Raw genomic sequence first — 52,136 nt, 5'->3', positions numbered from 1 at the left:
CGATCCCGCAGCGCAAGGGCGATCCGATCCAGTTCACGGAAGACGAAGGCATCCGAGCCGACACCACCGTCGATTCCCTCGGCAAGCTTCGACCCGCCTTCGACAAAGCCGGAACCGTCACCGCGGGATCGGCGTCACAGATCTCCGACGGTGCTGCCGCCGTCGTCGTGATGAGCAAGGACAAGGCCGAGTCGCTCGGTTTGACCTGGCTCGCCGAGATCGGCGCCCACGGAGTGGTGGCCGGTCCCGACTCCACTCTGCAGTCACAGCCGGCCCGGGCGATTGCCAAGGCGTGCGAGAAGGACGGCATCGACCCGAAGGACCTCGATGTCGTCGAGATCAACGAGGCGTTCGCGGCGGTCGGAATCGCGTCGACACGCGATCTCGGCATCGATCCCGAGATCGTCAACGTCAACGGTGGGGCGATCTCCATCGGACATCCCCTCGGTATGTCCGGTGCCCGCATCGCATTACACTTGGCCCTCGAGCTGCAGCGACGCGGCGGCGGAGTCGGCGCAGCCGCACTGTGCGGCGGCGGTGGACAGGGCGACGCTCTCATCGTTCGAGTACCGAAAAAGTAAGGCGGTCGAGAAGGTAATTGCAGACGCCGTTAATTGTGGGCGCGGTATGGTGGGTGGTCACGAGTACAGGTATCGAAAGGCACGACCAATGAGCGCACACGACCCCGCCCTGACTGCCCTCGCGCAGAATTGGCTTGCGCTTGCGGTCCTCCACGGACGTATCGAAAGCCGCATCGAGCGTGCGCTGCAGACCAACCACAATCTCAGCGCGCGCGAGTACTGGCTGCTCGACGTCCTGGGCAGGCAGCACGACGGGGTCGGCGGCCACCTCCAGATGAAACAGGTGGCCGACGCCGTCGTGCTGAGCCAGAGTGCCACGACCCGCCTGGTCACTCGGCTCGAGGATCGGGGGCTGCTCACTCGGTACCTGTGCCCCACCGATCGCCGAGGTATCTACACCGACGTCAGCGAAGAAGGCCTGGCCCTGCTCGAGGCCGCGCGGCCGACCAACGATGCGGCGTTGCGCGAGGCTCTCGACGAAGCATCCGATGAGCCGGATCTCGTTCCGTTGGTCGACGCCGTTCGACGTGCCGAGGGTTGATTCACTCCACCTGTTGCACGGCCGCTCTGGTCGCGTCGGCCACCAAGGGGTTCATCGCCGGCGAGTCCTCCACCCCCGACGTCGTCGCACTGAGCACGACCAGCAGGATCCTCTGCCCATCCGGTCCGAGCAGCAGTCCGGCATCGTTGGAGACGCCGTAACTTCCGGTGCCGGTCTTGTCGGCCGAAGTCCATTGCGGCGCGATGCCCGCTCGGAACCGGGCGGTGGACGTCTCGGTGTCGCCCATCCACTCGAGTAGTTGATTGCGCGAGGCCTCGGTCAGAACATCGCCGTCGAGCAGGGTTCGGTACCCGGCGGCCAGCGAGTCGGGTGTCGTGGTGTCCCGTGGATCACCCGGGATTGCCGTGTTCAATTCCGGCTCGGTGCGATCGAGTCGAAATTCGGTGTCACCGAGTGATCGCGCGAAGTCGGTGAGTGCCGCGGTGCCGCCTGCCTCGCGAATCAGCAGATTGCCGGATGTGTTGTCGCTCTTGGTCAGTGCGGCCGCCGCCAAGTCTGCGATAGTGACGACGGAGCCTGGGGCCCAATCGACCGCCGATTCGGGCACTTTGTCCTCGGCGGTGATCGTTCTGGTGTCGCTGAGCTGCAACCTGCCTGCATCGACGGCGGCAAGTACGGCACCGACGGCATACACCTTGAAGGTGGAGCAGAACGCGAAACGTTCGTCGCCGCGGTGACTCTGCGTGGAACCGGTCGCGAGATCGAGCACACTGACGCCGAGCCGCGCAGTGTCCCTGGCCTCGAGTTCGAGATATGCCTGTTCGGCACTGGACTTTTCGCTCGCAGGCTGAGCCACACTCGTCTGGGATCGTGGTGGTTCGGTGGTGGCCGTCGAGGAACAGGCAACTCCGGCAGTCAGCGCCGCCGCTGCGATCACGGTGATCAGTCGGGTGGATGTCGAGGTACGCATGGGGTCATGCGATCACACCCGCTCGCCTCCGAGCCAAGTCCCGAGGTACTGCAGCGTCATTCCCTTTCGGTATCGCGGCAGGTCGACGTGTTTCAATAGGTCGGTGGATCTTGTTCGCCATCTCGAGTATTTCGTTGCCGTCGCCGAGGAACGGCACTTCGGCCGCGCAGCGGCCGCTCTGGGCGTGACGCAGCCACCCGTGTCTCGGGCGATCAAGGCCCTGGAGAAACACCTCGGTCTCGTGCTCGTGGAGCGGACACCCGACGGTGCCGCCATCACCGAGCATGGGGCTGCGCTGCTGCCACGGGCTCGCTTGATCGTCGACGACGCACGCCGATTGACCACCACGGCAGAGTCACTCACCGCGTCCGAGACGGTCCGCATCGGCCTCATTCCCCAACTGGACGATGCACTGGCCGCACGTATCGCCGCGTCCGTCGGAGTCCAAGCGCGGGTGGAGACCGGCGGTGCAGTGTCTTTGCTGGACCGCGTGCGATCACACGAACTCGATGTTGCAGTGATCGATCACCCGGTGGTACTCGATCGACTGGTGGCCGGACCAGTCATTGCGCTACCCCGGCGGATCAGCGTTCCTGTCGGTCACAGGTCGGCCCGAGCGGCGCGTCCGCGACTGACCATGTTGTCCGACCTCGTCTTCGCAACAACGCCGCGGGCTGCGAATCCACCTGCACACGACCTGCTGCTCGATGCGTTTCGCCGCCACGCCCTCGATCCAGAGGTGTTCGTTGCGAACACCTTTCGCGCCGTCACGATCGGCGTTGCGTCAGGTCGATGTTTCGGGCTCGTACCTGCCACGAGTCCGGTACTGCCGGGCACCGATCATCTCGACCTCGCTTCCGACGACGTTGCTCTGCGAGTGCGTATCGTGCGCCGCAACGACGAGGCAGAGTCTCTGGTCAATCTCATCGATCGAATCCTGTTGCAGGCCGACAAGTGAATACGACCGACGAACAGCTGCGCGCCGTATTCGCCGACGCAGGCTGTCGCGGTTGGGTACGAGCCGAGCGGATCGACGGCACCGGCACGGCTGTCGACTACGAGGGAGACGACGCCGTCGTCGCCGCGTCGGTGTGGAAGATCGTGCTGCTGGTCGCCGCGGCACGGGCATTCGACGAGGGATCACTGACTGCAACCGATTCGGTGCGACTGGTCCCCGCACAGTGCAGTCCCGGTCCGACGGGCATCGCAAGTTTCGCGGATCCGGTGACGATGAGTTGGCGTGACATCGCACGGTCGATGATCACCGTCTCCGACAATGCCGCTGCCGACGCGCTTCTCGGTGCCCTCGGCCTGGATTCGCTTGCCACTGTGATCGAGGATCTCGGGCTGGAGCAGACTCGGATCGTCGGCGGCACGAAACAACTGGGTGATCAGATCGTCCGAGATACCGGCCGGTTGAGCGCGGACGAGGCACTGGGCTTACTGGCCAGCAACTACACAGTGGTCGACAGCTCGGGCTTCGATCCGGCGTACACCTCGTGCACCACCCCCCGTGACAGCAACACCGTTCTGCGCTCGATCTGGATGGGCACCGCGGCATCGCAGGCGCAGTGCGGGTATATGAAAGAAGTTCTGTCGCAACAAGTATGGCCGCACAGAATTCGTAGCGGAATTCCGTACCCGGATGTGCAGGTCTCGGGTAAGACCGGCACCATCGGCCCCATTCGCAACGAGGTCGCCGTGGTCTCGTTTCCAGACGAGAAGCCCGTTGCGGTGTCGGTGTTCACCAGGGCAGCGCGGATGGACCTGTACCTCCCGCTGGTAGATCAGGCCATCGGCCATGCGGCCAGAATCGCGGTGACTGCGGTCCGTCAGGCACCGCATTCGGGAACGCCGTGACCGGATCGACACCACGTGTTGACCCCGGGAGCGTCGCCCAGATCGTAGGTCATCAACACCCGGGTGTTGTTGTATCCCACGCTCGGCGAGGCCTCGAATCGCTTGCCCTCGTACAGAACTCCGCCCAGCCCTTCACCGGCCACGAATGTGCGCTGCACCAGCGTGACGACCACGCCGTCTTCCTTGTCGTCACCGATCGGCGTGTAGGTGGCCGTCCAGGTTTCGACGTCACAGCAACTCGATCCGGTACTGAACGTGCTGCTCGCCGGGTCGGGATCGAGATGAAGAATGCTTGCGTGCCGCTGCCAATCCCCCATGATCGTCGACGCGAGGTCGTCACCGCCGGGGTTCGATGCAGGGGGAATCTGCGGCTGCACCGGCACCTGAACGGGCGGCTCGACCGCCACCGGCTCAGCAGCAGTCGAAGGTGGTACCGACGCGTCGATAGGCCCTGATCCATCGCTGGTATCCGGTTCAGCGGCCACCGGACTCTCCGATGGCGCGTTCTCGACCGAAGCTCCTGGTTGGGCACCGGCCACCGGGGTGGACGTCGCTACTGAATGCGGGGCGGGCCCAGCGTCATCGTCGCCGCACGCCGTCAGGGCGGCGACGGCCACCACTGTCAACAGGGCGGATCCGATCGAAGAACGCACTCTCATGACGACTCCCCACTCGCGACGAACATCGTGCCCGGTCTATCGCCTCGGGCACGACTCCGTTACTTGCGCTAAGCAGGTCACGCTTGGGTAACAGTGTTCTTCAGTGCCGACCGTTCACTGCGCGGTCCATGTCGGTTCGCGTTTCTGCAGGAATGCGGTGATTCCTTCGACGACGTCCTTCGTGGTGGCGAGTCGATCCAATTCACGACGGTTCTGCTGCCATGAGTCAGCCTCGTGCGCGATGGTGCCGTCGGTGATGCGTCGGGCCAGCCGCTTGGATGCGCGCACCGCGAGCGGCGCACCCTCCGCGCAGAGGCGAGCGAGACCGAGTGCCGTGCCGAGAACGTCTTCGGGCGCGACAACCCTGTTGACCAACCCCCATCGTGCGGCCTCATGCGCGGATATCGGCTGGCCCGTCAAGATCATCTCCAACGCAACGTGTTCCGGTACCGCAGACATCAGCCGAAAGGCACCACCTGCACCCGCGACCAGTCCGCGGCGAATTTCGGGCAGGCCGAATACGGCCGTGTCCGAGGCGACGACCATATCCGAGGCCAGAGCGATCTCGGTTCCGCCTCCCATCGCGGACCCGTTCACTGCCGAGATGACGGGAACCGAAATCGGATGTTGGACAATCCCAGCGAAACCCCAGTGCTCGGTCTCGGGCGGAGTCACCGCGCCGGGACCTCCGGTGCCGAGGGCTTTCAGATCGGCACCCCCACAGAAGGTCGCCGATCCCGCACCGGTCAAGACGATCGCACGGATGTCGCTGTCGGCCTCGGCCGACTCCCAAGCCTGTCCGAGCAGCGTGTGCACGCGTGCGTCGATGCTGTTGGCGGCCTTCGATCGGTTGATCGTGACAACGAGTACATGACCGTCACGCCTCGTCAGTACAACAGGTTCGATGCTATCGGCCTCGGACACGAATGTTCCCCTCGTTCGATTCGACACTGACTGTTGCTCCGATGATTTCGCGTGCGGGTTCGCGTCGATAGAGGGACAACGCATGCGCACTGGCCGTATCGCCGGGTGCCGTCTGGGCAGCAACACGTCGTCCGCGCTCGTCCTTCCCGACGAGGAAAGCCTGGTTCGGTTCCTGCTGCCGCGAATGCTCGACGGAGACAGTCTCCACCACCAGATCGCCGTCCTCGACAGGTGCTCGAGGCGGCGGATCCGCCGTCAGCACTGCGGGTTCGGGATTTCCGATGTAGCCGAGCGGATGTTGGTCGCCAGCCAACAGCACGGAGTGGTGGTACGTCAGATAGCCACCGTTCGCGTGCACCAGCGCGCACCTCTTCCCGCCACGAATCTCCCGAACCGATGCGGTGATCGAATGCAGAGAATGACTACTGAGCGGCCCACCGAAAGACGAGTGCCCGCCGGTCACGCTGGGAATCAACGACTTCGGCGTTCCGAGGTGACGTGTGGCGAGAGTCGGCACGATCGGAAAGCAGCTGTAGACGTCCAACACGTCCAGATGCTCGACCCCGATCTCCGCTCCGTGCAACGCGCGGTCCATCGCGTCTTGCATCGCTGGGGACCGGCCGAAACTACTTCGGTCGAGAATGTCCACGGTGTCCTCGGCACCAGCGCCTCCCCAGACGTAGACGATGTCGCTCTCGGGCACACCGCGTTCGCGGGCTTCGGACAAGCTCGTCACCACGATGCACGCCGCCTGGTCGACGAACGGCATGGCGTTCATCGACAGCGGATACGGCTCGCACACGATGCGGTTCTTCGGCGACGGCGTGCCGATGTCTGCGGCAGTGCGCGCTCGGCCGTTCCACGAGTACGGATTCTTCTCGGAGACGACGGAGAAGGTCGCATACAGCTCGCTGCACTCGGCCTGCCGTGCTTCCGGATCCAGGCCGGTCTCGAAGCGAAAGCGGCTCTCGAACAACGGATAGATCCGGACCGGTGAGATCAGACCGGCTTCGTGCATTGCAACGCTGCCGAGTTGATCGAGATCGAAGGTGGGCGGGCCGCCCGGATCCGTGCTCCACCCACCGTCGTCGACGGGGTCTCGACCGGCTTTGACCAGTGCGCTCATCGAGGCCTGGGCTTCACCGCCTGCGATCACCGCCACCGTCGACTCTCCGGAAGCGATGCGCGCGGCCGCGCGATCGAGAAGCCGCGCAGGCCATTGCCCACCGATCGGAGCGTCGAACAGATCTGCTGGTGTGGCACCGAATCTGCGTGCCAATGCACCTGCGGGACTGGCATAGGCCCAGCTGGCAATATGGCAGAACGCGATGCTGTCCGCGCGACGAATCCACGGCTCCGAGGTCGGCGAGTCCTGGAGTGCCGCAGTCGCAGCCAGCGTGATCAGTTCCATGGGTTCGACGCCCACGGGTTCGCCGCGTCCGCTTGTTTCACCGATAGCCACGATCACCGGAATACGTGCCGGATCCACGGTCGACGCCTCGTGGCGTACAGAACTCATGAACGGAAATCTATTACAGACAGAGATTGTCTGCAATGCCGGCGGGTGCGACAATCCGGGGATGACCGACGAAGCCAAGAGCCGACGGGGTCGTCCTCGCGATCCGCATCTGGAAGACCGCGTCTACGACGCGGTGCTCGAGGTGTACTGGGAAAAGGGGTGGTCAGGCTTCACACTCGACGCCGTTGCCCGCCGCGCTTCGGTCGGTAGGGCAGCGCTCTATCGTCGCTGGAACTCGAAGGGGGCCCTGGTCGTCGACGCGTTGGAAGCCAGGAGTCCACTCGCGACTCTGATCGACCTCGGCACGCTGCGAGCGGATCTCGTCGAACTCGCAGTGCAGCTTCTGCAGGGCTACCGAGGAACCGCCGGTTTGGTCAGTCTGAGGGTCGCCCTCGATGCACGGGTGCACCCCGATCTTCTCGGACACATGATCGACACTCTCAACCGAAGCCGACTGGTTGCCGCGCGCCTCATCGTGCATCGCGCTCAGGGTAGAGGTGAATTGGTAGAGTCCGCCGATACCACCAGGATTCTCGAACTGGTGACAGGAGCGGTACTCAGCCACGTCATCTTCTCGCATCGCTCCGGTTCCGATCGAGCCAGGACCGACCGACTCTACGCCGAGAATCTGGTCGACGCGGTCCTCGACGGTGTCGGCAAACTCTGACGCCGTCTCGCTAGTCGTCCGCCGAATATCGGGATCTCCGTCTGTACAGACTCCACCCCGCCGCACCTCCGGCTGCCGCGGCGAATGCGCCGAACCCGATCACGATTACCAGAAGGGTCGGAACGCCGCCGTTCACGACTACCTCGCGTGGCTCCCCGAATTGCTTCACGGTCGCGGTCCGCGTCGCAGTGTCGCTCGAAAGTGTTGTTGCCGAGCAGCTGTTGACCGATAGCGGTGCGTCCTGGGTGTCATAGGTCGTCGCGAAAACCAGGTACTCCTCTTTCACATCGAAGGTGGTGCCACACGCGGCGCTGTCACCTGCGGTCGAGACGGTCGTTGTCTTGCCGACCTCACCTCGGAAGACTTCACGGACCTCGAAGTCGTAGTAGACAGTGAAGTCCTCTCGACGCTCGGCCACGGGCGAGCCTGTGAAGATTGCGTTCTCCCCCTGGGCGAAATCGGCGAGTTGCTGTTCCACCTGTGAGCCGCCCGGGTAGTAGGCACAGGTGCACGCGAGCGCAACCCCCGGGCGAGCGAACATCAGAACCACCGTCAGTGGCAGAACGACTGCCAGAACGAGAACACAGCGTAGACAACGCTTCATGGCGAACAGTGTCACACGGGACATCTGGCGCCGCACCGTTTCACAGCTCGAGCAGCAGAGCCCGGTGATCGGATACTTCCGGTTGCTGTACTACTTCGAAGTGCCGCACAGAGTCCACCCGAGAGATCAGAAAGTAGCTGGCACTGCGAATCGGCTTGCGATAGAGCGACGTTCGCGTATCGGCTTCGCCGACCAGGTCGACCATTCCCTGCCGGCCCAACACCTGGAAGGTGGCACTGGTCGGCAGCAGGTTCAGATCGCCGCACAGCGCGACGACGTCGCTCGTCGAGTGCATCTGTTCGACGATGGCCGACAGTCTACGAGCTTGATCCGCGCGAGCAGGAGTGTCGTGCTTGCCCGCCGGATCACGGAGCCCGTGAAGTTGGACAATCGATACGATTCGACTGCTCGACGGGTCTCGCACGGTAACGGTGAGGGCGGCACGCGGGCGGTCCTCGACAGTCCAATCGACGTGGTTCACGAACTCCGAATGCACAAAACGGGCGTCGAGACCCACGATCGGGAAGTCGTCGCGTACCCACGTCGCGATGCCGAAGTCCTGACGCCACCGCGTTCCGTCGCGATCGGTGACCGGCCCGGCGTCGTGGGCAATGAAGTGCGATCTGTATCCCACCAGCACCGATGAGATGTCGTCGAACAGATTCAACCGCTGCGGCAACGTGCGCTCGCCGTCCGAAAAGGTGGCCCAACCCGACCCGCGCGGAGTACGCGTCACCTCCTGGACACAGACGATGTCTGCATCCACTTCGCTGATCCACGGAATCAGCGCGTCGTGCCGGGCACCGCCCCAGGCGTTGATCGATATCACCTTCACCGCGCGAGCGTATCGGCGCACCCTGTGCCCGCACCACCGAATATCGTCTCGGTGCAGACATATTCGCGGCCGCCGAGTCCCATTACCTCGGCGGCCGCGAATGAGGGGGTTCTTCTATTCGTTGTAACCGAAGATCGCGTTCCACGCCTCCTGGTCGTCGGCGGAGTTCTCGATAGACTCCGACTGCGTGATTCGGTTGACCTTGGGGTCGGTGAACTTCGGCAGTTCGATTCCGCGGATCACCGGCGGGTCGATGTCGTTGCGCACCGAGTACTCACCGAGATCGCTGAAGACCTGCTGTCCCCTCTTGGAGAGGTTCCAGTTCATGAATACCTGAGCGGCCGCAATGTTTTTCGCTGTGGATGCAACACCGGTGTAGTAGTCGTAGGCGGTGAGTCCCTCCTCCGGAACCACGAAGTTGACCGGCGCATTCTCGTTGTTGGCGATGTTGACGCTGCTCACCACCACGGTCCCTGCTTCGATCTCACCGCGGGCGAGAGCATCGAGCTGAGCTCCGATGGAGTCGAACACCCGTGCCTCCGAGGAGTATTCACGCAGGTAGTCGTCACCGAGTACCTCACGCTGGAACCGAGTCAGTGCCAGTGCGCTACCGCCGGCTCCGGCCTGAGCGATACCCAGATTGCCCTTCCACCGATCGTCGAGAAGATCCGACCAGGACGCCGGCCTGTCGTCGCCCTCGATGAGCGCACTGTTGTAGCCCATCGTGTAGATCGGGTCGAAGGTGCGGTAGTAGTTGCCGCCGTCGAACACCACGTCGTCCTGTAGCTCGCCGGCCGTGGGCGGTGTGTACGGCTGGAACACACCCCGCTCGCTGAGTCCGCTGACGAAACCGGCATCGGAGATTCGCACGACGTCCGCGTCGAGACGACCCGCGCCGTACTCGGCCACCAGTCGCTCGTACAGCCGGTTCGGGGTGAGCCGCACGAGCTTGACGTCGAGTCCGGTGTCCTTCTCGAAGTTCTTCAGCACCGTGGCCTCGGTGACCGCGGTGTAACCGCTGTACAGGGTGATGCCACCCTCGGCCTGGGCCCGCGTCCACAGATCCGGATCGGCGATCTGCTCGCCGTCGATGACGAGGCCGTTGTCGGTGATGATCTCTTCCGCCGCCCGAGCCAGAGCGGGGCGTTCCGGTGGCGGAGAGCAGGCCGTGGCCGTTACCACTGCGACACCCAGCGCGATTGCTGTGACCAATTTTCTCATCAGACAGTTTCCTTGGATCCGAAGCGACGCGAGAGGACGGCGAGAACTCCGATGACGACGCAGTACAGCAGGCTCAACTCGGCTGCCGACTGGAACGAGCCGTTGTCGTAGGCGTCGAAGATCGCGATCGACAGCAGCCGGGTGTCGGAGGTGAACAGGAACAGCGCTGCGGTGAGCTCACGCATGGACAGCATCAGCAGCAACAGGAAGGTCGAGGACAGTCCGACCTTGAGCAGCGGAGCGGTGACGAACGAGATCGCCCGATGCCGCCGTGCGCCCAACATGACCGCGCTGTCTTCCAAGTCTTTGTCCAACTGGATGATCGACGCCGATACACCGCGATAGCCCTGCGGAATGGTGACAGCGACGAACGCGATCACCAGCACCGCGAGTGTTCCGTAGATCGGCAGCGGAAGCGCCAACCAGGTCCACAGCAGACCCAGGCCGAGCACGATGGCAGGAACGGCAAGCGGCAGCATTGCCAGGTATTCCAACAGCTTTCGGCCGGGAGCGTTCGTGCGATACCTCGTGTATGCCAGAGCAAAGCAGAACGCGGTACCGATGGCGGCGGTGGCGACACCGACGATGACGCTGTTGGTCATCACGCTGTGGAAGTCGGCACTGCGCAGGGTTTCTCCCAGTCCCCAGAACGACAGGGCACCGGAGTCGAAGAGCTGACCGATGTTCGCGACGTACGGGCTGGTCTGCAGCGCAGCCAACACCAGGGCGATGAGCGGCAGGAGAACGGCGAGGGTGAAGTAGACCCACGCGAAGACGGCAGCCGGGATGCGCCATGCCCGCAGCGGAACCTGTCGTGCGCGAACACCTTTACCGCTGACGGTGGTGTATTCCTTACTGCTCATGGCGCGCTGCTGGAATGCGACGACGGCGACCAGCAGGACGGTGAGGACGACGGCGACAGCAGCTGCGTCGTTACCGCGGGCAGGCGAAGCGTTCATCAATCGGTAGATCAGAGTCGGCAGGGTGTCGACTCCGCCGGGAACACCGATCACCTGTGCAACCGGGAAGTTCTCCACGGTGAGTGCGAAAACCAGGATGCCCGAACCGATCACGGCAGGCATGACGAGCGGGAACGTGATCTTGCTGAGCATCTTCGTCAACTTCGCACCGTGCAGACTCGCGGCGTCCTCGAGGTCCGGATTCATCAGCGAGAGCGCGGAGTGGACCATCAGGAACGGATACGGCGCGTAGTAGATGCCGAGGATGAAGATCATTCCGCCGAAGCTGTAGATGTCGATGAAGCCGGGAAGACCGATCGCGGTCAGAATCAGGTTGATGTAACCGGTGGCCGGTCCGGCCAGCAATGCCCAGGCCAGTGCGCCGACGAGCGCCGGGAGAAACAGCGGCGCAATACCGATGCCGTAGATCATCTTTCGACCAGGAACGTTGGTACGTGCCGCGAGGAAGGCGAGAGTGCACCCGATCGCCAGCGCGACGATCGAGGACCCGATGCCGACCAGGGCCGAATTCCACAGTGCACTTTGCGCGGTCGAGGATCCGAGCAGCGAGAAGTTGTCGAGGGTGAAGTTACCGAAGTCGAAGAGCGACGTGCGCTCGGCGTTGTCGGTGAATGCGCCCATCACGATGAAGAACATCGGGAACAGCACGATCACGGTGAGCAGAGCCAACTGCAGAAGCGTCGGAATCCACTTCTTCAGACCGGGCCTGCGTTGGGGTGCGGGAGTGTCGACCGGCGGCTTCGTCGTGGTGACGGGCCGATTGTCGGTAGGGGCGCTCATACCGGCACCGCCTCGGAGGCGACGCGATCGTCGACGAGAACCTGAGCTCCGCCGGCTACTGCGGTGACCCGTGCGCGTTCTCCCATGCCCAGGATCCGGCTGGCGTGTCCGGTGGCGACGGCTTCGATCTCGGGGCCGTCGTCCAGTGTGACGCGGTACCGAATGGATGCTCCCTGGTAGCTGGCGACATCGACTGTGCCCATCCAGGACTGACCCTCGGGCTCGGCATCGTCCAACGGCGTGACCAGGAGGTCCTCGGGCCGCAGGCACACCACGACCGGGCCGTCGGCCGCCGATGCTGTATCGACCGACACTGCAATCTGTCCGAAGTCCGTCAGCTCCATCATCGAGCGCGGTCCCGACGCAGACGTGGCGCGGAAGATGTTGCCGACACCCAGAAACTCGGCCACCGAGGCGGACCTCGGCGAGGTGTAGATGTCCTCGGGGGTGCCGATCTGCACGATGCGGCCGTTCTGCATCAACGCGATTCGGTCGGCAAGGGCGAACGCCTCGACCTGATCGTGCGTCACGTATACGGTGGTCAACCCGAGTCGGAGCTGCAGCTCGCGCAGTTCCATCCGAAGCCGTTCGCGCAGTCGGGCATCGAGGTTCGACAACGGCTCGTCGAGCAGCAGGACACTGGGACGCATCACCAGTGATCGAGCCAGCGCGACACGCTGCATCTGACCGCCACTGAGCAAGCTGGCTCCGCGGTGGGCCATTTCGCCCAACCCGACGAGATCGAGTGCTTCCAGGACACGCTGGTTCATCTCGGTCTTGTTGACCTTCTGCATCTTCAGCGAGAACGACACGTTGTCGAACACCGTCCGGTGCGGCCACACCGCGTAGGACTGAAAGACCATGCCCACGTTGCGCTTGTGCGGCGGGATCGTCTTGTTCTTGTCCGAGTCGTGGACGACACGATCACCGATGGTGATGCGCCCCGCGCTGGGGGTCTCCAGCCCTGCGACACAGCGCATCGTGCTGGTCTTACCGCAGCCGGACTGCCCCAGCAACACCAGGGATTCTCCGTCGGCGATCTCCAGGTCGAGGTCACGGACAACAGTGTTTCCCGAGTATGCGAGGCTCAGATTCTCGATGCTAACCTTCATGATCTTCCTTTTCTTGAGTCGTCGATGCCGTGTTCACAGGTCGAGCTATCCGATCGAAAGTGCAGTCGCCGCAGCGGAAACGAACAGTTCGGCCGTTGCGATACGTCGAGCAGCGCGGTGCAGCGTCACACTGGTGAGGTTGCCGTCCGCAGCAATATCGACATCGACATCCAACACACCGGCCGGTGTTCCCAGCCGTAGCGTCGACGTGGCGGCACCGTCGACGACTCGATCGACCACACCGCCGCGCACGGTTGCGGCAGCCGCCACCGCCACTGCCGACGTCAGGCCGATGGACGGGTGCGGTGCCATCATCGAGAGCATCCGCACGCAGACGTCGTATTCACCGGCTGTGACGAGCGTTCCGTCTTCGAGGTGGTAATCCACCGGCGGAGCGATAATGCCGACCTTCGGCACCGCGTGCGTGATCGGATCCTGCGGGCGCGACAGTCCCATGAGCAGTGCTGCGCTACGGCGTAATTCGACCAGTAGCGGAACACGTTCTGCCAGTTCGGCAGCGGACTCGGCTCCGGTCATACCCAGGTCGGATGCATCGAACAGCGCAGCGGGCGCGCCGGCGACGACCATGGTGCCGCGGTACTGCGATCCATGTAGCTCCACGGTGTCCTCCACCGACCCGGTGGGTAGCAACCGAGTGCGATCGGCACCGAGGTCGATGAACGTCAGCCCGACCGGAACGCCGAGGGCCGACGTTCCGGCGACCTGAGCGGATCCCTCGGACGGAACGACGCCGCCCGGTGTATCGATCTCGGTGAGCAGCACTGCCCCGGTGTTGCGGTTCCGCAGGCGCACGATGGTGGTGACCGGATCGATCGCCACCAACCCCTGCTGAAGTGCGTACAGGCCGATCGCGGTGGCGCAGTTGCCACAGTTGCTTCCCCACTCCACCTTTCGGTCACCGATGGCGACCTGCGCGAAGAGGTAGTCCACGTCGATTCCGTCCTCGGAGGACCTGCTGACGATGGCCGCCTTCGAGGTGGTCGAGCTACCACCGCCGACGCCGTCGAGCTGGCGGGGGTCGCCGGATCCGAAGGCGGAGACCAGAATCTCGTCCAGAGATCCTGCTTGTTCGATCAGTGGCTCGACGTCGACGGAGCTGAAGAGCCAGCATTTGCTGGTCCCGCCCCTCATCCACGTGCCACGCAGTGAATACATCCTCGGATACCTTCCGATCGTTACTCTCGAAAACGTTCTTGGAGTTGAACATTCGAGGGAGCAGTGCGGTCATGTGACGCAGCTCTCGTGTAGTTGCTGTACATAGCCTGCATCACACAGCCGTCGAGTACAATTACGAAAAAGTCGAGATACCTTAACTTTCACTTAAAGGTGGTTCGATCATGTTCGACACCCGACGCCTACTGCTCTTGGTCGAGGTGGTGCGCACCGGGTCCATCACCGGGGCCGCAACTCGATTGAGCTTCACCACATCTGCGGTGTCGCAACAATTGAGCAAGCTCGAGCTCGAAGCCGGCCAACCCTTACTGGAGCGACACGCTCGCGGGGTGCGCCTGACCGAGGCCGGCGAAGTTCTGGTGCGGCACGCCGAGCGCATCGAAACTCAATTGCACGCTGCGCGTAACGAACTCGAGGATCTTTCCGGCCTCCGCGCCGGTACATTGAGAATCGGTACGTTTCCGACGGCCGGTGCCAGCTTGCTACCACCGGTGGTGAAGCTGTTCAAATCACGCCATCCCGCCGTCGCACTGACGGTGCGCAGCTCGCGGTTCGCCGGGCTGCGGGGAATGCTCGACACCCGCGAGGTGGAGCTGTCCCTGCTCTGGGATTACGAGTGGGCCAGAATCACCGACTCGGATTTGACGGTGCACCAGCTCATCGTCGACCCACCGATGCTGGTTGTCGCAGTCAATCATCATCTGGCCGAACGTGATTCGGTGGACATGACAGAGCTGGAGCACGAGCAGTGGATCACCCGGGAAGACACTCATCCGGTCGGTGCCGCGCTCGAGCGCGCATGTCATGCTGCGGGCTTCTCCCCCACTGTCTCGTTCGCCGCGAACGACTACCAGGAAGCGCAGGCAATGGTGGCGGTGGATCTGGGCGTCTCGTTCGCACCGCGCATGGCGCTGTCGAACATTCGCGACGATGTGCGATTGGTACCATTGACGGGCGCACCATCCCGCCGAATACTGTTGGCGCACTTGGCAGAGCAGAAGCTCTCGCCGAGTGCGACGGTACTACTGAGAATGTTCCAGGACGTCGCCGCGCGGTTCTGAGGCCACGAACTCAAGCGACGTCGGCACCGACCAGAGCGGGCATCGGCACCACGAAGAGATCTGCGGTGGCGATGCGCCGGACTGCGCGATGCAAGGTGACCGACTGCAGCAACCCGTTGTCGTCCACCGTGTAGTCGACCTCGAGCACCCCCGCGGCGGTACCGATACGAATGGTCCCAGGACGACCGACCCCCGCGTTGGCAGTGACGACCCCTCCGATGACGGTTGCTGCTGCGGCCACAGCCACCGCCGAGGTCAGTCCGATCGCCGGGTGCGGTGCCATCATCGACAGCATGCGTACCGAGATGTCGTAGTCGGCGGCAGCAATATGCTCACCCGTGGTGGTCACGTAGTCATGCGGTTGTCCGACGATCCCGACCTTCGGAATGGCATGCGAGACGGGTTCTTCGGGTTTGCTCAGCCCCATCCGCAGAGCGGCCTGTCGGCGTAGCGCGATGAGGGTGGGGACGTGAGCGGCAACGACGTCGTTGGTCTCCGACCCGGTCAGACCGAAATCGGCGGCGTCGAACAATGCGGCGGGAGCACCTGCTCGAACGAACGTTCCGCGAAACTCGTTGTTGTCGAAAGATACTCGATCGATCTCTGCGCCGGTCGGAAGCATCGTCACTCGGTCCGAGGCCGGATCGGTGAAGGTCAACCCCACCGGAACGCCGAGGGCCGTGGTGCCGGGGACCGCCGCGTCGCCCTCGGCAGGAATGCGTCCGCCGGGAGTCGCGATCTCCGCCGCCAGGATCGCACCGGTGTTCTCGTTGCGCATCCGCACCACGGTGACGTGATCGTCGACGGCCACGAGGCCGGTCTGCACGGCGTAGAGGCCGATTGCCGTCGCGCAGTTTCCGCAGTTGCTGCCCCACTCCACGGTGCGGTTCTCGATGGCGACCTGAGCGAACAGGTAGTCGACATCGATACCGGGTGCGCCCGAGCGTCGCACGATGGCTGCCTTGGAGGTGGTGGAGCTGCCGCCACCGACCCCGTCGAGCTGCCGCGGGTCACCGGAACCGAAGGCCGCGGTCAGGATGTTGTCGAGACCGCCGGCGTCGGCGATGTACGGGTCGATGTCGACCGCGTTGAACAGCCAGCACTTGCTGGTGCCTCCACGCATCCACGTTCCACGAAGAGTGAACATCTGATGTGCCTTCCGATCAGGATCCGATGCTTCCACCCTGCGACAGAGGATGCTCAAGCACAATTACGAAATATGTTCATGTCGTGCAGCAACGCTTAACGCGTCTGCTCGGTCAGAACAGGGCGGGAGCGACGACCAGGATCAACCAGCACAGAGCAGGCGCGATGGCCACGACGACTCCTGCGTTGAGCAGCAGCTGACGGTAGAAGCGCGGGCGCTCGATGTTCTGTGCGTTGGCCAGCACGAGCGCACCGTTGGTCGAGAAGGGCGAGACGTCGACGACGGTGGCCGAGATGGCCAGAGCAGCGACGACACCGACGACCGGCAGTGCACCGGTGCCCAGCAGTGGCATGGCCAGCGGGATCACGGCGGCCAGCAGCGCAGTGGAGGACGCGAACGCCGAGGTGATGCCGATGACGTAGCAGAGCACGATGGCCACGATGATCGGAGCGCCGATGGTGATCGCCATTTCGGCCAGGTGATCGATGGTGCCGACTTCCTGCAGGATCGAGATGTAGGTGACCATGCCTGCGACCAGCAGAACCGTCGACCAGCTGATGTCTGCGATGGCTTCGTTCTGCTTCTTCAGATCCGTGAACGCCAGGACTGCTCCGGCTCCGATGGCGATGAAGCTGATCGGCAGATGCAGCACGAGAACGAGCACCAGGAGTGCGCCGATGAGGAACAGCGTGAGCTTCTGTACGAACGTGACCGGTGCCGGCGCGTCGACCAGTGTGGTTGTCGTCGGGCGAGTGAGCACCTGGGTGCTGCCGCCTGCCGTGCTGCCACCTCCGGTGCCGCCGCCGGTGGGGACGGACGTCTTGACCGGCGATCCGCCCACCGGGCCGCTGCCGGGCGCGGGGTCGGTGGAGCCTGTTGCGGTGTACTCGAAGCCCTTCACGCGGGCCAGGGCTGCGTAGCCGACGACCGTCAGCACCGAGAGCAGCAGGTTGATGCCGTAGCTGGCGAAGAACAGCGTCCACGGGTCGAGCGCAAGGCCGTTGTTCTCGACGATGTCACGAACCAGTACACCGGAGACGGAGATCGGGGAGAACGCTCCTGCGTGGGCACCGTTGATGACCATGATGCCCATGACCAGCGGGCTCATGCCGGTTCGTGCTGCGAAGGCCATGGCTGCAGGCACGATCAATGCGACCGCGGCGGGGCTGAAGGTGCCCAGCGCCGTCAAGACCGAGGCGACGAAGAAGAACACCCACGGAACCACCGTCACTCGGCCGTGTACCGCCCGGATGCAGCTGTTCACCAGTAGATCGATGGTGCCGTTGCGTTTGGCCATGCCGAAGAAGTAGGTGACGCCGACGATGGTCAACACGATCGAGCTGGGGAACTCGTTCAGGATTTCCTTGTCGTCGAAACCCAGTGCGAAGTACCCGACCACAAAGGCACCGATGAAGCCCAGGATGCCGATGTTGATCGGAAAGAAGGTTGCGATCACGAACATCGCAACCAATGCGATGAGCGGGAGGATCTCGATGGAAGTCATGGGCGTCTTTCAGGTGGTGGTAAGTGCTCGGTTACATCCGCACTCGAACGTTGTCCCTGTCACATTATTGACGCCGGGCTTTTAGGACAATATCGTTTTGCTACCTGGTCCTTTAGCTGAGCTGAAAGATATCCGCATGAACCACACGTTCGACGTCGTGACGTTGTTTCTTCTGCTCGACATCGCCGAGGCCGGCTCACTGACCGCAGGTGCCGAGCGGGCGAACATGACCCCCTCCGCGGCGTCCCAGCGCATCAGCAAACTCGAACACGGCATCAAGCAACCGGTGCTGACCCGCCTGCCACGCGGTGTACAACTCACCGAAGCCGGCGAAATTCTCACCAGCCGCGCCCGCCTGTTCAGGCGGGAGATGCGGGCGGCGAGCGGCGACCTCGAAGCAATCCGGGGGCTCGAACGCGGTTCGGTCCGGCTCGGCTCGTTTCCCACGGTCAGTGCGTCGCTGCTCTCCGATGCGTTGAAGGACTATCACTCTCGGTGGCCGGGTGTCGACGTTCGGGTTCGATCGGCGGTGCGCCCACAGTTGCTCGACATGCTGCATTCGAGCGAAATCGACTTGGCGCTGCTGTGGAGCTACGCCTGGACAGAGGAGGCAGAACGATCGCTGTCGCTCGAGCCACTGATGGAAGACCAGACCGTGCTGCTGCTGCCGATCGACGACGATCGACTGGAGCACGACGTGTCGCTGCACGATCTCGAAGGCGCACGGTGGATCATCCGCAGCAACGACCACCCCGCGGCCGAAGTTCTCTATCGCAGTTGTCGCGTAGCCGGATTCGAGCCCGACGTCGTATACGAAGCCCACGACTACCAGGAGATCGAGGCCATGGTGGCCGCCGGCGTCGGCATCGCGATGGTTCCTCGTTTGTCGGTGGTGCATCACCGACCCGACGTGACCGCGGTCGCCTTCCCGGAATCGGATCGGGTTCCTACCCGCGTCATCTACATCGCGTCACTCGCTCGGCGTCAGTACACCCCGGCGATGTACGCGATCTCGACCGCGTTGAGAGGTGCCGCCGAGCGTATTTCAGCTGCTACTACAACAGTTCCCTGATTGCGTTCTCGAACCCGGTGACGTGTTCGAGGGTCAGTTCAGCTGCCGTGTCGGCATCGCCGTCGATGATGGCCTGCAGCAACACGACGTGTTCACGAACATGGCCGGCGACGTTCGGCAGTCGGTCCAGAAACAGGCACCAGATGCGGGTGGCATGTGCGTCGAGGCTGACCAGGATGTCTTCGAGGTGGGGATTTCCCGACGCCCGATAGATTTCCCGATGCACTGCAACATCTTTGCGCAGCACCTCGCGTGAATCGTCGATGTCGTCGATGCTCGCGATGGAGGCCGCGAGCTCCGCCAGCCGGTCTCGAGCCGCCCGTGTCGCCGTGCGCGCTGCACGAGCCGAGGCAGCCGGCTCGAGCTGCTTACGAATCTCCGAGATGTTGGCCAGGTCGGTCATGTCGACAGCGGTCGCGAAGGTTCCGCGACGGGGGTACGCAACGACCAGTCGCTCGCGTTCCAGTCGTTTGAGACCCTCACGAATCGGGGTGCGCCCCAGCCCCAACTGCTCGGCTAAGCGGTCGTCGTTGATGGGTTCGCCCGGACGAATTTCCAGCATGATCAGCTGCTCACGCACTATTTCGTACGCTCGATCGGCGTTGGTACCGGCAGACTGCGTTGCATCGATCACCGGTGGAATTCCGATTGTCATCTTGGCTGCTCACTCCCGGTCGATGCCCCGCCCTTGACGGCTCTGCGTTGTGATCTTACTCTATTGGCATCTTGATATATCAGTTCCAGGTCATTGATCTTCCAGAAGGGCGGCCATCTTGACGCAGGACTTCGCACCGACGGCGACGGCACCGCACCCGAGAGGCGTGACGAACCGCGTACTCGCCGATCTCGACCCCGAGGTGCACCGCGCGATCAGTGCCGAGCTCGGCCGCCAGCAGAACACCCTGGAAATGATCGCGAGCGAGAACTTCGCGCCGCTGGCCGTGATGCAGGCGCAGGGTTCGGTACTGACGAACAAGTACGCCGAGGGCTACCCCGGTCGGCGGTACTACGGCGGTTGCGAAAACGTCGACGTCATCGAGCAACTCGCCATCGACCGGCTCAATGCCTTGTTCGGATCGACGTTCGCCAACGTGCAGCCGCACTCCGGAGCCCAGGCCAACGCCGCTGCGATGGCAGCCCTTCTGCAGCCGGGCGATTCGATACTCGGTCTCGCACTCGCCCACGGCGGACACCTGACGCACGGCATGAAGCTGAACTTCTCGGGCAAGCTGTACGACGTCTCGGCCTACCACGTCCGTGAGCACGACCATCTCGTCGACATGGAAGAGGTGGAGCGCCTCGCCCACGAACACCGTCCCAAGCTGATCATGGCCGGTTGGTCCGCCTACCCACGCCACCTGGACTTCGCCGAATTCCGCCGTATCGCAGACGACGTCGGTGCCTACCTGATGGTGGACATGGCGCACTTCGCCGGCCTGGTCGCCGCCGGACTGCACCCGTCACCCGTACCGCACGCTCACGTGGTCACCTCCACCACGCACAAGACGCTCGGCGGCCCCCGCGGTGGTGTGATCATCACCAACGACGCCGCTCTGGCGAAGAAGTTCAACTCGTCGGTTTTCCCCGGCCAGCAGGGTGGACCGCTCGAGCACGTCATCGCGGCGAAGGCAGTGTCCTTCAAACTCGCTGCCGAAGAGGACTTTCGGGAACGGCAGCAGCGCACCCTCGAAGGCGCGAAGATCCTGGCCGATCGATTGCTGACCGACGACGCAGCGGCCGCAGGCATCGATGTGGTCTCGGGCGGCACCGACGTCCACCTCGTTCTCGTGGACCTGCGCAAGTCCGAACTGGACGGCAAGCAGGCCGAGGAAAGACTGCACCACGTCGGAATCACGGTGAACCGCAACGCCGTTCCGTTCGATCCGCGACCGCCCATGGTGAGCTCAGGAGTCCGGATCGGCACCCCGGCCCTGGCAACACGCGGCCTGGACGCCACGGCATTTGCCGAGGTAGCCGACGTCATCGCCCACGCATTGCGTCCCGACACCGACGACCGCGGACTCGATGCACTGCGGACGCGGGTCGAATCCGTCGCCGCGCAGTTCCCCCTCTACCCCGACTTGACGGAAGGCTACCGATGACCGCCCCCTCAACCCCACCGGGCGCACATCTGCCCGATCACCCGGACTTCCTGTGGCGTAACCCCGAGCCGAAGAAGTCGTACGACGTGGTGATCATCGGCGGCGGCGGGCACGGCCTGGCCACCGCGCATTACCTCGCCAAGAACCACGGCATCACCAATGTTGCTGTGTTGGAGAAGGGGTGGCTCGCGGGCGGAAACATGGCGCGCAACACCACCCTGATCCGCTCGAACTACCTGTGGGACGAGAGCGCCCGCATCTACGAGCACTCGCTCAAGCTCTGGGAGGGACTGGCCGACGACCTCGACTACCCCATCCTGTTCAGCCAGCGCGGAGTCCTCAACCTCGCACACAGCCTGCAGGACGTGCGCGACAGCGTGCGACGCGTCGAGGCCAACCGGCTCAACGGCATCGACGCTCAGTGGGTCGATCCTGACGAGGTCAAGAAGCTGTGCCCGATCGTCAATATCTCCAGTGACATTCGCTACCCGGTACTCGGGGCGACGTACCAGCCGCGCGCCGGCATCGCCAAGCACGACTACGTCGCCTGGGGATTTGCCCGACGCGCCGACGCGGCCGGCATCGACATCATCCAGAACTGTGAGGTCACCGGTTTCACCACCGACGGCAATCGCGTCACCGGGGTCAAGACCACACGCGGCGACATCGCCACCGGCCAGGTCGCTCTGTGCGCGGCCGGGCACACCTCGACGTTGACGGACATGCTCGGCATCAAGACCCCGCTGCAGAGTCACCCACTGCAGGCCCTGGTCTCGGAGTTGCTCGAGCCGGTGCATCCCACGGTGGTCATGTCGAATGCCGTGCACGTGTACGTCTCCCAGGCACACAAGGGCGAACTGGTGATGGGCGCAGGCGTCGACTCCTACAACGGTTACGGCCAGCGCGGGGCGTTCCACATCATCGAACGTCAGATGGCCGCTGCGGTCGAGTTGTTCCCCGTCTTCGCTCGCGCGCATCTGCTGCGCACCTGGGCCGGCATCGTGGACGTCTGCCCCGACGCCTCCCCCATCGTCGGGCGCACGCCGTTCGACAACGTTTTCCTCAATTGTGGTTGGGGTACAGGCGGATTCAAGGCGACTCCCGGTGCCGGCTGGTGCCTGGCCGACACCATCGCCAACGACGAGGTGCACGAGTACATCGCACCGTTCAGTCTGGACCGATTCGTCACCGGCGCACTGGTAGACGAGCACGGTGCCGCAGGCGTCGCTCACTAGTTTCTCCGCCCCGACACACGCAGCACCCGAACGAGACATCTTGGAGTGGCAATGCAATTGATCGAATGCCCGTGGTGCGGGAGTCGAGAAGAGACCGAGTTCCACTACGGCGGCCAGGCGCACATCGCCTATCCCGAGGATCCCTCGGCCCTGACCGACGAACAGTGGGCGCACTTCGTGTTCTTCCGCGACAACCCCAAGGGGCTCTTCGCAGAACGGTGGAGTCACAGCGCGGGCTGCAGGCGTTGGTTCAACGCCGTACGAGACACCGCCACCTACCGAATCCACAGTGTCTATCGCCTCGACGACCCGAAGCCGGTGAACCCATGACCGCATTCCGCACCGCATCCGGCGGCCGCATCGACCGCACGAGCACCCTCGAATTCACATTCGGCGGCTCGGCCCTGCAGGGCCACCCGGGCGACACGCTGGCATCTGCGTTGCTCGCCAACGGTATTCATCAGGTCACCACCAGCATCAAGCTCGGCAGGCCCCGTGGATTCACCGCAGCATGGGCCGAGGACACCGGCGGACTCGTACAGATCGAGGAGCCGTTCCCCGAGCCCATGCTGCTCGCCACCACGATCGAGCTGTACGACGGCCTGGTCGCCCGCGGCATTCCCGGGCAGGGGCGTCTCGCCGAGATCTCCGACTCCGCCAAGTACGACGCCATGCACGCCCACGCCGACCTGTTGGTCGTCGGCGCAGGCCCGGCCGGTCTGACGGCCGCATTGGTCGCTGCCCGCAGCGGCGCTCGTGTGGTCGTCGTCGACGATCAGTGCGAGTTCGGCGGCTCGCTACTGGGCTCGGACGACGTCATCGACGGGCGGCCGGCACTCGACTGGGTGGCCGACGCGGTGACCGAGTTGTCGACCTTCCCCGACGTGACGATGCTGCGCCGCACCACCGCGTTCGGTTCCTACGACGACGGCTTCGTCCTCGCGCTCGAGCGGCGGACTGATCACCTAGGTCTCGAAGCGCCTGCAGCACTGAGCCGTCAGCGAGTCTGGCGTATTCGATCGCGGCACATCCTGGTGGCCACCGGCGCTCACGAACGTCCCGTCGTGTTCACCGACAACGATCGCCCCGGAATCATGTTGGCGCACAGCGCACGGACGTTCCTGCATCGCTACGGCGTGACGGTGGGAACCGAGGCTGTCGTCTTCACCACCAACGACAGCGCGTACAAGGCCGCCGTCGATCTGCACGACGCCGGTGTCCGCATCACGAGCATCGTTGATGCCCGCGCCGCGGCACCCGAGTACTGGCTCGGCCTGTGCCGCGCGCGCGGCATCGAGGTGCGCACCGGGAGCGTCGTGTCCGGCACCCGCGGCGACACCCGCGTCACCCATGCACTGGTGACCGGTGCCGACGGTTCCACCGACACTCTCGGTTGCGACGTACTGCTCGTCAGCGGTGGCTGGAACCCTGCGGTGCACCTGTTCAGTCAGGCCCGCGGAAAGCTGCGCTACGACGGCGAACTCGGCGCATTCGTGCCCGCGGACGACGTCGAGGGCATCAGTGTCGCCGGGGCGGCATCGGGGATCTTCGACCTGGCCGGATGTCTACGCGCCGGTGGCTCGGCCGCGACAGCTGCGCTGACCCGTCTCAGCTTCGATGCGCCCGAAACCTCGCTTCCTGTAGTCGATTCCGTGCCCAGCAGCGAGTCCCTGGTGCTGTGGCGGGTGCGCGACGACGCAGGTGCCGACAGCCAGTTCGTCGACGTGCAGCGCGACGCGACCGTGGCCGATCTGGTCCGTGCGGTCGGTGCGGGCATGTCCTCCATGGAACACATCAAGCGCTACACCACGATCGGCACCGCGCACGACCAGGGCAAGACCTCCGGTGTGGTGTCCTCGGGCATCGTCGCGGAACTGCTCGACAAGCCTGTGGAGAACCTGGGCACCACCACGTTCCGACCGCCGTACACCCCGGTTGCCTTTGCGGCGTTGGCCGGACGCAATCGCGGTATGGCGTTCGACCCGGAACGCGTTACTGCAGTCCATGATTGGCACGTCGCACGCGGCGCGGTCTTCGAGGACGTCGGACAGTGGAAGAGGCCCCGCTACTACCCACTTCCTGGCGAGGAGATGCACGACGCCGTGCTCCGCGAATGTGCAGCGGTGCGTGCGGGAGTCGGCATGCTCGACGGCTCGACCCTCGGCAAGATCGACGTGCAGGGCCCCGATGCGGGTGTGGTGCTGGACATGTTCTACACGAACATGATGAGCAACTTGAAGGTCGGCATGGTTCGGTACGGCGTGATGTGCGGTACCGACGGCATGGTGATCGACGACGGCACCGTGATGCGTCTGGCGGACGACCGATTCCAGGTGTTCACCACCACGGGCGGCGCAGCAGGAATGCTCGACTGGATGGAGGAATGGCTGCAGACCGAGTGGCCGCACCTCGCGGTTCGGCTGACGTCGGTCACCGAGCAGTGGGCCACGTTCCCCGTCGTCGGGCCGCGCTCCCGCGACCTCGTCGGCGAGATCTTTCCCGAACTCGACGTGTCCAACGAGGCGTTCCCGTTCATGGCCTGGCGAGACGCCTCGATCGACGGTGTGCCGGTACGCGTGGCACGCATCAGCTTCTCCGGTGAGCTCGCGTTCGAGGTGAACATCGATTCCTGGCACGCCCACGCACTGTGGTCGCGCCTGATCGACGCGGGCGAGAAGTACCACATCACCCCGTACGGCACCGAGACCATGCACGTGCTTCGGGCCGAAAAGGGCTACCCGATCGTCGGCCAGGACACCGATGGCACCGTCACACCGCAGGATCTCGGCATGAGCTGGGCGGTATCGAAGAAGAAGCTGGACTTCATCGGAAAGCGGTCGTTCGACCGTGCCGAGAACCGAAACCCGTTGCGCAAGCAATTCGTCGGGCTCCTCCCGGTCGATCGGGAGACCGTCCTACCGGAGGGCTCGCAGATCATCGAGCACTCCGAGAGCGGCGTCCTCCCCGAACTGCCGGTACCGATGCTCGGCCACGTCACGTCGAGTTACGCCAGCGCAGAATTGGGCCGTCCGTTCGGGTTGGCTCTGCTCGAGGCCGGGCGTGACCGACTCGGCGACATCCTGCACGTCCCGGTGGGCGACACACTGATCGCCGTGGAAGTCACCGGCTCCGTACTCGTCGACCCGGAAGGTAACCGCCGTGATGGCTGACCGACTCGCCGCCAGAAGCCCACTCGCAGAAACAGTTCTGCCGAATACGCCTGTCGTTCATATCGTGGAGGAGCCGTTCCTCGCCGGGATAGACTTGTGGGTCGACCCGAGCGGACCCGGCGGTGCCGCGGCCTCGACCGAGCTCGGCACCGAGCTCCCCGGACCCGGCCGCGTCGCCGAGGGCACGAACACCACCGCGATCTGGCTCGGCCCCGCGGAGTGGCTGGTGATCGGAGCCGGCCTCGATCCGGTCGACCTCGAACACCGACTCGGCTCGGCTGTCCGCGCACACCGAGGCGCGGCAACAGACGTGTCCGCACAACGAACCAGTCTGCGGCTGAGTGGTTCCCGGGCGCGCGATGTGTTGGCGAAGGGATGTTCGATCGACCTGCACCCAAGCGTCTTCCCGGCAGGGTCGACGGCACAGACGATGCTGGCGATGGCAGGCATGATCCTCATCGCCTGCGACGATGAGGGAACCGACTACCGCATCCTCGTGCGCTCGTCGTTCGCACGCTATCTGACAGCCTGGTTGACCGACGCGGCCGAGGAATACACCGACGTCTGAACGTCCCGTTGGACTTGCACAAGAGAACAGGTGACCGCAGTGCTCACGACCGTCTCCACGGCAACACGGGCAGCCGATGCCCGCGATCGACTGCTGACCCGGCTGACCACCTCCCATCCCGTCGTGTGCGGAATCGTCAACGTCACCCCGGACTCGTTCTCCGATGGAGGGCTGTTTCTGGACTCGGATCGCGCTGTGGCACATGCACTGTCGATGGTCGACGACGGAGCCGAGCTGCTCGACATCGGCGGTGAGTCGACCCGGCCCGGCGCAACCCCACCCACCGTCGACGAGGAGATCGCCCGAGTCGTACCGGTGATCGACGCACTGTCCAGGCGTACCTCGACACCGTTGTCGGTCGATACCTCACGCCCCGAGGTGATGCGGGAAGCGGTACGCGCTGGGGCGAGCGTCATCAACGACGTTCGTGCCCTTCGCCTTCCCGGTGCACTCGCCGCAGCAGCCGAGCTGCGCGCCGCGGTGTGCCTGACGCATATGCAAGGCGAGCCGTCGACGATGCAGCATTCCCCTCGCTACGTCGACGTCACCGCGGAGGTGTGCGAGTTTCTCGAAGACCGAGCCGCCGAATGCATTCGGGCCGGGATACCGGCATACCGCATTCTGGTGGATCCGGGGTTCGGATTCGGCAAGACTCTCGAGCACAATCTGCATCTGCTCCAGGGCCTTCGAGCTCTCACCTCGGCCGGACGGCCGATCATGGCGGGTATGTCCCGTAAGGGAATGATCGGTGCCATCACCGGCAGAGAGGTCGACGACCGGCTCGCCGGATCACTCACCGCCGCGATCATCGCGGCCCAGAACGGGGCGTCACTCCTCCGGGTCCATGACGTCGCCGCCACCATCGACGCACTGGCCGTGATGCGGGCACTGCGTTCACTCGACGTATCTCAGTCGTCCTTCGATCAACCCATGATGAATGCCGAGGCCACCTCATGACCGCATCCCTCTCCTCCGCCCGCCGGCTCTTCAGCGCCGATCACGGCTGGATGGCCGTCGACCCGTTCGGTTCACCCGCACAGACTCCGAGCCGCGTGGGCGTGACACCGGAAGCTCTGGGCGACGCTGCCGACATTGCCGGCGTCGACCTGCCTGCAGTTCGTACCGTGCTCACCGCCGGTGATGCGTGCGGCACCATCCACACCTCCGCCGGCTCGGTTACGGTGTACGCCCCCGCCAACGGCATGGTCACGATCGTCAATCCTGCTGTGCGCGATGATCCGTCGCTCATCGCGGCCGATCCACTCGGTGCCGGCTGGCTGTTCGCCGTCCTGACTCCTGCTGCCTCGTCGTTCGACGACCTCACCGTGCGCGAGCCCACCGACGCAGTTCGGGTGGACTCATGACGATCAGCGTGTTCGACCTCTTCTCCGTCGGAGTCGGACCCTCGAGTTCGCACACGGTCGGTCCGATGCGGGCGGCTGCTCGGTTCGTCGACGATCTGCGCACCATGTCCGCCTTCGAAGACGTTCGTGAGGTGGCCGTGGACCTGTACGGCTCGCTGGCCGCGACCGGAGCGGGACACGGCACCATGACCGCGGTGCTGCTCGGATTGGAAGGGCTACTGCCCGAAACCATTTCCACCGAGTTGATGGAACAGCGGCAAGCATCGATGGCGGCCACCGGGCGCATTCTGTTCGGCGGTGCTCGCGAGATCGACCTTGCCGTGGACGACATCGTGCTGCGCCCGCTGACGGTCTTGCCGTTCCACCCCAACGGTATGAAACTGACTGCCCGCGCATCGGATTCGACCGAACTGCACACCGAGACCTACTTTTCGGTCGGTGGCGGCTTCGTGGTGACCGAGGCCGAAAGCGTCGAGGCCGTCGCGCCACTCGCCTCCGCGAACGGGTTCGCGTCGGCCAAGGAGCTGCTCCAGATCTGTGAACGGCGAGGCTGCAGCATCAGCGACGTCATGACCGAGGTCGAGCTCGAGCGCCGCGCGCTCGACGAGATACGAGATGGGCTGCTGCACATTCGGGACGTCATGGTCGAGTGCGAGGTTCGCGGCATCTCCCGCGACGGCTATCTCCCGGGTGCGCTGCAAGTGCGACGCCGAGCGAGGGACTGGTTCCTCAGACTCGATGCCGAGGATCCGAACCGTTCGAGCGAATTCGCCGAGGACTGGGTCAATCTCGTCGCTCTCGCGGTCAACGAGGAAAACGCCTCCGGTGGACGAATCGTCACAGCACCCACCAACGGCGCAGCCGGCATCATCCCCGCCGTACTGCACTACGCCACTCGGTACACCGCCGCAGGGGTTGCCGATCCCGACGGCAGCACGGTGCGCTTTCTGCTCACCGCCGGGGCAATCGGATCGCTCTACAAGGAGATGGCGTCGATCTCCGGTGCCGAAGTGGGTTGCCAGGGCGAGGTGGGTTCAGCAGCATCGATGGCCGCAGCCGGTCTGGCCGAGGTACTCGGAGGCACACCGGAACAGGTGGAGAACGCCGCCGAGATCGCGATGGAACACAGCCTCGGCCTCACGTGCGACCCCATCGGTGGGCTGGTGCAGATCCCGTGTATCGAACGCAACGCCATCTCGGCCGGTAAGGCGATCAACGCAGCCCGTATGGCGTTGCGCGGCAACGGTACTCATCGCGTCAGCCTGGACCAGGTGATCGAGACCATGCGCTCAACCGGGGCAGACATGCACTCGAAGTACAAGGAGACCTCCAGCGGCGGTCTCGCGATCAACGTGCCGGTCAGTTTTGTGGAGTGTTAGACCCCACAGCCCTTTTGGAGGGTGCGCGCCCGTTCTTGGAGGCTGGAACCAGCGCGCACTCTGCAGAAACGGTGTGAGGTTCCCACCATCGACCACCGCAACAACGAGGGGCCCGTACCGAATCGGTACGGGCCCCTCGTGTGTGTCGGCTCAGCTGAAGATGACCGTCCGGTGGCCGTGCAGCAGTACGCGATTCTCGCAGTGCCAGCGGACCGCTCGCGAGAGTGCGAGTGCCTCGGCGTCCTGTCCGACGGTGGCCAGACGAGACGGGTCGTGTGTGTGGTCGATGCGGATCACCTGCTGCTCGATGATCGGGCCCTCGTCCAGGTCGGGGGTGACGTAGTGCGCTGTCGCACCGACCTGCTTGACGCCCCGGTCGAAGGCCTGATGGTAGGGCTTCGCGCCCTTGAAGCCGGGCAGGAAGGAGTGGTGGATGTTGATTGCCTTACCGTGCAACGCTCGACACGTCTCGTCGGAGAGCACCTGCATGTACCGGGCCAGCACCACCAGATCAACCTCGTACTCGGCGACGAGGTCGAGCAGACGCTGCTCGGCCTCGGCCTTGGTCCCCGGGGTGACGGGGACGTGGACGAACGGCAGCCCGGCAGCCTCGGCCATCGGCCGCAGCACCTCGTGGTTGCTCACCACGGCCACCAGTTCTCCACCGAGATTCTGCGAGCGCCAACGGAAGATGAGGTCGTTGAGGCAGTGCCCCATCTTGGAGACCATGACGAGCACACGCGGCTGACTGCAGCCGTTGAAGGTGTACATCATCGCGAATCGATCGGCCACTTCGCGGAAGCTCTCGGTCAGCTTCTCGATGTCGGTGGTGCGGCTGGCCACGAACGACGTGCGAAGGAAAAACGAGCCGTCCGTCGAGTCGTCGAACTGTTGGTGTTCGGCGATGTCGCAGTCGTTGTCGAAGAGGAACGCACTGACGGCCCGGACGATGCCCGGCCGCTGGCCGCAGCTGAGCGTAAGGGTGAAGTTCTCGGTCATCGAATCTCCTGGTACTGGTGGGTCGTCAGCTGCGGATCTTGGCCATCTCGGGGTCGACGAGGGGCTCGGCCACGACGGTGGCGGACACGAGCCGATCGAAGTATCGAATCTGGACTGCTGCACCGGGTTCTGCGCTCCGTGCCGGCACCCAGGCGTAGGCGATCGGCGCGCCGACGGTATGCCCGAACGAGGCACTGGTGACATAACCGGCGGGTTCGCCGTCCACCAGGACGGGCTCGTGGCCGAGTACCACCGACGTGCCGTCGTCGATCTTCAGGCAGACCAACTTCTTCGAGACGGTGTCGTCCGACATTTCCAGGACGGCGTCGCGGCCGCGGAATTCACCCTTCTGCGAGCGCACCGCGAAGCCCAGACCTGCCTCGTAGGGGTTGTGTTCGGTGGTCATGTCCGAACCCCACGACCGGTAGCCCTTCTCCATGCGCAGGCTGTTGAACGCAGCGCGCCCGCCTGCGATGATGCCGAACTCGGAACCGGCCTGCCACAACATGTCCCACAGTCGCTGACCGTAATCGGCGGTGGTGTACAGCTCCCAACCGAGCTCGCCCACGTACGACAGCCGCATCGCAGTGACGGGTACTCCCCCGATGCGAACCTGCTTGCAGCGGAAGTACTTGAAGTTCTCGTTCGAGAAGTCGTCCTGGGTCAGCTTTTCGACGACGTCGCGGGCGTGCGGACCCCACAGACCGATGCAGCACGTGGATCCGGTGATGTCGTCGACGGTGACGCTGCCGTCTCTCGGCGCCTCGCGGCGCAGGTAGTCGAAGTCGAGATTGCCATTGGCACCGACCTGGAATTCGTCGGCCGACAACCGAGCGACGGTGAGATCGCTTCGTACGCCGCCCTTCTCGTCGAGAGCCAACGTGTACGTCACGGCTCCGACGGTCTTGTCCATCTTGCCGGACGTCAATCCTTCGAGCAGGGCCAGCGCACCGGGGCCGCGCACGCGCAGCCGCTTGAGCGGGGTCATGTCGTACATGGCGACGGCGGTACGGGTCTTCCAGGCCTCGGCTGCGGCGATGGGCGAATGGAACATCGATGCCCACTCGTCACGCTTCGGCGGCTGCCACTCGGCCGGAAGCTGCTGCACCAGATCGGCATTGGCCTCGTACCAGTGCGGCCGCTCCCACCCGCCGCCTTCGAGGAACACGGCACCGAGCTGATGCTGCCGCGCGTTGAAGGGGCTGACCCGAACATCACGCGGAGACATCCGCGGCTGCGAGGGATGCAGGACGTCGTAGATCTCGACGAAGTTCTGCTGCGAGGTTTCGCTGACGTACGCGGGATCGAGTTGGAAGTCCTCGAAGCGGTTGACGTCGCATCCGTGCAGTTCCACCTCGGAACGACCGTCGACCAGCAGCTGTGCGATGGCCCTGCCGACTCCGGCCGAATGCGTGACCCATACGGCCTCGGCGATCCAGAAGCCCTTGACGTCCGGGGACTCACCGAGCAGCGGTCCGCCGTCCGGCGTGAACGAGAAGACTCCGTTGAAGCCGTGGTCGATCTTGGCGGTCTCGAGGCACGGCAACAGCAGTTTGGACTGCTCCCACGACGGGGCGAAATCCTCCTGCGTGAAGTCGAGCATGGACGGCATGGCATCGTCCGACACACCGTCTCCGCCAGGCAGGGTCTTGGTGTCGACGGGCATCGGACGGTGGGCGTAGCTGCCGATGCCGAGACGGTCGACGTGCTCGCGGAAGTACAGGTCCTGATCCTGGTGGCGAAGGATGGGCATGCCCGCCTCGGCCGCTTCGGTGTTGCGTCCCACCAGTTCCGGGATCTGGTCGGTCTTGGCGTACTGGTGCGCCAGCGGCAGCAGCGGCACCTTCATGCCGACCAGTTCGCCCACATCGGGGCCCCAGAAGCCGGCGCAGGACACCACGATGTCGGCTTCGATGACGCCGTTGTCCGTTGCCACACCGGTGACTCGGCCACCCGTCTGTTCGATACCGATGACCTTGGTGGAACCGCGGAACACGGCTCCGCGCGATTCTGCGCGTCGGGTCAGTGCCACGACGGCGCGGGACGCCTTGGCGAGACCGTCGGTCTCGACGTACAGACCGCCGAGAACACGCGAACGATCCAACAGCGGGTGCAGTTTGGCGCATTCGGACGGGTCGATGACCGACCCTTCGATTCCCCAGGACGTGGCCCAACCCTGTTTGCGGTGCAGGTCGGCCAGTCGCTCCTCGGTGGTCGCCACTTCGAGGCCACCGAGCTGGTTGAAGCACCACTGCCCGTCCACCTCGAGGCCCATGAACTTCTCGACCGTGTATCGGGCGAGTTCGGTCATCGTCTTGGACGCATTGGTCTGGAACACCAGACCCGGTGCGTGCGAAGTGGATCCACCTGTGAGAGGGAGCGGCCCTTGATCCAGCACGGTGATGCGATCCCAACCGCGTGCGGTGAGCTCGTCGGCCACGTTGGTACCGACGATGCCGGCGCCGATGATGACAACTCTCGGTGAACCCATGGTGGTCCTTCCGTATCGGGGTGGAGAGATGGAGCTCGGCCGAAGCTATGGACGGCCTGCACGACAACTAACCATAGATTGATATATCAAGAGTATGGGCAGGGGTCGTAGAGGTCAACCCCCGAAATACCGTTGGTGCGGGACGCGTGTGTACGCGTCCCGCACCAACGGCTCACTTCACTTGTCGGACTTTACTTACCGGTTTTGATTTTGGGTGGAGCCTTGGGGCTCTTGACGATGAACGGGTCGTTCGTGACGTCCTTGTACAGCGAGACACACGTACCGATCATCACCAGCACGAACGGTGCCGCCACGATGATGGTCATCGTCTGCAACCCGTTGAGGGCGTCCGATCCTCCCGTCCACAGCATCAGGATCGCAATGCCGCCGGTGACCACACCCCAGAAGGCGACGACCCCACGGGACGGATCCAGGGTGCCTCGTTGCGACAGGGTGCCCATCACAATCGAGGCGGCATCGGCCCCACTGACGAAGAAGATGCCGACCAACACCATCACCAGCACGGACGAGATGCCGGCCAACGGGAAGTGGTCGAGAACCGCGAACAGCTGAGATTCCGGCTTACCGAGGGCCACCAGGTCTTCGGTCCCCTTCTGCTGCTCGCCGATTGCCGCTCCACCGAAGATCGAGAACCAGACCAAGCTCACCGACGTCGGGATGAGAATGACGCCGATGACGAACTGGCGGATGGTGCGGCCGCGACTGATGCGAGCGAGGAACATTCCGACGAAGGGGGTCCACGAGATCCACCAGGCCCAGTAGAAGATCGTCCAGGACGAGAGCCAGGACTCGGTCTCGGGACCACCGGATGCCGCCGAACGCGCCGACATGCCGGCGATGTGCGCGGCGTAGTCACCGAGGGTGGTGGGCAGCAGGTTCAGGATCAGCACCGTGGGTCCGAGGACGAACACGAACAGCGCGAGCACGAGGGCCAGCACCATGTTGATGTTGGAGAGCCATTGAATTCCCTTGGAGATCCCCGACACTGCCGAGGCCACGAACGCGAGCGTCAGGATGGCGACGACGGCCACGAGCAGAAGAGTCCCTGCCTGGTTGACCCAGCCGAGAACCTCGATACCCGAACCGATCTGGAGGGCACCGAGACCGAGCGATGCCGCGGTGCCGAACATGGTGGCGAAGATCGCCAGAATGTCGATGACCTTGCCGATGGGGCCCTCGGCATGACGACCGATCAGCGGGATGAACGAGGAGCTGATGAGCTGCTTGCGGTCCATCCGGTAGGTACCGTAGGCGATGGACAATCCGACCACGGCGTACATCGACCACGGGTGCAATCCCCAGTGGAAGATGGCTGTCGAAAGCGCCGTTCCCACAGTCGAATCGGTGATTCCGGGAGGCGGGGTGACGAAGTGAGTGAGTGGCTCGGCCACTCCCCAGAAGATCAAGCCGATTCCCATGCCCGCGCTGAACATCATCGCGATCCAGCTGACGGTGTTGAATTCGGGCTTCTCGCCGTCCTTGCCGAGCGGAATCTTTCCGTATCGGCTGAGCGCGAGCCAGATCGCGAATATCACGAACCCGGTGGCCGAGAAGATGAACAGCCAGCCGACGTTCGTCACCACCCAGTCGAGTACGGACGCGTTGACGGACTTCATGTTCTCGGTGCCGAGGATGCCCCACGCCAGGATTGCGATCACGATGGCGGCGGTGATACCGAACACCACCTTGTCGGTGCGCGGCTTGCCCTCCTCTCCGTGGTGATAGACCTCGAGGGGGCCGTACTGATGAGGGGCATGTTTCTCGGGTGACGCGACCCGAGTTTTGTCGCCCCGGGGTTTGCTGTTCGTTGTCACATCGTTCTCCCTCCGGCTCTCGCCGAATAGGTGTGTCGCCCGTGCACGCAGCGTGGGTGGTCGGTGAAGTGCGCGACGCGTTGCTCTGTGCGCAACATTGATTTACTCGAACCCGAACAAGACTGAGCCGACCCGCGGGCTATGTCAAGAGATGGCAATGCACATCGATGCACTCAGCGCGGAAATAGCTCACTACACATAAGCCTTCACCAGCGCACTTTCGCTCTGCGACACGAAATTCGAGGCGAATTCGATACTCGCATTTAACATTCGATACTGTCCGGTAACTGATATATTAACTCGATTCCAACACGCAGCGGTATCGAGTGCCGCTTCATCCGAACCTCAGGAGTATCAACCATGCCGCAGCAGGTCCGTGCCGTCGTCGCCAAGAGCAAGGGCGCACCCGTCTCCATCGAGACGATCACCATTCCCGATCCCGGCCCGAACGAGGTCGTCGTGAAAGTTCAGGCCTGCGGGGTCTGCCACACCGACCTGCACTACCGCGAGGGCGGCATCAACGACGAGTTCCCGTTCCTGCTCGGACACGAAGCCGCCGGCATCGTCGAGACCATCGGCGACCGCGTCGAGCACGTCGAGGTCGGCGACTTCGTCGTCCTGAACTGGCGCGCGGTGTGCGGAGAATGCCGCGCCTGCAAACGCGGCACCCCCTGGTACTGCTTCGACACCCACAACGCCGCCCAGAAGATGACCCTCGACGACGGCACCGAACTGACCCCCGCCCTGGGGATCGGTGCGTTCGCCGAGAAGACCCTCGTCCACGAAGGACAGTGCACCAAGGTCGACCCCTCCGCCGATCCCGCCGTCGTCGGGCTGCTCGGCTGCGGGGTGATGGCCGGACTCGGGGCCGCGATGAACACCGGCCACGTCTCACGCGGGGATTCGGTCGCCGTGATCGGCTGCGGTGGTGTCGGTGATGCCGCGATCGCCGGAGCCCGCCTGGCGGGGGCGTCGACGATCATCGCCGTCGACCGCGACAAAGGAAAACTCGACTGGGCCCTCGAACTCGGCGCCACCCACACCGTCGACTCCTCCGTTCTCGACGCCGTCGAGGCCATCCAGGACCTCACCGGGGGCTTCGGTGCCGATGTGGTCATCGACGCCGTCGGCCGCCCGGAAACCTGGAAACAAGCCTTCTACGCCCGCGATCTGGCCGGCACCGTCGTCCTCGTCGGGGTCCCGACGCCGGAGATGACCCTCGAGATGCCGCTGATCGACTTCTTCTCCCACGGCGGATCGCTGAAATCGTCCTGGTACGGCGACTGCCTACCCGAACGCGACTTCCCACAGTTGGTCGACCTGTATCAACAGGGCCGGTTACCGCTCGAGAAATTCGTGTCGGAGCGGATCGGCATCGAGGACGTCGAGGCCGCGTTCGACAAGATGCATCAGGGCACCGTGCTGCGGTCGGTGGTGGTCCTGTGAGCGGGACCTTCCGTGTCCAGAACGTCGTCACCTCCGGCACCTTCAGCCTCGACGGCGGCACCTGGGATGTCGAGAACAACATCTGGCTGATCGGCGACGACGACGAGGTCGTCATCGTCGACGCCGCGCACACCGCAGCCCCGATCATCGACGCCGTCGCCGGCCGGACCGTCACCGCGATCGTCTGCACTCACGGACACAACGATCACGTGACCGTCGCCCCCGAACTCTCCGACAGCCTCGATGCGCCGATCCTGCTGCACCCCGCCGACGACATGCTGTGGCAGCAGACCCACCCCGGTGTCGGGCACTCGACCCTCGAGGACGGTCAGCGCATCACCGTCGCCGGAACCGACATCCTCGCGCTGCACACCCCGGGCCACTCACCCGGCTCGACGTGCCTGTATCTGCCCGACGCGGGGCAGTTGTTCTCCGGCGACACCCTCTTCTCCGGCGGTCCCGGAGCCACCGGGCGGTCGTACTCGGATTTCCCGACCATCATCGGGTCCATCCGCGACCGCTTGTTCGCGCTTCCCGCCGACACCCGCGTCAACACCGGACACGGAGACGGCACCCGCATCGGCGACGAGGCACCACACCTCGAGGAATGGATCGCCCGCGACAGCTGAGTGCTGATATATCAAAGTCGGTACTTTCTACTAATCAGTAGTGGAGACCCGGCGCTGCGCACAGCCCTGACGGCCACTGTGCGCACCGCCGGGCCGATGTCACCTCGCACCGGACGAACAGGTCCTTGCACGCGCTAACCACGTGTTCAGCTGGCAGAACGTGCGGTTTGTCCGAATCGAGTTACATCATGTTTCACAGCGGTGAAAAGTGCTGTCTCCTATTGACACGATCTTGTGTCGATGTTCACACTGTTGTTGCGGGAAGTAAGACGTGTTCCGCATAGCGATACAGAAAGGATCCGAATGCTCAAGGTGTGTCCCCTGGCCGACCTCCCGGGCGGCGAAGCTCTGCGCGTCGACACGACCCCTCCCGTGGCGGTGTTCCACACCGAGGACGGTGAGCTGTTCGCGATCGATGACACCTGTACGCACCAGGACGCGTCGCTCGCGGACGGATGGCTGGAAGGGTGCGCGGTCGAATGTCCGCTGCACGCGTCCACCTTCGACCTGCGCACCGGTGCCGTCGACGCTCCCCCCGCGAAGTTGCCGGTTCGTACTCACACCGTTGTCGTCGACGACGGTGTGATCTACATCGAGCTGAGCACCGCGACCCCCAATCTTCCACCCGACGTTCGCAGCCGGCTGGCCGCCGAGGGACATTCATGAAGAGCGTCACCATCGTCGGAGCCTCCCTGGCCGGCCTGTGCTCTGCACGTGCCCTGCGGGCGGCCGGGTTCGACGGCTCGGTCACCATCGTCGGAGCTGAGAGCCACCGCCCGTACGACCGCCCTCCCCTGTCGAAGGAGTACCTCGTCGGCGACGTGGACGCGAGCACACTCGCCCTCGAGCCCGACGACGAAAACCTCGACGCCACCTGGATTCTGGGACGTAGCGCCACCGCACTCGATCCATCGCGTCGCACCGTCACCCTCGACGACGGCACGGAGCTGACCTCCGACGGAGTCGTCCTGGCCACCGGCTCGCGTGCGCGATCGCTACCCGGCACCGATCACCTCGCCGGTGTGCACGTGTTGCGTACGATCGACGACGCCGACCGCCTGCGCGCAGAACTCGCGCCCGGTGCGCGTCTGGTCGTCATCGGCGCAGGCTTCATCGGAGCCGAAGTAGCCTCCACCGCAAGGAAACTGGGCCTCGACGTCACCGTCGTCGAAGCCGCCCCGTCACCGCTCGCCGGACCACTCGGTGCGCGACTGGGTAGCGCGGTGGGCAATCTGCACCGCGACAACGGCACCACGTTGATCTGCGGAATCGCCGTCGACGGACTGACCGGCACCGACCGAGTGACGGGCGTTCGGCTCGCGGACGGCCGAGTTCTCGACGCCGATGTCGTGGTCGTCGGGATCGGTGGCATCCCGAACATCGATTGGCTGGGCACAAGCGGACTCGCTCTCGGTAACGGAATCCTGTGCAACGGAGGCGGCGCAACCGCTGTACCCGGAGTGGTCGCCGTCGGTGACTGCGCCGCATGGCTCGATTCGACCGGTGCCCATCGGCGCGTCGAGCACTGGGCCGGAGCGTCCGAACGACCGACCGTCGCAGTGGCCACCCTGCTCTCGGGTAGTTACGGCGGCCAACACGTCAAACCTCCGTACTTCTGGTCGGACCAGTACGGGTCACGCATTCAGTTCGCCGGCACCGCCGGACCGGACAGTGAATGCACCATCGAAGAGGGTTCGCCCGAGCTAGGGAGCTTCCTCGCCGTCTACCGATCCGACGGACTTCCGGTCGGCGTACTCGGTGTCAATCAGGTCCGTTTGTTCACCCGCTGGCGCCGTCAGCTCTCGGCACCCGCTCGCGCGGTCTGACCACACCCAGACTGTTGTTCCGCTCGTCGTATTCCACTATCCCAGTTGACGTCTCGTCACCGATCCACAAGATCGGCCACGTACGGAGGACCCCTTGACCACCATTCCCGACACCACGCCGCCCGCACCCGCCCTTCCCCTGCCCGAAAGTCTCATCTCCACCCTTCCCGGTCGCTACTACACCGACCCGGCCATCTTCGAGCTCGAGCAGGAGAAGATCTTCGAGGAGCTGTGGATCTGCGCGGTCCGTGCCGCGGATCTGGACAAGCCCGGTGCCTTCCGTACCGTGCAGATCGGCCGCGAGAGCGTCATCGTGACGCGCACCCGAACCGGGGCCATCAAGGCCTACCTCAACGTCTGCGCACACCGCGGCGCGCGAATCTGCATGGAGGACAAGGGCGAAGTCAAGCGATCGTTCCAATGTCCGTACCACGCCTGGACGTACGACCTCGACGGAAAGCTCATTGCCGCACCGAATCTCACCAAGATGCCCGACATCGACCGGGTTCGCTACGGCCTGTCGTCGGTATCGGTCGAGGAATGGCTCGGATACGTCTGGGTCAATCTCAGCGAGAATCCGGCGTCCTTCGACACCACTGTGGTGCAGGACATCCGCGATCGACTCGGTGACGTCGAGTCGATCGACCGCTACAAGATCGAAGACCTCGGACTCGGCCGACGCGTGAGCTACGACGTCAAGGCCAACTGGAAGCTCATCATCGAGAACTTCATGGAGTGCTACCACTGCGCCACCATCCACCCCGAGCTGACCGAGGTGCTGCCCGAGTTCGCCGACGGCTACGCCGCCCAGTACTACGTGGGCCACGGAGCCGAATTCGGGGAGTCGGTCCGCGGATTCACGCTCGACGGCTCCGAAGGACACGACTCCATCCCCGGAATCGCGCCCGAACAGGACAGGCGCTACTACGCCATCACCGTCAGGCCGCAGGTGTTCGTCAACCTCGTCCCGGATCACGTGATCATCCACCGGATGTATCCGATCGCCGCCGATCACACTTTGGTGGAATGCGATTGGCTGTATCTGCCCGGTGTCGTCGCCTCGGGTCGGGACCTGCAGCACTCGGTGGAGTTGTTCCACCGCGTCAATCTGCAGGATTTCGAGGCATGCGAGCGCTGCCAGCCCGCCATGAACTCCCGTAAGTACCGCAACGGCGGGGTGCTGGTGGGCAGCGAACACCACATCGGCATCTTCCACGACTGGCTGAAGAACCGTATCGAGGCCTGACCGACCCTGGCCCGCACTCGGTGCCGATAAGATCGGTGACCATGAGTGTCGAGGTCGCGTCGCCGGGCACCCCCGGATCGTCGGGGGTGCCGGGCGAACCGGGGGCGACGATGGCGGACGTCGCCTACTCGGCTATTCGCGACAAGCTGATCATGTTGACGATCAAGCCAGGTGAAGCCGTGGTCGAGTCGGCGTTGTCCGCCGAGCTGGGCGTCGGCCGAACGCCGGTGCGCGAAGCCTTGAAACGGCTCGAGTACGAGCGCCTGGTGATCTCACATGCCCGCCGTGGCACCTTCGCAACCTCCATCGACGTCGCCGACCTGGGCGACATCTCCGAGATCCGCCAGCGCCTCGAACCCCTGGCCGCGTCCAAGGCCGCCACCGCGGCAACAGCGACCCAACGTCAAGTTCTCTTGGGCATGGCCGACCGCACCGAGAAGTTCGAGGCGGAACCCCCGAGCCAACACGACCTGATCAACTGGGACGCGGAGGTACACCGCACCGTGTACCGGCTGGCGGCGAACCCGGTTCTCGAAGACGCCTTGATTCGCTACAACAATCTGGCCTCGCGCATCTTCTGGTTGTTCATGGATCGACTGCCCCCGCTCGCCGATCACGTGGGTACCCACACCGCGCTGCTCCGGGCGATCGCGGCCGGGGACACCGAAACGGCCGCTGCCATCGCCCGTGCCCATGTGACCGAGTTCGACGACGCGGTTCGCGCCGTCATCTAGAAGTACCTGCCCGAGGGTGCGTACCACCAGGTAGGTGTCCGGTACGTATAGTCCAGGGGGTGGCAACCGACGATTCGACACGTGCCCCCGAGGGCGGCGTCCAATCTGTCGACCGCGCATTTCGGGTGCTCGAGGTCGTGGCCCGGCTCGGGGAGGCGGGTGTCAGCGCCATCGCCACCGAGATCGGTGTGCACAAGTCCACGGTGTCGAGGCTGCTCGCGTCGCTCGAAGAACACGACATGGTGATGCAGACGCACAATCGCGGAAAGTACCGACTCAGCCTCGGAGTACTGCGGCTCGCCGCCGCCGTACCCGAGCGACTCGAGATCACCGAATACGGCCACGCCGTCTGCGAACGCCTCGCAGGCAAGCTCGGCGAGACGGTGAATATCGCTGTGCTGCGGGCTGATACGGCTATACATCTGGATCAGGCACGCGGCCCCAGTTCGGTCGGTACCCACAACTGGATCGGGGAACAGACTCCTCTGCACGCCACCGCCAGCGGCAAGGTGTTGCTCGCCGCGCTGGACGCCGACACTCGTAGGACGGTGGTCGATTCGCTCGACCTCCACCGATACACCGAACACACCCTCACCACCAAAGCCGGTTTGACGGCCGAACTGGACGCCGCTGTGTCCCTCGGGTATGCAGTGGTCGTCGAAGAGTACGAGACCGGACTCAATGCCATCGCAGCTCCGGTTCTCGACTACACCGGCAAGACGACGGCGGCCCTGAGCGTCTCCGGTCCGGTGTATCGCTTCGACGAAACCAGAATGCGGGCCATCGTCCCCGACGTGCTGGCCGCCACGGCCGAGATCAGCGAGAAGATGGGCTACCGCGAGTCGTTCATTCCCTCCGCCTGAGCGGCTTCCGCACACTCCACCACGTTCGTCAGCAGCATTGCCCGCGTCATCGGACCGACGCCGCCTGTCGCTCCACTGAGCCGCCCCGCGATCTGCTCGACGCCGGGGTGCACGTCACCGAGAATGCCCTCGACGGTGCGGGTGATTCCTACCGACAGCACCGTTGCCCCGGCACTGATCCAATCCGGTTGCACCAGATGCGCAACCCCCGCAGCGGCGATGACAACATCGGCGGCCCGAGTGTGCGCGGCGGTGTCGACGGTCGCTTCGTGACACATCGTGACCGTCGCGTGCTCGCTTCGCCGGGTGAGCATCAACCCGAGCGGGCGCCCGACCGTGATGCCGCACCCGATGATGCAGAAGCGTGCGCCGGTGATCGGAACATCATGGTGGCGAAGCAGTTCCAATATTCCGCGCGGCGTGCACGGCAACGGCCCGTCCATGCCGAGCACGAGCCGACCCAGATTGGTCGGATGCAGTCCGTCGGCGTCCTTGCGCGGATCGATCAGTTCGATCACCCGATGGGTATCGATGTGCGGGGGAAGCGGCAACTGGACGATGAAGCCGGTGCACTCCGGGTTGTCGTTGAGCGCGTGCACCGCGTCTTCGATCTCCTGCTGGGTCGCGGTCGCGGGCAACCGCACCTGAATCGAATGCAGTCCCACCTCGGCACAGTCGCGATGCTTCGCCGCGACGTAGGAGCGGCTACCCGGATCGTCGCCCACCAGAATCGTGCCGAGACCGGGCCGAATCCCCTGCTGGGCGAGCCGTTCTACGCGATGTCGAAGATCGTCCTTGACGATCGCGCTGACCGCCGTCCCGTCGATTTTGAGCGCTGTGGTCATACTGTGATTCCTCGGTTCGGCAGGCCGCTGCGGCTCTGATATATCAACTGTCGGCCAGACTATGGCTTGATTCGGTTACGGGTCAAGAGGCCGTGTGGGAGGGTCGGACCATGGAGCCACTGCAGCCGATGCGGCCGGTCGACGTGCAGCACGACGAGCGCAAGTCCGCGCCTGCGTGGAAAGTGTGGGGTGCCCACGTCGTTCTTGCCGCCTTCGTTCTGACGGTGGCCTTCGTCGACGAACGGCAGTCGTGGTCGCTCGCGGCAGGGGTCTCTGCATCCATCATCGGCGCGGCGCTCGTCGTTGCGTCGACGCGGCGAACGATGAGCGAGAACGCGGGCCGCCGAATTCCCTGGCTCGGCCGGCCGCTGGTCGAACCGCGGCGAGTGGACCTACTGCTCACCTACGGAATGCCGATGGCCGCTTTCGGCGTGGCACTGGTCGCGAGGAACGGATATTTACACTGGCCCGTCGCAGTGGCCGTCGTCTGCATCGGCGTCGTCGGTCTGCCCGCCGCAGCGCAGGCATGGCACAACTACCGGGTGCGCACGACGCCGGAGCGCTCAGCCCGGTAGCGTCCAGGACGACCCGCCGAGGGAGGTGACGAACCCCGTCGCCCGTCCGTCTGCCCGCAGTTCCCAGCCCATCCGCTTACGTGAACGCAGGGTCACCGACGATTCGACGACGTCGAGATCGGGCGCTCGCTGCTCGAGCCAGTCCTGCACTCGCAGAATGTCCGGCACGGACGACACCCACATGCTGACAAGGAAATTCGCCGGACCGGTGAGCGACATGCACAGTCGTAATTCCGGACGTGCGCGAAGGACATCGACAACCTCGTGATGCTCCTGCACCGGCAGGCGACACCACCACGTGACGGTGATCGGCCATCGCGTCGCTTCCTGGGCAACCTCACAGCGCAGCACCACCGCTCGCGATCGCAGCAGCGCCGCCAGCTGACGACGGACGGACGACGCGGGCCGCCCCAGAGCCGACGCGATCTCGGGCGCCGACGCCCGACCGTTTCCGGTCAACTCACCGACGAGCGACCGCGCGACCTCGTCGGTCAAGCTTTCCGGCCTGGTGGACCCGGGTTTGTCTCCCACACGACCGAGCGCAGCAATGGCGGACAACTGAGTGCTGTCCAGGGAATCGAGCCGCCAGCGACTCCCCTCCACATGCAGCGCGGTACATGTGTGCGTCTGGGTCGACTGCACAGTGGCGAAACCGGGTAGCTCGTCCAACACCAGGCCCGACAACTCGTCGAGCGTCGACGTCTGCACCGTCAACACCAGATCTCGACCCCGCGCGGCATGCTCGATCGATACCACCCGAGGGTCTCGAACCAACGCGTCGACGAGGTCGGCCGAATCCGCTCGACCACAGTTCACCTCGATCATCGCGGTGATCGACCCACCACCGGTCAGCGGCGCGGGATACGCGGTGATCCATGCCAGTCCCCGCTCCGTGATCGACTGCCACCGACGAGCCAGCGTTGCCGCGGTGGTCCCGAGGATGGGCGCGAGATCGGACCACGAGGCTCGCGGTGTCACTTGAAGGGCATGGATGAGCGCAAGCTCGGATTCTGTCAGCACTTCGCGCACATAACACCTGCTTTCTCGCCACAGATGATCGAATCCAACGAAAATTCTCGCGCTCCGATCACCCGACTCCACACTATGACCACCGACACAGTCTGACCCGAACAAGACCGCCGACACAAAGGTGCGCAATGAACCTCCTCGACGACGCCAACGCCATGACAGGCGATCTGGTGCAGCTCAGACGCTCCCTCCACCGCATTCCCGAAGTCGGCCTCGACCTGCCTCGCACGCAGGACGTGGTGCTCGACGCCCTGGCCGGGCTTCCACTCGAAATTCACACCGGTAAGGCCACCACCTCGGTGACCGCCGTCCTGCGCGGCACGGGCGTTACCGGAACTGCGGCATCCACCGTGCTGCTCCGCGCAGACATGGATGCATTGCCGGTCGTCGAACAGACCGGCCTCGACTTCGCCGCACAGAACGGCGCGATGCACGGATGCGGTCACGACCTCCACACCGCCGCACTGGTCGGCGCGGCGCAGTTGCTGTCGAGGCATCGGGACCACCTCGCAGGAGACGTCGTGCTGATGTTCCAACCCGGCGAGGAAGGCTGGGACGGTGCCGCCAGGATGATCGACGAGGGCGTGCTCGACGCATCGGGCCGGCGAGCCGACGCCGCCTACGGACTGCACGTCTTTTCCTCGCAACAACGCAACGGAACGTTCTTCTCTCGCCCCGGGACACTGCTCGCCGCGTCCTACAAGCTCTCTGTCACCGTGCGAGGCGAAGGCGGCCACGGGTCGTCGCCCTCCACCGCACGTGACCCAGTAACCGCGATGGCCGAGATGATCACCTCGATGCAGACGATGGTGACCCGGACGTTCGATGTCTTCGACCCCGTCGTGGTCACGGTCGCACGCGTGCGGGCTGGTATGCGGCACAACATCATTCCCGACGATGCAACCTTCGAGGCCACGGTGCGGTGCTACTCGGCGCGCACCTACGACGCAGTGCCCACGGCGCTGCGGCGCGTTCTGGACGGTATTGCAGCCGCTCATCGCGTCGGCGTCGACATCGAGGTGACGGCCGAATTCCCGATGACCGTCAACGACATCGACGAGACGGGTTTCGGAGCGGCGACCGTCGCGAATCTACTCGGCGAGGACCGCTACGAGACTGCGGCACATCCCCTTTCGGGCTCGGAGGACTTCTCGTACGTGTTGCAGGAAGTGCCCGGGGCTTTCATCGGGCTCGGCGCGTGTATGCCCGACAACGATCCTGCAGCCGCTCCCATGAACCATTCCCCGCGAGCCGAATTCGACGACTCCGTGCTCGCCGACGCCGCGACCGTCTATGCCGGCCTGGCCATCGCTCGACTCGACCACGCCCCTTCACCCGAAAGTGATGCCCGATGACCGACAGCGCAACCACCTCGTTCACGTCCGATCCAACCCGACGACGCGAACGTCGGGAGAAGTTCAAAGCCATTGTGGGAGTCGGTGCCGGCAACGGTATCGAGTACTTCGACTGGACTGTCTACGCGATCTTTGCGGCCTTCTTCGCGCCGCAGTTCTTTCACACCGGCTCCGCCGTGTCGGACCTACTGGCATCCTTCGGCGTTTTCGCCGTAGGTTTCCTCGCGCGTCCGTTCGGAGGTCTGCTGTTCGGCTGGTTGTCCGACCGGCGCGGCCGGAAGTTGTCGATGACGCTCGCTGTCGCCTTGGCGTCGGTGGGTAGCCTCGTCATCGGCCTGACTCCGACGCATCAGACGATCGGCGCAGCTGCCGCCGTCGTTCTGGTGGTGGCTCGGCTGGCTCAGGGAGTAGCGCACGGCGGCGAGCTGCCCTCGGCCCAGACGTACATCATCGAATACGCTCCTCCGTCCAGGCGGGGCCTGTGGTCGAGTGTCATCTACGTATCCAATACGTCCGGAGTCGTGGCGGGAACGCTGATGGGCGCCGTGCTGACGACCGGGTTGAGCAGTGAGCAGATGACGGATTGGGGCTGGCGCCTGCCGTTCCTGTTGGGCGGAGTGCTCGGGTTGTTCGTCCTGTGGATGCGCTCTCGGATGGCCGAAACCGAGGTGTTCGAGAAGTCCGGCGACCCACAGGCCGAGGTTTCGATGCGCGAGCAGTTTTCGACCCATCGCCGGCAGATCTTGCAGGTGCTGTTCTTCAGTGTCGGCGGCACGGTCTTCTATTACGTCTGGGCCGTATCGGCACCGGCCTACGCGATTGCTGTCCGCGGAATCGATCCGTCGGGCGCTTTGTGGGCAGGTGTGGGGGCCAACATCGTGTTGGTCGCGTCTCTCCCCGTGTGGGGTGCGATCTCGGACCGAATCGGCCGAAAGCCGGTGCTCTACATCGGAACTATCGGTATCGCGGTGTTGTTGTTCCCGCTGGAAGCACTCGTCGGCTCGACCGCAGTGTCATTGTTCCTCGCCATGTCCATCGCCCTGTGCGCCATCGGAGCGATCCTCGCCGTTATGCCCGCAATGATGGCCGAGTTGTTTCCCACGGGTATGCGAGCAGCCGGCGTGGGTGTGCCGTACTCGATTGCCGTCGCAGCCTTCGGTGGGACCGCCGCATACGTGCAGACGTTCTTCGCCGATCGCGGTTCGCCGGAGCTGTTCCAGTGGTACACACTAGCGTTGCTGGCCGTGTCCATCACCGCCCTGATCACCATCCCCGAGACGGGAAAACGGGACTTGACTGCGTCCGAACCGACATCGGCGACCCGTCAGGTACGAAGTGCGATGTAGAGGCCGTGTTCGGAGGACGTATGGATCGGGTAGCGGTTGTCGTACTGCGTCGGGTCGAGGTGAGCGTCCGGGTACGCACGCAGGAACGCGGCGACGAAAACGGCGATCATCGACACCGCGAACGACTTCCCCGGGCAAGACCTCGGACCCTTGCCGAATGGCATCACCTTGGTGGAATCGACTACTGCCCCATGCGCGTTCAGTAGCCGCGCAGGATCGAACGTCGGCCCGCTCAGGGCATGAACGGCATGAATGTTCGGCATTATCAGCGTGTTTCGATGAAGCCGCACCACCCGGTCGCCGAACTTCAGATCGAAATCCTCCGTGACCCGGCCGTTGAAGACCGAACCTGGTGTGTCGACCCTCAGCGCCTCCATCACACACGCCCGCACCACCGCCGATGCGCTCGCGAGTTCCGGGGCAACCTCACCCACCCGGCCCTTCCACGTCGAATTCCTCGGTGCCAGTACATGTTTCAAGGTCGCGAGCACCGCGGTACGGGTGGTATCCACGGCGGCCACGAACGAGGTCGCAGTGTCGTCGCGGATGACGCCTGTGGAGAACCCGGAATCACTGTGCAGGCGCGCGAGGTGACCTGCGACGGTCGAATCCGGTGGGTGAGCCGACATCTGCAGCATATGCTGCTGCAGCGCGCGTGTGTTCGCACGCATCAGGCGTTGCTCGCGCGTCAACGGCAGGTGCTGCAGCCTCGGCTCGACCCTCATCGCGTAGGTGTTCGCGAACTTCCGCAACCGCAGAAAGTTCTCGTACAGCGCCTCCGCGAACGGGAGACTGCACTCGCGTCCCTCTCGGTCGACGTACCGGACCGGCGCGAACGCCGCCTCACCCCACACGGCCTCGGCCACTGCCTCCCGTACACAGACCGTCACGACCGGACGCAGGTCGAGACCGATTTCCCCGGACCCGACCGGTAGATGGCGATCCAGCGCACGCACGGTGACCTCGAGCGCGTCGCTCGAACCGGTCGCCACGACCAGGTTTCTCTTGCGTTCCTTGAAATCGGCTCGCTTCGACGACGCGAAGGTGACGGCCTCGGGGCTCAGCTGTCCGAACGAATGACGCGCGGCAGTATCACGGTCGATGTGAACGCCCGCGACCCTGGGATTGACCACCGCGTCGATTGCCCGCCGGGAGAGCGCATACAGCTGCACGCGACTGCCCCGCCACGTGCCGATGAAATCCGAGGCGCCGTCGCCGATGAAAAGATGATCACGGGTCAACTTGTGTTCGATGGCCCCTGAGACCCTGAATTCCGCCGACAGCGGCAGCACCCCACCCTCGAAGTCGATCCCCTGCCGAATGTAACTGGAGCGCTGCGCGAACACCGAGCTCACGTCATCACGGCTCCTCGACAATCACTCCGGCTGCCCCTCTGCTGCTCCAGCCAGCTTAATCGCGGATCGAGCGACGCAAGGAGGATCGGAGGGAGTATTTCGACGATACTGGAAACTATGATTCGCAACGTGGTTGTCGGACGCCTCCGCGCCTCGACCGATTCCGAGCAGGCCGATGCAGATGCAGCACAACTTCGAGACGGTCTCGCCGGAATCGCGGCGTTGAACCTGCCCGGCCTGCTCATGCACCACAGCGGCATCGATCTCGGAGTGCGCGAGGGCAGTTGGAGCTTCGCGATCACCAACGACTGGCTCGACGCCGACAGCTACCGCGTCTACGACCTCGACGCCGAACACAATGTTCACCGTGCCCGAATTGCCGAGGTCTGTGACCACATTGCTCGAGTGCAGTTCGAGATGTGAGCTTTCGAGCATCCGGAAATGCAACTCCCGCGGCAATCGAGATCTCAGAGAAGGCCACCGCGTGAGGGCACCCCTGACTCGACGGCCGAACGGACCGAAACGTAACGTCGCACCGATACGCACCATCCGTGCGAATAGCGCACCGAAGGAGATGCCGATGCCCGATCCAGACGCGGGAACCTTTGCCGAGGTTCAACTCCTGTACGGCAGGCAAAGCCACGCAATCGATTCCGGACGCGCGACGAAATGGGCAGAGACATTCACCGCAGACGGCGTCTTCGATTCGCCCAGTTACCCCGAACCCCAGGTCGGTAGCGACCAGCTGACCGCCTTCGCCCGACGCTTCTTCGACAGCGCGGCCGACGCGAACGAGAGGCGTCGGCACGTCATCACGAACATTGCCGTCGATCTCGTGAGCGTCGACGAACTGACAGTCGACTGCTACCTCCAGATCGTGGCAACACCGCGTGGCGGCGAGACCCGGCTCGTCCGATTCACGTCGGTCCGGGATCATGTTGTACGAGTGGACGATCGGTGGCGCATCCAACGCAGGACCGTGTCTCGCGACGACGCCTGACACGACCCCAACCACCGGCTAACGAAGCAGACGCCCCAACCGCGCCGCCGCAGCGACGACGGCCGCACCGAGTTCCTCTTCGTCGTCGATCTCGAACACCGACGCACCCACACTCGCCATGGCGTCTCCGCGGCGACCCGGGACCACGGCGGACACTCCACCGACCGATGGAATCACTTCACCGTGGGTGACCGTATATCCGACGCGTCGCGCCCTCGTCACTTCTGCACGTTCCCCATCCGCCGGGGGCAAGGACGCGAGCATTGCCAGGCCTGCAGATCCTCGGTCGATCGGATCGACCTGCCCCCCACGGAACGCAACGTGCACCTTCGCGCCTCGTGGCTCGACAACCATCAAAGCCCGTACTTCCGTTGAATTCTCGCGAACGACGAGATGGACGGTCGCTCCCAGCTGATCCGCCAGTTCTTCGAGAACGGGGCGCGCCACGGTTCGCAAATCTTGCTCGACGGGTTCGGCGAGCGCCACCAGCCCGGCCCCGAGCGAAATGCGCTTGAAATCGTCTCGCCGGCACAGATGATGAGCCTCGAGCGTGCGAACCAGCCGGTGCGCGACGGTGCGGTGCACACCGATTCCGTCGGCGATCTCGGTGATCGACAAGCCATTCGGATGTTCGGCCAGTAGCTCGAGCACGGCGAGGCCGTGGTGCAGCGTTTTGGACATCCCAGAATCGATGGCCACGGAGTGACTGCCGTCCATACGGCGTGGATCGGCGTCGGTCATGAAGCGCCCCCTATTGACGAGTGTGAGGTGGACCACCTACAGTTCGACGTGAATCGCACACTGCGTGCGATTATCGCACACAAGCTGAATCGCCGCAAGCTGTCCCCTCGGACCGCTTCGCAGGCCCGATCACGATCTTTCGCACGAGGAGAACGCCATGAACAACCCCAATCCAGGACGCGTCGTCGCTCGCACGATGACTGCGGTCTACCCCGAACTAGCAGGCAAGGTTGCTGTCGTCACCGGGGCCGCTCAGGGAATGGGATCGGTGTTCGCCAAGGGACTTGCGGCGCGCGGCGTACATGTCGTCGGTGCCGACATCAACGACGCTCGAATGAAGGAAACTGCGGAGCAACTCAACACGGAGCTGGCCACCGACTCGCTGGTCGAGCAGCCCGGAACGATCATCGGCGCTCGAGCCGACGTCACCGTCGCCGATGATCACGAGGCTCTCGCCCGAACTGCGCTGGCCGAATTCGGGCGGATCGACTTCTGGATCAACAACGCGGGGATCTTCCCGTTCGCGTACGCCGCGGACATCACACCCGAGCAGATAGGTGCCACGCTCAGCGTGAACGTCGAAGGCGTTCTGTTCGGTTCGCAAGCAGCAGGTCGCCATATGCGCGAAGGCGGCGCGATCGTCAATATGTCCTCGGTATCGGCGCTTCGCGTCCGTAAGGGCCGCGGTGCCTACTGCACGTCCAAAGCGGCCGTTGCCCACCTGACGGAATCCCTCGCCGTCGAGTTCGGAGATGTGGGCATTCGCGTCAACTCCATTGCACCCGGCTACATCGACACCGAGATGACTCGGTGGGTACAGGAAGATCCCGAAGCGCTGGCCAAGGCACTCGATTCCGTTCCCCTGCATCGACTAGGCGCACCGGAAGAAGTCTTCGGGCCGCTCCTGTTCCTACTGTCGGACAGCGCACGCTACGTCACCGGCCACAGCATTGCGGTGGACGGCGGGTCGCGACATGTCTGACACCGACTACGACGTCATCGTCATCGGCGGTGGCGGCGCAGGGCTTGCCGCGGCAGTCACTGCAGCCGAGAACGGTGCGTCCGTCATTCTTTTCGAGGCGCGCAAGGAACTGGGTGGATCGACGGCACTGTCGGCCGGATTGTTCACCGCTGCAGCGACAAGCGTGCAACGCGCCCTCGGAATCGACGACAGCGCAGAGAAGTACTTCCAGCACTACATGGATCTCAATCAGTGGATGCTCAAGCCCGGCCTGATAAGAACCTTCTGCGAGCAGGCAGGACCGACTCTGGAGTGGCTGATCGAACTCGGATTGGACATCCCCGCACAAACTTCCGGCAACGCACATCAGCCGGGCCTCAGCCAGGCGGGCGTCGAGGACGTCTGGAGGGGTCACGTTCCGAAGGATCAGGGGTACGGCCTCGTCCAGGTTCTGGACGCCGCACGCCGCAGGCACGGAATCGAGGTCGTTCTCGATACTCGTGTGCAAGCGCTACTCACCGAGAACGATCGGGTCGTGGGAGTCGTTGCCGATGATGTCGAACTCCGTTCTGTGGCAGTCGTCGTGGCCTCGGGTGGTTTCGCTCGAGATCCCGAGCTGATCGATATTCATTTTCCAGCTGCCAATCGGGCCGGCTCCGCTCTCTTCGTCGTCGCTGCCGAGGGCAGCCGAGGTGACCACCTTCGCTACGCGCCGTCGGTGGACGCGTCCATCGCAGGTCACGGGTGGGGGCTCATGCTGCCCACCGTCTACTTTCAGCGCTACCACCACTGGCAGTCGGGATTTCCCCCGAAATCACGTATTCACGTAAACGCCGCGGGACGTCGATTCATGGACGAGGACGCATCGTACGCGGTCTCGACCGGAATCATCGACGGTCAGGGTGGCTCCGCCTGGATGATCTTCGACGACGACGCTCGACTGAATCTGCCTGCGGGATATGCCGATTGGGCACCCGATCGTATCGAGGACGAGGCAGACGCCGGCCGGACACTTCGCGCATCCTCCCTCGCGGAGCTGGCCGAACTCATGGCGGTGCCCGCCGCGGCCCTCGATTCCACGGTCGAGCGATGGAACGCACATCTGCCCCACGGCGAGGACCCCGACTTTCTGCGCCATCGGACACTCGCCAACAAGGGCAGTACGTCGAATCCAGAACCCGTCGAGACCGCCCCCTTCTATGCCGCACGAATGCTCCCCGCCGAATTGGTGTGCACGCATGCGGGTTTGGAGATCGACTCCGATTCCGCCGTGCTGACAACACGCGGCACCCGCGTACCCGGCCTGTTCGCTGCAGGCGAGGCAGGGGCGGGAGTTCTCGGGCAGCGGTACGTCGGGGGCGGTAACGCTGTCGCCAATGCACTCACCATGGGCCGGATTGCCGGTCGAAACGCCGCCCTTCACACCGTCGATGCACAGCCACTGACGGCCTGACCACCCCCGACCTCGAGGACACCGATGACTACGAACGATCGCGCCGTGCAGCCCGAGTCGGATGCACGAGCCCCCAGCACGAACCCGAAACAATCTCCCCTGACAGTGATCCGGGCCGCTGTCGTCGGAACCGTCGTCGAGTACTACGACTTCGGCATCTACGGCTACATGGCCACCACCATCGCCGCGCTGTTCTTCGTGTCCGACGATCCGACGGCAGCCCTTCTCGGCACGTTCGCGGCGTTCGCCGTTGCCTTCTTTCTGCGCGTTCCGGGCGGAATCTTCTTCGGACACATAGGCGACAAGTACGGCCGAAAGAACGCGCTGTCCTGGACCATCCTGCTGATGGTGGTCGCCACCGCCGGAATCGGATTGCTCCCGACATACGTCACTCTGG

The 52,136-nt window shown here is 64.3% G+C and carries 49 protein-coding genes and 1 pseudogene (1 of these 50 only partly in view); 30 read left to right on the top strand and 20 right to left on the bottom strand.

Annotated elements, in window-relative coordinates; genetic code table 11:
- A pseudogene (locus O4220_RS25185) lies at positions 1-581 on the top strand (acetyl-CoA C-acyltransferase); the annotation flags it as partial.
- Between the two features lie 88 nt (positions 582-669).
- A complete protein-coding gene (locus O4220_RS25180; protein WP_032377685.1) occupies positions 670-1,122 on the top strand; it encodes a MarR family winged helix-turn-helix transcriptional regulator in 453 nt (150 codons plus the stop codon).
- A 1-nt stretch (position 1,123) separates the two neighbouring features.
- Here O4220_RS25180 and bla read toward each other — a convergent pair whose 3' ends face one another.
- Entirely contained in the window at positions 1,124-2,053 is a 930-nt protein-coding gene (bla, locus tag O4220_RS25175) for a class A beta-lactamase (RefSeq protein WP_269608281.1), read from the bottom strand.
- Positions 2,054-2,156: 103 nt separating this feature from the next.
- Here bla and O4220_RS25170 point away from each other — a divergent pair, with 103 nt between their 5' ends.
- Together O4220_RS25170 and O4220_RS25165 are read left to right on the top strand one after the other, a co-directional pair.
- Positions 2,157-3,011, top strand: coding sequence for a LysR family transcriptional regulator (locus O4220_RS25170; RefSeq protein WP_269608280.1), 855 nt, complete (start codon positions 2,157-2,159; stop codon positions 3,009-3,011).
- Positions 3,008-3,913: a serine hydrolase gene (locus O4220_RS25165; RefSeq protein WP_269608279.1), complete on the top strand. Its 906-nt coding sequence runs from the start codon at positions 3,008-3,010 to the stop codon at positions 3,911-3,913. The genes O4220_RS25170 and O4220_RS25165 overlap by 4 nt, the downstream gene beginning before the upstream one ends.
- Here O4220_RS25165 and O4220_RS25160 read toward each other — a convergent pair.
- The 3 genes from O4220_RS25160 to O4220_RS25150 form a co-directional block, all read right to left on the bottom strand.
- A complete protein-coding gene (locus tag O4220_RS25160; protein ID WP_269608278.1) occupies positions 3,886-4,572 on the bottom strand; it encodes a hypothetical protein in 687 nt (228 codons plus the stop codon). The genes O4220_RS25165 and O4220_RS25160 overlap by 28 nt on opposite strands.
- Before the next feature lie 114 nt (positions 4,573-4,686).
- Complete coding sequence (locus O4220_RS25155; protein ID WP_269608277.1) at positions 4,687-5,496, bottom strand: enoyl-CoA hydratase/isomerase family protein; 810 nt, start codon at positions 5,494-5,496, stop codon at positions 4,687-4,689.
- A complete protein-coding gene (locus O4220_RS25150) occupies positions 5,480-7,015 on the bottom strand; it encodes an acetyl-CoA acetyltransferase (protein WP_269608276.1) in 1,536 nt (511 codons plus the stop codon). The genes O4220_RS25155 and O4220_RS25150 overlap by 17 nt, the downstream gene beginning before the upstream one ends.
- A gap of 61 nt (positions 7,016-7,076) precedes the next feature.
- Here O4220_RS25150 and O4220_RS25145 point away from each other — a divergent pair, with 61 nt between their 5' ends.
- Positions 7,077-7,682: a TetR/AcrR family transcriptional regulator gene (locus O4220_RS25145; RefSeq protein ID WP_269608275.1), complete on the top strand. Its 606-nt coding sequence runs from the start codon at positions 7,077-7,079 to the stop codon at positions 7,680-7,682.
- A gap of 10 nt (positions 7,683-7,692) precedes the next feature.
- Here O4220_RS25145 and O4220_RS25140 read toward each other — a convergent pair whose 3' ends face one another.
- From O4220_RS25140 to O4220_RS25115, 6 genes are all read right to left on the bottom strand, one after another.
- Positions 7,693-8,310: a hypothetical protein gene (locus O4220_RS25140; RefSeq protein WP_269608274.1), complete on the bottom strand. Its 618-nt coding sequence runs from the start codon at positions 8,308-8,310 to the stop codon at positions 7,693-7,695.
- A gap of 16 nt (positions 8,311-8,326) precedes the next feature.
- A complete protein-coding gene (locus O4220_RS25135) occupies positions 8,327-9,121 on the bottom strand; it encodes an endonuclease/exonuclease/phosphatase family protein (RefSeq protein WP_269608273.1) in 795 nt (264 codons plus the stop codon).
- 114 nt (positions 9,122-9,235) lie between these two features.
- Complete coding sequence (locus O4220_RS25130) at positions 9,236-10,342, bottom strand: ABC transporter substrate-binding protein (RefSeq protein ID WP_269608272.1); 1,107 nt, start codon at positions 10,340-10,342, stop codon at positions 9,236-9,238.
- Entirely contained in the window at positions 10,342-12,102 is a 1,761-nt protein-coding gene (locus tag O4220_RS25125; protein WP_269608271.1) for an ABC transporter permease, read from the bottom strand. Before O4220_RS25125 ends, O4220_RS25130 begins: the two co-directional genes overlap by 1 nt.
- On the bottom strand, positions 12,099-13,214 hold the full coding sequence (locus O4220_RS25120; protein WP_269608270.1) for an ABC transporter ATP-binding protein: 1,116 nt from the start codon (positions 13,212-13,214) through the stop codon (positions 12,099-12,101). The genes O4220_RS25125 and O4220_RS25120 overlap by 4 nt, the downstream gene beginning before the upstream one ends.
- A 45-nt stretch (positions 13,215-13,259) precedes the next feature.
- On the bottom strand, positions 13,260-14,390 hold the full coding sequence (locus O4220_RS25115; RefSeq protein ID WP_269608269.1) for a PrpF domain-containing protein: 1,131 nt from the start codon (positions 14,388-14,390) through the stop codon (positions 13,260-13,262).
- A gap of 182 nt (positions 14,391-14,572) precedes the next feature.
- Between O4220_RS25115 and O4220_RS25110 the strand changes: the two genes are divergently transcribed.
- The gene (locus tag O4220_RS25110; protein WP_269608268.1) at positions 14,573-15,469 is read left to right on the top strand and encodes a LysR family transcriptional regulator; all 897 of its coding nucleotides are present in this window, start codon (positions 14,573-14,575) and stop codon (positions 15,467-15,469) included.
- A 10-nt stretch (positions 15,470-15,479) separates the two neighbouring features.
- Here O4220_RS25110 and O4220_RS25105 read toward each other — a convergent pair whose 3' ends face one another.
- Positions 15,480-16,616, bottom strand: a complete 1,137-nt coding sequence (locus O4220_RS25105) for a PrpF domain-containing protein (RefSeq protein WP_269608267.1) — start codon at positions 16,614-16,616, stop codon at positions 15,480-15,482.
- Positions 16,617-16,728: 112 nt separating this feature from the next.
- Complete coding sequence (locus O4220_RS25100; RefSeq protein ID WP_269608266.1) at positions 16,729-18,120, bottom strand: SLC13 family permease; 1,392 nt, start codon at positions 18,118-18,120, stop codon at positions 16,729-16,731.
- Positions 18,121-18,256: 136 nt separating this feature from the next.
- Here O4220_RS25100 and O4220_RS25095 point away from each other — a divergent pair, with 136 nt between their 5' ends.
- On the top strand, positions 18,257-19,192 hold the full coding sequence (locus O4220_RS25095) for a LysR family transcriptional regulator (protein WP_269608265.1): 936 nt from the start codon (positions 18,257-18,259) through the stop codon (positions 19,190-19,192).
- On the opposite strand, the gene O4220_RS25090 is transcribed toward O4220_RS25095, so the two are convergent.
- A complete protein-coding gene (locus O4220_RS25090) occupies positions 19,176-19,847 on the bottom strand; it encodes a GntR family transcriptional regulator (RefSeq protein WP_269608264.1) in 672 nt (223 codons plus the stop codon). The genes O4220_RS25095 and O4220_RS25090 overlap by 17 nt on opposite strands.
- A gap of 166 nt (positions 19,848-20,013) precedes the next feature.
- On the opposite strand from O4220_RS25090, the gene glyA reads away from it, so the two are divergent.
- Genes glyA through O4220_RS25050 form a run of 8 tightly spaced genes read left to right on the top strand, consistent with a single transcriptional unit; the run spans position 20,014 to position 29,010 of the window.
- Positions 20,014-21,294, top strand: a complete 1,281-nt coding sequence (gene glyA, locus O4220_RS25085; RefSeq protein WP_269608290.1) for a serine hydroxymethyltransferase — start codon at positions 20,014-20,016, stop codon at positions 21,292-21,294.
- Positions 21,291-22,529 carry a sarcosine oxidase subunit beta family protein gene (locus tag O4220_RS25080; protein WP_269608263.1) on the top strand — a complete coding sequence of 413 codons (1,239 nt, stop codon included), beginning with the start codon at positions 21,291-21,293 and terminating at the stop codon, positions 22,527-22,529. The genes glyA and O4220_RS25080 overlap by 4 nt, the downstream gene beginning before the upstream one ends.
- A 51-nt stretch (positions 22,530-22,580) precedes the next feature.
- Positions 22,581-22,859 (top strand): sarcosine oxidase subunit delta, encoded by a 279-nt coding sequence (locus O4220_RS25075; RefSeq protein WP_027494732.1) that lies wholly within the window; start codon positions 22,581-22,583, stop codon positions 22,857-22,859.
- Positions 22,856-25,699, top strand: coding sequence for a 2Fe-2S iron-sulfur cluster-binding protein (locus tag O4220_RS25070; RefSeq protein ID WP_269608262.1), 2,844 nt, complete (start codon positions 22,856-22,858; stop codon positions 25,697-25,699). The genes O4220_RS25075 and O4220_RS25070 overlap by 4 nt, the downstream gene beginning before the upstream one ends.
- A complete protein-coding gene (locus O4220_RS25065; RefSeq protein WP_269608261.1) occupies positions 25,692-26,267 on the top strand; it encodes a sarcosine oxidase subunit gamma in 576 nt (191 codons plus the stop codon). The genes O4220_RS25070 and O4220_RS25065 overlap by 8 nt, the downstream gene beginning before the upstream one ends.
- A 30-nt stretch (positions 26,268-26,297) precedes the next feature.
- On the top strand, positions 26,298-27,224 hold the full coding sequence (folP, locus tag O4220_RS25060) for a dihydropteroate synthase (protein WP_269608260.1): 927 nt from the start codon (positions 26,298-26,300) through the stop codon (positions 27,222-27,224).
- Positions 27,221-27,631 (top strand): glycine cleavage system protein H, encoded by a 411-nt coding sequence (locus O4220_RS25055; RefSeq protein ID WP_269608259.1) that lies wholly within the window; start codon positions 27,221-27,223, stop codon positions 27,629-27,631. The genes folP and O4220_RS25055 overlap by 4 nt, the downstream gene beginning before the upstream one ends.
- Entirely contained in the window at positions 27,628-29,010 is a 1,383-nt protein-coding gene (locus tag O4220_RS25050; protein ID WP_269608258.1) for an L-serine ammonia-lyase, read from the top strand. The genes O4220_RS25055 and O4220_RS25050 overlap by 4 nt, the downstream gene beginning before the upstream one ends.
- 150 nt (positions 29,011-29,160) lie before the next feature.
- On the opposite strand, the gene purU is transcribed toward O4220_RS25050, so the two are convergent.
- The 3 genes from purU to O4220_RS25035 all read right to left on the bottom strand — a co-directional run bounded on the left by purU (position 29,161) and on the right by O4220_RS25035 (position 34,203).
- Positions 29,161-30,009 (bottom strand): formyltetrahydrofolate deformylase, encoded by an 849-nt coding sequence (gene purU, locus O4220_RS25045; RefSeq protein ID WP_037175562.1) that lies wholly within the window; start codon positions 30,007-30,009, stop codon positions 29,161-29,163.
- A 25-nt stretch (positions 30,010-30,034) separates the two neighbouring features.
- On the bottom strand, positions 30,035-32,500 hold the full coding sequence (locus O4220_RS25040; RefSeq protein WP_269608257.1) for a GcvT family protein: 2,466 nt from the start codon (positions 32,498-32,500) through the stop codon (positions 30,035-30,037).
- 191 nt (positions 32,501-32,691) lie between these two features.
- On the bottom strand, positions 32,692-34,203 hold the full coding sequence (locus O4220_RS25035; RefSeq protein WP_269608289.1) for a BCCT family transporter: 1,512 nt from the start codon (positions 34,201-34,203) through the stop codon (positions 32,692-32,694).
- Between the two features lie 492 nt (positions 34,204-34,695).
- On the opposite strand from O4220_RS25035, the gene O4220_RS25030 reads away from it, so the two are divergent.
- The 7 genes from O4220_RS25030 to O4220_RS25000 all read left to right on the top strand — a co-directional run bounded on the left by O4220_RS25030 (position 34,696) and on the right by O4220_RS25000 (position 41,079).
- Positions 34,696-35,781, top strand: a complete 1,086-nt coding sequence (locus tag O4220_RS25030) for an S-(hydroxymethyl)mycothiol dehydrogenase (RefSeq protein WP_269608256.1) — start codon at positions 34,696-34,698, stop codon at positions 35,779-35,781.
- Positions 35,778-36,410 (top strand): MBL fold metallo-hydrolase, encoded by a 633-nt coding sequence (locus tag O4220_RS25025; protein WP_269608255.1) that lies wholly within the window; start codon positions 35,778-35,780, stop codon positions 36,408-36,410. The genes O4220_RS25030 and O4220_RS25025 overlap by 4 nt, the downstream gene beginning before the upstream one ends.
- Positions 36,411-36,713: 303 nt before the next feature.
- Positions 36,714-37,076, top strand: coding sequence for a bifunctional 3-phenylpropionate/cinnamic acid dioxygenase ferredoxin subunit (locus O4220_RS25020; RefSeq protein WP_032405160.1), 363 nt, complete (start codon positions 36,714-36,716; stop codon positions 37,074-37,076).
- Positions 37,073-38,236: an NAD(P)/FAD-dependent oxidoreductase gene (locus tag O4220_RS25015; protein ID WP_269608254.1), complete on the top strand. Its 1,164-nt coding sequence runs from the start codon at positions 37,073-37,075 to the stop codon at positions 38,234-38,236. The genes O4220_RS25020 and O4220_RS25015 overlap by 4 nt, the downstream gene beginning before the upstream one ends.
- 94 nt (positions 38,237-38,330) lie before the next feature.
- Positions 38,331-39,482 (top strand): aromatic ring-hydroxylating oxygenase subunit alpha, encoded by a 1,152-nt coding sequence (locus O4220_RS25010; RefSeq protein ID WP_269608253.1) that lies wholly within the window; start codon positions 38,331-38,333, stop codon positions 39,480-39,482.
- 41 nt (positions 39,483-39,523) lie between these two features.
- A complete protein-coding gene (locus O4220_RS25005) occupies positions 39,524-40,216 on the top strand; it encodes a GntR family transcriptional regulator (RefSeq protein ID WP_269608252.1) in 693 nt (230 codons plus the stop codon).
- 59 nt (positions 40,217-40,275) lie between these two features.
- Positions 40,276-41,079, top strand: a complete 804-nt coding sequence (locus tag O4220_RS25000; protein WP_269608251.1) for an IclR family transcriptional regulator — start codon at positions 40,276-40,278, stop codon at positions 41,077-41,079.
- On the opposite strand, the gene O4220_RS24995 is transcribed toward O4220_RS25000, so the two are convergent.
- Positions 41,049-41,924, bottom strand: a complete 876-nt coding sequence (locus O4220_RS24995; protein ID WP_269608250.1) for a bifunctional methylenetetrahydrofolate dehydrogenase/methenyltetrahydrofolate cyclohydrolase — start codon at positions 41,922-41,924, stop codon at positions 41,049-41,051. The two genes, O4220_RS25000 and O4220_RS24995, sit on opposite strands and share 31 nt — an antisense overlap.
- Before the next feature lie 110 nt (positions 41,925-42,034).
- Between O4220_RS24995 and O4220_RS24990 the strand changes: the two genes are divergently transcribed.
- On the top strand, positions 42,035-42,499 hold the full coding sequence (locus tag O4220_RS24990) for a hypothetical protein (RefSeq protein WP_269608249.1): 465 nt from the start codon (positions 42,035-42,037) through the stop codon (positions 42,497-42,499).
- Here the strand turns inward: O4220_RS24990 and O4220_RS24985 are convergent.
- Positions 42,488-43,519 carry an Lrp/AsnC family transcriptional regulator gene (locus tag O4220_RS24985; RefSeq protein ID WP_269608248.1) on the bottom strand — a complete coding sequence of 344 codons (1,032 nt, stop codon included), beginning with the start codon at positions 43,517-43,519 and terminating at the stop codon, positions 42,488-42,490. The two genes, O4220_RS24990 and O4220_RS24985, sit on opposite strands and share 12 nt — an antisense overlap.
- Positions 43,520-43,656: 137 nt before the next feature.
- On the opposite strand from O4220_RS24985, the gene O4220_RS24980 reads away from it, so the two are divergent.
- Positions 43,657-44,883, top strand: coding sequence for a M20 metallopeptidase family protein (locus tag O4220_RS24980; protein ID WP_269608247.1), 1,227 nt, complete (start codon positions 43,657-43,659; stop codon positions 44,881-44,883).
- Positions 44,880-46,229 carry an MFS transporter gene (locus O4220_RS24975; protein ID WP_269608246.1) on the top strand — a complete coding sequence of 450 codons (1,350 nt, stop codon included), beginning with the start codon at positions 44,880-44,882 and terminating at the stop codon, positions 46,227-46,229. Before O4220_RS24980 ends, O4220_RS24975 begins: the two co-directional genes overlap by 4 nt.
- Here O4220_RS24975 and O4220_RS24970 read toward each other — a convergent pair.
- Complete coding sequence (locus tag O4220_RS24970) at positions 46,208-47,584, bottom strand: cytochrome P450 (protein ID WP_269608245.1); 1,377 nt, start codon at positions 47,582-47,584, stop codon at positions 46,208-46,210. The genes O4220_RS24975 and O4220_RS24970 overlap by 22 nt on opposite strands.
- Before the next feature lie 117 nt (positions 47,585-47,701).
- Here O4220_RS24970 and O4220_RS24965 point away from each other — a divergent pair, with 117 nt between their 5' ends.
- Positions 47,702-48,007, top strand: coding sequence for a Dabb family protein (locus tag O4220_RS24965; RefSeq protein ID WP_269608244.1), 306 nt, complete (start codon positions 47,702-47,704; stop codon positions 48,005-48,007).
- A 157-nt stretch (positions 48,008-48,164) separates the two neighbouring features.
- Positions 48,165-48,584: a nuclear transport factor 2 family protein gene (locus O4220_RS24960; RefSeq protein WP_269608243.1), complete on the top strand. Its 420-nt coding sequence runs from the start codon at positions 48,165-48,167 to the stop codon at positions 48,582-48,584.
- Positions 48,585-48,602: 18 nt separating this feature from the next.
- On the opposite strand, the gene O4220_RS24955 is transcribed toward O4220_RS24960, so the two are convergent.
- Complete coding sequence (locus O4220_RS24955; protein ID WP_269608288.1) at positions 48,603-49,265, bottom strand: IclR family transcriptional regulator; 663 nt, start codon at positions 49,263-49,265, stop codon at positions 48,603-48,605.
- Between the two features lie 217 nt (positions 49,266-49,482).
- On the opposite strand from O4220_RS24955, the gene O4220_RS24950 reads away from it, so the two are divergent.
- The 3 genes in view from O4220_RS24950 to O4220_RS24940 are tightly spaced (at most 24 nt apart) and all read left to right on the top strand, a layout consistent with a single transcriptional unit that may run on beyond the window.
- Positions 49,483-50,307, top strand: coding sequence for an SDR family NAD(P)-dependent oxidoreductase (locus O4220_RS24950; RefSeq protein WP_269608242.1), 825 nt, complete (start codon positions 49,483-49,485; stop codon positions 50,305-50,307).
- Positions 50,300-51,739, top strand: coding sequence for an FAD-dependent oxidoreductase (locus O4220_RS24945; protein ID WP_269608241.1), 1,440 nt, complete (start codon positions 50,300-50,302; stop codon positions 51,737-51,739). Before O4220_RS24950 ends, O4220_RS24945 begins: the two co-directional genes overlap by 8 nt.
- 24 nt (positions 51,740-51,763) lie before the next feature.
- Positions 51,764-52,136 carry the beginning of an MFS transporter gene (locus O4220_RS24940; protein ID WP_094616014.1) on the top strand. The gene runs 959 nt beyond the window's last position, so the window shows 373 of its 1,332 coding nt (coding positions 1-373); the start codon lies at positions 51,764-51,766; its stop codon lies beyond the right edge, outside the window.

The organism is Rhodococcus ruber (genome assembly GCF_027270735.1).
Classification (GTDB): domain Bacteria; phylum Actinomycetota; class Actinomycetes; order Mycobacteriales; family Mycobacteriaceae; genus Rhodococcoides; species Rhodococcoides rubrum_A.
This window is presented reverse-complemented; position numbering and strand designations above follow the sequence as displayed.

Coding starts and splice junctions, on each gene's coding strand:
- O4220_RS25080 (WP_269608263.1), top strand. CDS start 21,291: ATGACCGCCCCCTCAACCCCACCGGGCGCACATCTGCCCGATCACCCG.
- O4220_RS24955 (WP_269608288.1), bottom strand. CDS start 49,265: ATGTCCAAAACGCTGCACCACGGCCTCGCCGTGCTCGAGCTACTGGCC.
- O4220_RS25100 (WP_269608266.1), bottom strand. CDS start 18,120: ATGACTTCCATCGAGATCCTCCCGCTCATCGCATTGGTTGCGATGTTC.
- O4220_RS25015 (WP_269608254.1), top strand. CDS start 37,073: ATGAAGAGCGTCACCATCGTCGGAGCCTCCCTGGCCGGCCTGTGCTCT.
- O4220_RS25120 (WP_269608270.1), bottom strand. CDS start 13,214: ATGAAGGTTAGCATCGAGAATCTGAGCCTCGCATACTCGGGAAACACT.
- O4220_RS25125 (WP_269608271.1), bottom strand. CDS start 12,102: ATGAGCGCCCCTACCGACAATCGGCCCGTCACCACGACGAAGCCGCCG.
- O4220_RS25070 (WP_269608262.1), top strand. CDS start 22,856: ATGACCGCATTCCGCACCGCATCCGGCGGCCGCATCGACCGCACGAGC.
- O4220_RS25090 (WP_269608264.1), bottom strand. CDS start 19,847: ATGACAATCGGAATTCCACCGGTGATCGATGCAACGCAGTCTGCCGGT.
- O4220_RS25055 (WP_269608259.1), top strand. CDS start 27,221: ATGACCGCATCCCTCTCCTCCGCCCGCCGGCTCTTCAGCGCCGATCAC.
- O4220_RS25105 (WP_269608267.1), bottom strand. CDS start 16,616: ATGTTCACTCTTCGTGGAACGTGGATGCGTGGAGGCACCAGCAAGTGC.
- O4220_RS24950 (WP_269608242.1), top strand. CDS start 49,483: ATGAACAACCCCAATCCAGGACGCGTCGTCGCTCGCACGATGACTGCG.
- O4220_RS25020 (WP_032405160.1), top strand. CDS start 36,714: ATGCTCAAGGTGTGTCCCCTGGCCGACCTCCCGGGCGGCGAAGCTCTG.
- O4220_RS25180 (WP_032377685.1), top strand. CDS start 670: ATGAGCGCACACGACCCCGCCCTGACTGCCCTCGCGCAGAATTGGCTT.
- O4220_RS25065 (WP_269608261.1), top strand. CDS start 25,692: ATGGCTGACCGACTCGCCGCCAGAAGCCCACTCGCAGAAACAGTTCTG.
- bla (WP_269608281.1), bottom strand. CDS start 2,053: ATGCGTACCTCGACATCCACCCGACTGATCACCGTGATCGCAGCGGCG.
- O4220_RS24960 (WP_269608243.1), top strand. CDS start 48,165: ATGCCCGATCCAGACGCGGGAACCTTTGCCGAGGTTCAACTCCTGTAC.
- purU (WP_037175562.1), bottom strand. CDS start 30,009: ATGACCGAGAACTTCACCCTTACGCTCAGCTGCGGCCAGCGGCCGGGC.
- O4220_RS25140 (WP_269608274.1), bottom strand. CDS start 8,310: ATGTCCCGTGTGACACTGTTCGCCATGAAGCGTTGTCTACGCTGTGTT.
- O4220_RS24980 (WP_269608247.1), top strand. CDS start 43,657: ATGAACCTCCTCGACGACGCCAACGCCATGACAGGCGATCTGGTGCAG.
- O4220_RS24945 (WP_269608241.1), top strand. CDS start 50,300: ATGTCTGACACCGACTACGACGTCATCGTCATCGGCGGTGGCGGCGCA.
- O4220_RS25005 (WP_269608252.1), top strand. CDS start 39,524: ATGAGTGTCGAGGTCGCGTCGCCGGGCACCCCCGGATCGTCGGGGGTG.
- O4220_RS25110 (WP_269608268.1), top strand. CDS start 14,573: ATGTTCGACACCCGACGCCTACTGCTCTTGGTCGAGGTGGTGCGCACC.
- O4220_RS24995 (WP_269608250.1), bottom strand. CDS start 41,924: ATGACCACAGCGCTCAAAATCGACGGGACGGCGGTCAGCGCGATCGTC.
- O4220_RS24975 (WP_269608246.1), top strand. CDS start 44,880: ATGACCGACAGCGCAACCACCTCGTTCACGTCCGATCCAACCCGACGA.
- O4220_RS24965 (WP_269608244.1), top strand. CDS start 47,702: ATGATTCGCAACGTGGTTGTCGGACGCCTCCGCGCCTCGACCGATTCC.
- O4220_RS25050 (WP_269608258.1), top strand. CDS start 27,628: ATGACGATCAGCGTGTTCGACCTCTTCTCCGTCGGAGTCGGACCCTCG.
- O4220_RS25145 (WP_269608275.1), top strand. CDS start 7,077: ATGACCGACGAAGCCAAGAGCCGACGGGGTCGTCCTCGCGATCCGCAT.
- O4220_RS25130 (WP_269608272.1), bottom strand. CDS start 10,342: ATGAGAAAATTGGTCACAGCAATCGCGCTGGGTGTCGCAGTGGTAACG.
- O4220_RS25030 (WP_269608256.1), top strand. CDS start 34,696: ATGCCGCAGCAGGTCCGTGCCGTCGTCGCCAAGAGCAAGGGCGCACCC.
- O4220_RS25150 (WP_269608276.1), bottom strand. CDS start 7,015: ATGAGTTCTGTACGCCACGAGGCGTCGACCGTGGATCCGGCACGTATT.
- O4220_RS25095 (WP_269608265.1), top strand. CDS start 18,257: ATGAACCACACGTTCGACGTCGTGACGTTGTTTCTTCTGCTCGACATC.
- O4220_RS25040 (WP_269608257.1), bottom strand. CDS start 32,500: ATGGGTTCACCGAGAGTTGTCATCATCGGCGCCGGCATCGTCGGTACC.
- O4220_RS25160 (WP_269608278.1), bottom strand. CDS start 4,572: ATGAGAGTGCGTTCTTCGATCGGATCCGCCCTGTTGACAGTGGTGGCC.
- O4220_RS25075 (WP_027494732.1), top strand. CDS start 22,581: ATGCAATTGATCGAATGCCCGTGGTGCGGGAGTCGAGAAGAGACCGAG.
- O4220_RS24990 (WP_269608249.1), top strand. CDS start 42,035: ATGGAGCCACTGCAGCCGATGCGGCCGGTCGACGTGCAGCACGACGAG.
- O4220_RS25115 (WP_269608269.1), bottom strand. CDS start 14,390: ATGTATTCACTGCGTGGCACGTGGATGAGGGGCGGGACCAGCAAATGC.